Genomic DNA, 57,671 nt, shown 5'->3' on the forward strand with positions numbered 1-57,671 from the left:
CAACCACCGCCGACGCCACTCAGCACTGGGCTACCGCAGCCCCGCCGACTACGAACGAACCCTGGAAACCGTTACGCTGCAGCAGAGCGCGGCATAACCCGGTGTCCACATCCCGGGGGGAAGCTCAATGCTGCCCCCGAGCAGCTTCTGGCCGCTCCAGCCGTCCGCCGGGCTCCAGTAGTTCTCGGCCAGCTGCCCGCCCGCGTTGTAATGCACCTGCACGTTCTGGTTGTGCGGGTTGACGAAGACCGTCGGGCTGCCGCTGACCGTCCCGCCCAGGTGATGTTCGCCGGACCACGTCCCGGTGGACGGGGTCCAGTAGTTCTCCGCGAGCTGCCCGTTCGCGTTGTAGTGGACCTGGACGTTCTGGTTGGTCGGGTTGACGACCGCGTACGGGTGGCCGGTGATGCCGCCGCCCAGCGGGTTCAGCCCCGACCAGCCGTCGGTCGGGCTCCAGTAGATCTCGGCCAGCTGCCCGCCGGAGTTCACGTACACCTGGATGTTGCCGTTCGCCGGATTGCGGATCACCGACGGCGCGCCGGTGATCGCGATGCCCAGGTCGTGGCGGACCCAGCCGTCGGTCGCGTTCCAGTACGTCTCGATCAGCCGGCCGTTGGCGTTGTGATAGACCTGCACGTTGCCGTTGGCCGGGTTGATCACCGCCGACGACTGGCTCACCGCGGTGTCGCCGGCCACCGGGGGCTGCCCTCCGGGATACCAGTGACCGGGGCGGTCCGGGGTGGTGAACCAGGTGGTCTGCTGGCGCGCGCCGGCCCAGGAGAACGCGAAGTGCACATGGTTGGTGTGGCAGCCGCCCGGCGATCCGTCACACGGATAGTCGTTCCACCGCTTCGCCGAGCTGGTCCACAGGCTGATCGACTTCCGGTTCCAGATGATGTTCCCGATGCCGAGGCGCCGGGCCATCGCGTGCGGGTTGCCGGCCGCGTCCGTGGCGAGCAGCCAGTCGAGCACCGTCTGGACCGTGGCCGCCTGGTTCGGATCGCCGGCCTGGCGCATCCAGTCCCAGGCCCGGCCCTCGCCGTGCTCGTATCCGGAGCAGGCGAAGATGCCGCCGTTCGTGCCGCCGATCCGACTCATGATCATGTCGCGGAACTCCCGTACCCCGGGCTGTTCCACCCGGGACAGACAGCCCGGATCCACGTACTGCTGGTACGGATCGACCGCCGGTTCCGCGTACGCCGGTGTGCCGACCGCCAGGGCCGCGAGCAGTGCCGTGAGGAACACGGCCATTCGTCTTTTCATGATGAACCCCCGTCGATGCGTCGGAGGTTCTGTCTACCGGCCGATGGGTTGTCTTGCTTCCGCTCGACCGGTTCAGACAACTGTTCAGACAGCGCCGGACAACGCGCTCCCGGTGAGGTGCGCGCGCAGGAAGTCCAGCGCCCGGGCCTCGTCCAGCACGGCGCCGCCCTCGTGGCCGTTGTACTCCCAGACCACGATCTCGCGCGGTCCGGCGTACGCCTGGAAGGCGGCGTACACGGTGGACGGCGGGCAGGTGGGGTCCATCAGCGCCACCGAGAACAGCGCCGGCGCGCCGGCCCGCCGCGCCAGGTTGACGCCGTCGAAGTACGCGAGCGTGCGGTGCACCTGCGCCACGCTGCCGCGGTGGATCTTCAGGTAGTCGGCGATCTCGCGGTACGGGTACGAGTCGGTGATCCGGGTGGCACGCGGGAAGTCGCACAGGAACGGTACGAACGCCACGGCCGCCGCCAGGTCCGTCCGCAGTCCCGCGACCGCCAGCGCCAGACCGCCGCCCTGGCTGCCGCCGAGCACCGCGATCCGGGCCGGATCGACCTGGGGCAGCGACCGGGCCGCGTCCACCGCGCGCACCGCGTCGGTGTAGAGCCGGCGGTAGTAGTAACTCGCCGGATCGAGAATGCCCCGGGTCATCACGCCGGGCACCTGCGGCCCGGCCGGCGCCGGGTCCGCGGTGTCCCCGGTGCTCCAGCTGGCGCCCTGGCCGCGGGTGTCCATGTGCAGGTGGGCGAAGCCGGCCGAGGCCCAGAGCAGGTTCTCCAGGGTGTGTCCGCGGCCGCCGCCGTAGCCCACGTACTGCACCACGGTGGGCAGCGGGCCGGTCCGCCCGGCCGGTACCCGCAGCCAGGCGCGCACGTCCTGGCCGGCGTAGCCGCGGAACGTCACGTCGTACGTCGTGATGGTGGTCAGCCCGGTGGCCACCTCGCTCAGCCGTACGTCGATGTCATGCCCGGCGGCCTCGGCCAGCGTGCCGGCCCAGAAGTCGTCGAAGTCCGCCGGTACGGTCTGGGCGCTGCGGTAGGCGAGCAGCTCGGGGCCGGAGAGGTCGGTCAGCACAGGGGGTCCTTTCCCGGGGCACGGTGCACCCCATCATGATCCCTGGTCAGAATCCGATCGGCAGCCCGGCGTAGTTCTCCGCCAGACCGGTCGCTCCGGCCTCGCTGGACGTCACCCACCGCAGCTGGGACAGCTGGAGCTGGGCGTCGAAGTCGTCGCCGCTCGCGTGCAGCATCGTGGTCATCCACCAGGAGAAGTGGGTGCACCGCCAGACCCGGCGCAGCGCGTCCGCGGAGTACCGGTCGGCCAGGGTGGCGTCCTTCTCGCGCAGCAGCGCGATCAGCGCCGGGGCGAGCAGCCCCACGTCGGCGACCGCCAGGTTCAGCCCCTTGGCGCCGGTCGGCGGCACGATGTGCGCGGCGTCGCCGGCCAGGAACAGACGGCCGTGCCGCATCGGGGTCTGCACGAAGCTGCGCATCGGCAGCACGCTCTTGTCGGTCACCGGGCCCGGGGTCAGGGTCCAGCCGTCCTGCCCGTGGCCGAGCCGCACGGCCAGCTCGTCCCAGACCCGGTCGTCGGGCCAGTCGGCCAGGTCGGTGCCGTTCGGGACCTGCAGGTAGAGGCGGCTGACGGTGGGCGACCGGAGCGAGTGCAGGGCGAAACCCCGCGGATGCCATGCGTAGATCAACTCGTCGGTCGAGGGCGCCACGTCGGCGAGGATGCCGAGCCACGAGTACGGGTAGGTCTTCTCCCAGGTGCGCCGGACGCCGTCCGGGATCGCGTGGCGGCTCGGCCCGAACGACCCGTCGCAGCCGACCACCACGTCCGCGTTCAGCCGGCGGGCCACCCCGTCGGCGTCCCGGAAGGTGACGTACGGCCGCTCGGTGTCCACGTCGTGCAGCGTGGTGTCGGTGATCTCGTAGATCGCCTCGTGACCGGCCGCCACCAGGTCCTTCTGCACCTCGGTCTGGCCGTACACCCAGACGCTGCGGCCGGTCAGGTCGACGAAGTCGAGGTGGTGCCGCTCCCCCGGCCACTGCAGGTAGATGCCGCGGTGCTCGAAGCCCTCCGCACGCAGCCGGTCGCCGAGACCCACCGAGTCCAGCAGCTCGACGGTGGAGTGTTCCAGGATGCCGGCCCGGATCCGGGACGCGACGTACTCCTGCGACCGGGTCTCCAGCACCACCGCCTCCACCCCGCCGCGCCACAGCAGATGGGCGAGCAGCAGGCCGGCCGGGCCCGCGCCGATGATGGCGACCTGGGTTCGCATCCGGTCAGCCAACGGCCCGGCCGCCGCCGGAGCAAGGCGGCCGTTCCGCTGGGCGGAAGATCAGGCCGCCAGGGTACGCCCGATGCCGCGCGCCGCCACCTGCAGCGCGGACACCAGGCGGGTCCGGTCCCGGCGCAGCCCGGCCACCACGAAACCGAGCGCGGCGACCACCGCACCGCCGCGGTCCCGCACCGGCACCGCCACCGAGCAGGCGCCCAGGCTCATCTCCTCGCTGGTGGTCGCGTACCCGTCGCTGTGCACCCGGCGCAACTGGTCGAGCAGGCGGCCGGGCTGCGTCACGGTGTACGGCGTGATCCGCTCCAGCCGGCCCAGCACCGCGGACCGCACCTGCTCCGGCGCGTACGCCAGCAGCACCTTGCCGACGCCGGTGGCGTGCATCGGCAACCGGGAGCCCACCTGGCTGACCACCGGCACCGACGCGTGCCCGGACACCCGTTCCACGTACAGCGCCGTGGTGCCGTCCCGGACCGCCAGGTGCACCGTCTCCAGCGTGGCGCCGTACAGGTCGTGCAGGAACGGCGACGCGGCATGGCGCAGCCCGGTCTCCACCGGCGCCAGCAGACCGAGGTCCCACATCCGCCGGCCCACCACGTAGCCGCCGGACGGTTGCCGGGCCAGGGCGCCGTGCCGGACCAGCTCGCCGACCAGCCGGTGCGCGGTGGCCAGCGGCAGCCCGGCCCGCCCGGCCAGCGCGGTCAGCGTCAGGCACCGATGGTCCTCGTCGAACGCCGCGAACAGGTCCAGGACCCGGGAGGTGACACTGACCTGCGGCCGTGAACTGTTCCCTGCCACCGGAGTCCTTTCGCTGAACGGAAGTCGAGTGTCGCTCGCATCCGGCCCGCTGCCTAGCCTGGCGGGGTGATGGAGAAGCAGGCGGCGATCAGCGCGGAGATCGCGACCATCGAGGCGGCGGACGCCGGCACCGGCACCGCGCAGCCGCGACTGGACTACCCCCCGTACCGCAGCACCCTGCTCCGGCACCCCACCAAGGACCCGCACCACGCCGACCCGGAGACCATCGAACGCTGGGCGCCGTGCTTCGGTCACCAGGACGTCGGCGAGCTCGAGGCGGACCTCACCGTCCAGCACGCCGGGGTGCCGATCGGCGAGCGGATGGTGGTGACCGGCCGGGTGACCGACGGCGACGGCCGGCCGGTGGCGCACCAGCTGGTGGAGATCTGGCAGGCGAACGCGAGCGGCCGGTACCTGCACAAGCGCGACCAGCATCCGGCGCCGCTGGACCCGAACTTCACCGGGGTGGGCCGGTGCCTGACCGACGCGGACGGCACCTACCGCTTCGTCACGGTCAAGCCGGGCCCGTACCCCTGGCGCAACCACCTCAACGCCTGGCGGCCGGCGCACATCCACTTCTCGGTGTTCGGCACCGCGTTCACCCAGCGGCTGATCACCCAGATGTACTTTCCCGGCGACCCGCTGTTCGCCCTGGACCCGATCTACCAGTCGATCACCGATCCGCGGGCCCGGGAACGGCTGGTGGCGGCGTACGACCACGACGTGACCTCGCCGGAGTGGAGCACCGGCTACCGTTGGGACATCGTGCTGACCGGCAGCCACCAGACCCCGCTGGAGCAACCGTGACCACGCCGGGACAGACCGTCGGGCCGTTCTTCCACTACGCGCTGCCGTACCCGCGCGGTGCGGAACTGGTGCCGCCCGGCTCGCCGGGCGCGATCCGGCTGCACGGGCACGTCGTCGACGGCAACGGCGACCCGGTCCCGGACGCGCTGCTGGAGCTGTGGCAGGCGGACCCGGACGGACGGGTGGTCCGGGCCGGCGGGTCGTTGCGGCGCGACGGCTGGACGTTCACCGGCTGGGGCCGGGCCGCCACCGACGCCGCCGGGCACTACTCGTTCGCCACGCTGCCGCCCGGGCCGACCGAGCCGGGACGCGCGCCGTTCTTCGCGCTGACCGTGTTCGCCCGCGGGCTGACCGACCGGCTCTGCACCCGGGCCTACCTGCCCGGCGACCCGGCCGCGCTGGCCGCCGATCCGCTGCTGTCCGGCCTGCCGGCGGAGCGCCGGGCCACCCTGATCGCCACCCCGGACGACCGGGGGCTGGTGTTCGACGTCCGGTTGCAGGGCGCACGGGAGACGGTGTTCCTGAGCTTCCCCGGCCGTCGATGAGCGATCTGCTCTGGCCGGGTGACGACCGCTGCGGCGACCTGTTCTCCGACCCGGCGGTGCTGGCCGCCATGGTGCGGGTCGAGGCGGCCTGGCTGCGGGCGCTGGACGGGCCCGGTGACGACCTGGAGAAGCTGCTGCACGCGGGCGACGCCGCCCGGATCGCGGCCGCCGCCGAGTCCGGCGGCAACCCGGTGATCCCGCTGGTGGGCCTGCTGCGGGACCGGCTTGCCGAGCGCCATCCGGCCGCCGCCGACCGGCTGCACCGGGGCCTGACCAGCCAGGACGTGCTGGACACCGCGCTCGCGCTGTGCCTGGCGGACACCGTGGCGCACCTGCGCCCGCTGTTCGCGCGGCAGATCTCCGCACTCGCCGGGCTCGCCGCCACGCACCGCGGCACGGCGCTGGCCGGCCGCACCCTGACCCAGCACGCGGTGCCGATCCCGTTCGGGCTCAAGGTGGCCGGCTGGCTGGGCGGCGTGCTGGACGCCCGGGACCAGGTGCGGGCCGCGGCGGCGCTGCCGGTACAGCTCGGCGGCGCGGCCGGCAGCCTGGCCGCGCCGGTCGCGGTGACCGGCTCGCCGCGGGCCACGCTCGACCTGGTCGCGGCGGTCGCGGCCGACCTCGGGCTGGCCGCCGGCCCGCCGTGGCACACCCGCCGGGCGCCGTTCACCCGGATCGCGGACGCGTTCGTCGCCTGCACCGACGCCTGGGGGCGCCTCGCCAACGACGTGCTGGTCGGCGCGCGGCCGGAGATCGGCGAGCTGGCCGAGGCGGCCGGCGGCGGTTCCTCGACCATGCCGCAGAAACGCAACCCGGTGCTGTCCGTGCTGATCCGCCGGGCCGCACTGGCCGGGCCGCCGCTCGCCGCGACGCTGCACGCGGCGGCCGCCGCCGCGGTCGACGAGCGGCCGGACGGCGCCTGGCACGTCGAGTGGGCCACGCTGCGCACGCTGGCCCGGCGCACGGTGACCGCGGCCGCCCAGACCGCCGACCTGCTGACCGGCCTGCGGGTGGACCCGGACCGGATGGCCGCCACGCTGGCGTCGGCCAGGCCCGGCATCGACGCCGAACAGCGGCGGATCACCGGCGGCACGGGTACGCCGTACCGGGGCGCGGCCGACGAGATCATCGACGCCGTGCTGCAGCGCGCCGGGGAGCCGTGGTGACCGCTCCCGCCCTCACCGCCGTCACGCTGGCGGACGCACCCGGCCGCCCGCTGCTGGTCGTCGGCCCGTCCCTGGGCACGTCGGCGGAGACGCTCTGGGGCCGCTGCGCCGCCGAACTCTCCGGCCGCTTCCACGTGGTCGGCTGGGACCTGCCCGGCCACGGGCGCACCCCGGCGGCGGCCGAACCGTTCACCGTCGCGGACCTGGCCGCCGCGGTGGCGCGGCTGGTGGACCGGCCCCGCTTCGCCTACGCCGGGGTGTCCGTCGGCGGCGCGGTCGGCCTGCGGTTGCTGCTGGACGCGCCGGAGCGGGTGGAGTCCGCGGTGCTGCTCTGCGCCGGCGCCCGGATCGGCGAGCCGGCGTTCTGGCGGGTCCGCGCCGCGGAGGTCCGCCGGCACGGCACGTCGATGCTGCGCGAGGGCTCGGTGCAGCGCTGGTTCGCCGCGGGCTTCGCCGACCGCGAGCCGGCCACCGCGGACGCGCTGCTGGGTGTGCTGGCCGCCGCCGACCCCGAGGGGTACGCCGCGGTGTGCGAGGCGCTCGCCGGTTTCGACGTCCGCGACCGGCTCGGCGACATCACCGCACCGGTGCTTGCCGTGGCCGGTGCCGAGGACGTCGTCACGCCGCCGGAGTCGGCGGCCGGCCTCGCCCGCGGCGTCCGCAACGGCCGGCAGGTCACGCTGGACGGGGTGGCACACCAGGCCCCGGCGGAGTCCCCGGCCCGGGTCGCCGCGCTGATCCGCGAGCACCTGGAGTCGCCCGGCATGTCCACCCGGCGGGCGGTGCTCGGCGACGCGCACGTGGACCGCGCGGTCGCCGGCACCACCGCGTTCACCGCCGACTTCCAGGACCTGATCACCCGGTACGCCTGGGGCGAGATCTGGACCCGCCCCGGGCTGGACCGGCGCAGCCGCTCACTGATCACGCTGACCGCGCTGGTGGCCCTCGGGCACACCGAGGAGTTCGCCATGCACGTCCGGGCCGCCCGCACCAACGGGCTCACCGCGGACGAGATCTCCGAGCTGCTGCTGCAGACCGCGATCTACTGTGGCGTACCCGCCGCGAACACCGCCTTCCGGATCGCCCAGCGCGTCCTGGCCGACCTCGACGAGGAGACTCCGTGAGCCGATCGTTCCTGTACGCCGCCGCCCGGACCCCGTTCGGCCGGTTCGGCGGCGCGCTCGCCGAGGTGCGCCCGGACGACCTGTCCGCGATCGCCGTCACCGGGCTGCTCGCCCGTACCCCGGCACTGGACCCGGCCCGGATCTCCGACCTGGTGTGGGGCAACGCGAACGGCGCCGGCGAGGAGAACCGCAACGTGGGCCGGATGGCGGTGCTGCTCGCCGGCCTGCCCACGTCCGTGCCGGCCACCACCGTGAACCGGCTCTGCGGATCCAGCCTGGACGCCGCGATCATCGCGTCCCGGGCGGTGGACACCGGCGACGCCGACATCGTGGTGGCCGGCGGCGCGGAGTCGATGACCCGGGCACCGTGGGTGCTGCCCAAGCCGTCCCGCGGTTACCCGGCGGGACACCTCGCCGCGGTCTCCACCACGCTGGGTTGGCGGCTGGTCAACGACCGGATGCCGGCCGAGTGGACGGTGTCGCTGGGCGAGTGCAACGAGCAACTGCGGGAGAAGTACGGCATCTCCCGGGACCGCCAGGACGAGTTCGCGCTCCGCTCGCACCGCCTGGCCGCGGCGGCCTGGGCGGACGGCTTCTACGACCCGCTGACCGTCGCGGTGCCCGGCACCGACCTGACCCGGGACGAGAGCATCCGTGCGGACACCACGCCGGAGAAGCTGGCCGGGCTGAAGCCGTCGTTCCGGGCCGACGGGACCATCACGGCGGGCAACGCGTCGCCGCTGAACGACGGCGCCGCGGCCGTCCTGATCGGTTCCGAGGCGGCGGCTGCGGCGATCGGCACCGCGCCGCTGGCCCGGATCGCCGGACGTGCCGCGTACGCCGTGGATCCGGTGTTGTTCGGTTTCGCGCCGGTGGAGGCCGCCGAGGCCGCGCTGCGCCGGGCCGGCATCGGCTGGTCCGACGTCGGCGCGGTCGAGCTGAACGAGGCGTTCGCGGTGCAGTCGCTGGCCTGCGTCGACGCCTGGGGCGTGGACCCGGACCTGGTGAACACCAGCGGCGGCGCCATCGCCATCGGCCACCCGCTCGGCGCGTCCGGTGCGCGCATCCTCGGCACCCTGGCGCACGTGTTGCGGGAACGCCGGGAGCGCTGGGGCGTCGCGGCCATCTGCATCGGCGTGGGGCAGGCGCTGGCCGTGGTCCTCGAGAACGTGGCGGGCTGATGGGCAAGGTGATGCCCGGCCCGGCCGAGGCGGTCACCGGCGTCGGCGACGGGGCCACCGTGCTGATCGGCGGCTTCGGCCTGGCCGGCATGCCGGTGCACCTGGTCGACGCGCTGATCGGCCTCGGCGTGGGCGACCTGACCGTGGTGAGCAACAACGCCGGCAACGGCGACACCGGCCTGGCCGCCCTGCTGGCCGCGGGCCGGGTCCGCAAGGTGATCTGCTCGTTCCCGCGGCAGGCCGACTCGTACGTCTTCGACCGCCTGTACCGGGCCGGCAAGATCGAACTGGAGGTCGTCCCGCAGGGCAATCTGGCCGAGCGGATGCGCGCGGCCGGCGCCGGGATCGGCGCCTTCTACTGCCCGACCGGCGTCGGGACCCCGCTTGCCGACGGCAAGGAGACCCGGACCATCGACGGCCGGGAGTACGTGCTGGAGTACCCGATCCACGGCGACGTGGCGCTGATCGGGGCGCACGCCGGCGACCCCCTCGGCAACCTGGTCTACCGCAAGACGGCCCGCAACTTCGGGCCGGTGATGGCGACCGCGGCCACGGTCACCGTCGCGCAGGTGACGCACCTGGTGGCGGTCGGGCAGCTCGACCCGGAGGCCGTGGTGACCCCCGGGATCTACGTCGACCGTCTGGTGGAGGTGGGCCGGTGACCGGCACGGTGGAGCACCCGGACCGGCCGCCGCTGGACCGCGACGAGATGGCCCGGGTGGTGGCCCGCGACATCCCGGACGGCGCGTACGTGAACCTCGGCATCGGCCAGCCCACCGCGGTCGCCGACCATCTCGACCCGGCCCGCGGCATCATCCTGCACACCGAGAACGGGATGCTCGGGATGGGCCCGCCGGCGGTCGGCGACGACGTCGACCCGGACCTGACGAACGCCGGCAAGCAGCCGGTCACCGAGCTGCCCGGGGCGGCGTACTTCCACCACGCCGACTCGTTCGCGATGATGCGCGGCGGTCACCTCGACGTCTGCATCATGGGCGCGTTCCAGGTGTCCGAGCGCGGCGACCTGGCGAACTGGCACACCGGCGCGCCGGACGCGATCCCGGCGGTGGGCGGCGCCATGGACCTGGCCATCGGCGCCAAGGAGGTCTTCGTGATGATGGCGCTGTTCGCCCGGGACGGCACGCCGAAGCTGGTGCCGCGGTGCACGTACCCGCTCACCGGCCTGGCGTGCGTGAGCCGCGTCTACACCGAGCTGGCCACGTTCCGGGTGGGCCCGGACGGGGTCCGGGTGGTGGAGACGTTCGGGACCACGGTGGCCGAACTGGCGCGGCGGGTGCCGGTCATCCATCGATTAGCATGATTGGATGACGCTGGTCCCCCGTACCGCACGCCTGGGCGCCGCACTGCTCGCCGCCGCCCTGGCCACCACCGCCGCACCGCCGCCGGCCCAGGCCGCACCGGGCGTACCCGTCATCGCGCACACCGCCGGACGGGTCCAGTTCGACGGCACGTCCACCGCCCGGTACAGCTGGCCCGGCGTCTACTTCGAGGGCGTGTTCCACGGCACCGGCGTCGGGATCGTGCTGAACGACGCCGCCGCCGACTACGACGTGCAGATCGACGGCGTCACCGTGGCCACTCTGGTGGCTCCCGGCCGGATCACCCACCGGGTCGGCGGCCTGGCCGACGGCGTACACCGGGTGCGGCTGGTGAAGCGCTCGGAAAGCCCCTGGGCGACCAGCGAGTTCGGCGGCTTCGTCGCGGAGCCCGGCGGCGCGGTCCCGCCCCGGCCGGCCCGGCGCACCCGGCAGATCGAGTTCATCGGCGACTCCTACACCGCCGGGTACGGCAACCTCTCCGCCACCCGGGACTGCACCGGCGACGAGGTGCACCGCACCACCAACGCCGACCTGAGCTTCGGCGCCCTCACCGCGCGCCGGCTGAGCGCCGACTACCAGATCAACGCGTTCTCCGGCCGCGGCATGGTGCGCAACTACAACGGCGGCGAGCCCGGCACCGACTACCGCACGTACTACGACCGCGCGCTCCTCGCCGTCGACGGCGACGTCTGGCGCCGGCCGGCCCACTGGCGCCCCCAACTGGTCGTGATCGGGCTCGGCATCAACGACTTCTCCACCCCGGTGCGCGAGGGCGAACCCTGGACACCGGAGTCGCTGCGGGCGGCGTACCGGACCGCGTACCACGGCTTCCTCGACAAGCTCCGCACCCGGTACGGCCCGCTGACCACGATCGTGGTCAGCGCGACGGCCGTGTCCGGCAGCACCGCGCTCGCCGAGACGACCGAGCAGATCGTCCGGGAGCGCAACGCCGCCGGCGACGACCGGGTCCGTTACTGGTACTACGACAGCGCCGGACTCGACTACGCCGGCTGCCACTGGCACCCGTCCCGGCAGGACCACGAGATCATCGCCGGCCGGCTCGGCGACCTCGTCGCCACCCTGCCGCTGGACTGGTGACGGCGCCCTCCGGGGCTAGACCACGACGACCCGGGGCAGCGGAAACCCGTTGAACTGGGAAGCATAGGCGGCGGTATAGGCGCCAGTCGATCCGACGCTCAGCACGTCGCCCTCCCGCAGTCCTTCGGACAATGGCACGTCCCGGGCGAAAGTATCCTGGCTGTCGCACGTCGGCCCGGTCACCTGGAAGGCGCGGCGGCGTTCGTCGGCACGCGAGTCGCGGACCGGGTAGCGCAGATTCCCGCCGGTTTCCAGCACCTCCATCATCCCGTTGAACACGCCAAGATCGGTGTGCGCGAACCAGCCGTTCGGCCGCCGCGCCACACCGATGACCGTGCATCGGAACGTGCCCGCCTCGGCTACCAGACAACGGCCCGGTTCGGCGTACACCTCGACCGGATACGGAAGCTCGGCGACCCTTTTCGAGACGACGTCACCGAATAGCGCGAGGGACGGCACCGGTTCGTCGTACACGGCCGGGAAGCCGCCGCCGATGTCCACCATTTCCAGCCGGATACCGTCCCGCTGCAATCCGGCGAGCAGCGTCGCGACATCCGCCAGCGGCCCTTCCAGTGCGGCCGGCTCGAGCGTCTGCGACCCCATGTGGAACGTCACGCCGTACGGCACCAGCGACAGATCCCGGGCCAGCCGCAGCAACTCCCGGGCGGTGCCCGCGTCCACGCCGAACTTGCCCTCGCTGGGCACCACGCTGTCCCCACCGCCGGTCGCCAGGCGCACGTACACACAGCTGCCCGGCGCCTCGTCGGCCACCCGGAACAGCTCCTCCACCGAATCCACGGCAAACCGGTAGACCCCGGCGAGGGCGGCCTCCCGGGTCTGCCGCCGGGCCCGGACCGGGTTGCTGAAGAGCAGATCCGCCGGGCGTACGCCGATGGACGCGAGCGTGCGCACCTCGGCGACCGAGGCCACCTCGAACCCGCTGCCCGCGTCCCGCAACACCCTTAGCACATCCTTGTCCGGATTGCATTTCGTGGCATAGCAGGCCCGTACTTGCGGGAAGGCATTGCAAAACTCGTCGAAAGCGGCAACGATTCGAGCCGCGTTCATTTCCAGCACCGGCGTTCCGTCGGCGTCCTGATCATCGGGCGACGCCGGAACGGGCGAGGCAACGGCGCAGCGCAAATCTGCAACTTGCAATGGAAGCCCCTTACTGGCAGTGGCGACTTCAAAGCCGAGAGTACACGGGGATTGAGCTAGGTCAAATAGTCCGCGCTCGATTCCATGACACCGGCACTGACGTCGAAAAACGCGAAGCATGCGCGTTTCGGATAGGACTTCGAGTACTGGACTTCTTGTTTACTACACCGCGCGCTAAACCCGAATAGAAATGGCATCAAGTCTTTCCCAAGCGGAAACCAGCCCGACAACAAGCGGTTCCCATCCCTCGCCAACGAGCCCACTCGGCAACGGTGACGGCCCCGCCGAGGCCGTTGTTCCGGCACCACCCCCGAGGCGGCCGCTCGACGCCGGCACGGGCCCGCGCCGACCGGCGCGTGCGCAACCTACGGCGCGAAGCCACTCCCGGCCCCCGCCTCGCCACCCTCCGACGCCCCGGCCATGCCACGGGTGGCAGCCTCATCCCCCTACCTCCGCCGAACCGACACGCACTGCGCCCCGGCCGGGGTGCGCTGCCGTACCACTGGAGCGCTCCAGTGACGTGACTTCACCAAGGCTGGCTGTTAACCGCATATGCGCGTGTGCGGATTCGCGGCAGCCACCGCACCTGAACTCCACACGCCCAACCGGTGGCTGCAGGCTGTGCGGATCTGCGGCACCCACCGCACCCAAACTCCACACGCCCAACCGGCGGCTGCAGGCCGTGCCGATCTGCGGCACCCACCGCACCCAAACTCCACACCTCCTGCCGGCGGCTGCAGGCCGTGCCGATCTGCGGCACCCACCGCACCCAAACTCCACACGCCCAACCGGCGGCTGCAAGCCGTGCCGACCTGCGGCACCCACCGCACCCAAACTCCACACCTCCTGCCGGCGGCTGCAGGCTGTGCCGATCTGCGGCAGTATGCGAGCGGCGCGGAACTGCGACAGCGGACCGGCGACTGCCCGCGCTCAAGGGTGCGAAAGTCGCTGGCGTCGGCCGCGCCGACCGGTTCTGGCCGGCCGGCCGGCCTGGCACCGCACGCATGCATCGCCGCCCAGTCTGCGGAACCAGGCACCAGGATGGGCACCCCGCCTACGACCGACTCCCATCGGCCACCAGCGCCCCGGCTGAGCACCTAAGTGGATCAAACGCTCGCCCACTCCAACGCCAGGGAAGGCACCCAACTTAAGATCTTGGGGCCGAAGTCGAACCGTGAAGGCGGAAGGCCCCGGATGCATTACGCCAGGGTCCGACCAACCACCAAGATCTGGCCTACCAGACGAGCCCAATCGAGTCATTCCCCCTCCGCCCGCGTGGTTACGCTCCGGTACTGGTCGGTGCGCACACACCGCCCACGGGCAGCACACACGCACCGTCACATGAACGTCTCAAACCCGCCGCACCGGCAAAGGCCATCGGCATGCGTGGAGGGGTCGGGAGGTAGCGGACGGGCCTCGGCAGGTGCTCGCCTCAGCCATTGCATCGGGAAGGCACCCGTAGGGCTCACAACCTGAGATGTCGCACCGTGCCCGCAGCCCCGCGCCACTGCAGGCCCCACACCGCAGCGCCGCACCGTAGGCCCCGCACCGCTCCACCGCAGCGCCGCAGCCCCCCGTACCGCTCCACTACAGCGCCGCACCGCAGCGCCTCGCCTCGCCTCGCCTCGAGGACACCGCACCGCCGCGTCGCGGCCGGGGACCAACGACCCGGACGCCCCGAGGTGCGTCACCCGTACGAGTGATTTGCCCAGCAAGGGCCGCCGGGCGGGGTGCCCCGGACAGCAGAGCGGGGCGCCCGACGGGCGCCCCGAACTGCTGGTTCACAGCGATCTACATGGACCTTTGCATCATCTTTAAAGAGACTTCATGATCCAGAGAAGTTGACTTTGAGTTGCCACTTCCCATCGCTGCGTGCTGGTGGCTAGTCTCTCATTTGCTGATATCGAACTCGCCAGCTTTGGCCGAGTTCACAAACTCGGCCCAATTAGCCGAGTTGAAGATGAGAGCTGGACCCGACGGGTTCTTGCTGTCGCGGACGGCAACAACTGTGTCTAGGACTGCGACCTCGACACAGTTGTTGCCGCCGTTTCCATTGCTGCGACTGCTCTTTTTCCAAACAGCGGCAGTGAGATCATGCGCGGACATTTACCGAGCACCTCCCTTCGATATGCGATTGTCGTTTCGGGCTACGTGTCAAGTAGGCCCTGGATGATCTTGATCGAGGAGGTCGGATCGAGTGCCCTGGCGCTCAATCGCGAGAACTCCTCTCGGTAACGAGCGACCTCTGATGGTTGCTCTTCGTAGTAGTCTCCCGCAAGACCCTCCAGGTAGACAACATCCAAATGGGTGGTCTCCCGGAACTCCAAAATCGCTGCTGAGCCGCCCAGGAACTGGTGTTCGCCGGCGTCGTAGGGCAGGATCTGCAGCACCACGTTGGGTAATTGTGCGACCTCGCTCAGATGTTGCCACTGCTCACGCATGACGTCCTGGCCGCCGATCACGCGCCGGACCACGGATTCGTCCACCACCGCCGACAGCTCCAAGGGGTTCGCGCCGCGCAGCCGGTCCTGCCGCTTGCGCCGGAGCGCGACCCGCCGATCCAGATGTTGCGGGGGGTCCGACGGACGCCCGGTGCGCATCAACGCGCGCATGTACGACTCGGTCTGCAGCAGGCCGGGCAACACGATCGGCTCCCAGGCGCACAATGTGGACGCCTCCTGCTCCAGGCCGACGAAGTTGCCCGGCCGCATGATGTCGCGGTAGTCGGTCCACCAGGTCCGCTCGCGGGACAGGCGGGCCAGCGCGATCAGCGCCTCGCGGTACTCCTCGTCGACCACCCGGTACAGGGTGAGCAGGTCACGTACGTCGCGAGGGGTCACCGCGACCCGCGCCGTCTCGATGCGGGTGACCTTGGCGGCGTGCCACTCGAAATGTCGGGAGACATTTTCCTGCGTCAATCCTGCGGCCTCGCGGCAACGTTTGAGCTCGGTACCCAGTCGGCGACGCCGCAGCGTAGGTCCTTCGTCTAGCGACATCGGGACTCCTCGATCTTGAAACCCGTCATTATCCGTTTTGCGCGAGCCCGTTATCCATCGACAGCGCCCACGGGATGATCCCGAGTCTAGTACTTCTTGCGTCCTCCTCAGGGTTGGGTACATGATGCACCGGACAGCGAGTTAGGACGTCATATACGGCAGGTTGAAGCCGCTTGACGATCTCTAGTCATGTGTCTAAGGAGCGTGGCGGCGTGTTGGCTGACCAGTTCTTCCTGATCGCGCACGAGGACCGGACGGGTCGTTCCCGGTTGCATCCCCGCGCCACCGGATTAGGTCTCGCCGGGGCCCTGCTCGGGGAATTGGTGCTGGCCGGCCGCCTTCGCATTTTCGAGGGCGACCTGCACATCGCCAGCCCGAACCCACCGCACGACGCACTCTCGCACGACATTCTTGATCTTCTTATCGCGCAGCCGCAGCACCGTGACGTGCGCATTTGGCTGGCCTATCTGTCGCAGGATGCGGCGCACAAAGTGGGCGAGCGGCTGGAGCGGTCCGGCGCCGTCGAATCGGTGACCCGGCGCAAGATGCTGAGCACCCAGACGCTGTACATGCCGAACAACGAGGCGCAGCGCAACGCGGCCGCCTGGGCGCCGATGCGGCTGGCCAACATGCTGGTCCGCGGGATGGACATGTCGTCCAGCGACCGCACGCTGGTCGGCCTGGTGGCCGCCACCGGGCTGACCCGGCACGTGCTGTGGGACTTCGAGATTCACCGTCAGGCCTTCCTCAACCTGCCCAGTGTGGTGGGTGGCCTCCCCGACGACCTGCGCCAGCTCGTCGAGCTGACCGAGGCGTCCGTGGGTTCGGTGCTGGCCGTCGGTCGCCGGTGAGCCGGTGTGGGGAGGCATCACCTCAAGCGTGACAACCAGCAGCAATGGGCCGCCGGGAGGCAGTTGATGGCACGTGAGGACGTTTCCGAGCTGGACATCATCTCGCGGGCGCTGGCCCGCAACCGGCTCGGCGTACCGTCCGTCGTGTTCTTCGGGGTGGCCGGCGCCGCACCGCTGACCGTGATCATCGGCAGTATCACCACGATCTACGCGGTGGTGGGCAATACCGCAGTGCCGCTGGTCTACCTGGTGGTCGCGGGCATCCTGTCGATCTTCACGGTCGGGTTCGTGGCGATGAGCCGGCACATCGTGAACTCCGGAGCGTTCTACTCGTACATCAGTCACGGGTTGGGCCGGGTGCCCGGCGTGGGCGCGGCGTTCGTGGCGCTGCCGGCGTACGCGCTGATGCAGATCGGCCTGTTCGGGTTGTTCGGCGTGGTCTCCGCCGGCGTGCTGGAGGCGCTCGGTCTGCAGACCGACTGGTTCACCTGCGCGCTGGTGGCCTGGGTGCTGGTCGCGGTGCTGGGCCTGCTCTGGATCGACCTCAGCGGCAAGGTCCTCGCGGTCCTTTTGATCGCGGAGATCGCGGTGGTGCTGGTCTACGACGCGGTGATGGTGGCGAACCCGGCCGAGGGCTCGGTCAGCTTCGCCACGCTGAACCCGTCGCAGGTGTTCACGCCGGAGGTGGCCGCCATGATGGTGCTGGCCATCGGGGGCTTTGTCGGGTTCGAGGCGACCGTGGTGCTGTCCGAGGAGGCCAAGGATCCGAAGCGGACGATCGCCCGGGCCACGCACTGGGCCGTGATGCTGGCCGGCCTGCTCTGCGCCCTCTCCGCCTGGGCCATGTCGGTCGGCGCCGGGCCGAGCCGGGTGGTCGCGGTGGCCGAGGCGGACGAGACCGACATGGTCTTCAACCTGGTGGCACCGCACGTGCCGGAGGCGCTGATCAGCATCGGCTACGTGCTGTTCATGACCAGCATCTTCGCCGCGCTGCTGGCGTTCCACGCCGCGGTCTCGCGTTACCAGTTCGCGCTCGGCCGGGAGGGCGTGCTGCCCCGGGCCTGGGGATACACCCACCCACGGACCGGCGCGCCGGTGGTCGGCTCGATCACCCAGAGCGTGCTGGCGCTGATCGTGCTGGTGATCTACAAGCTGACCGATCTCGACCCGCTGTTGTACCTGTTCGCCTGGCTCACCGTGGCGGGCGGTCTCGGCGTGCTGATCCTGATGTGGAGCGCCTCGGCCGCGGTCATCGCGTTCTTCGTCCGGCACCGGCGGCGGGAGAACATCTGGCGCGCGCAGATCGCCCCGATCATCGCGTTCCTGCTGCTCAGCATCATCCTGGCGGCGACCGTGATCGGCCTCGGCGACCTGCTCCAGGTGCCCGCCGACTCACCGTTCCACTGGCTGTTCACGGTCGGCTACGCCGCCTTCGCGGTGTTCGGATTCGTCTGGGCGCTGGCCATGCGCGCGGCCCGGCCCGAGGTCTATGCCGCCATCGGACGGGGCGCGGACGGGCGGGTGATCACCGACGCCCCTCGATTAAAGGGCTCGCACTCCGAGCCGATCAGCGCTCAGATCTCGGCCCGCTGAGCCGAGCTCATCGAAAACCGGAGAAAGGACCTCCATGACGTACGCCATTCAGGAGCTGGTCATCCGCGACGTGGCGCCGGTGGACACGGGGGAGATCACCGAGCTGGTGGCCGCGGCGATGAGCGACGGGCGGGTGGCCCGGTGGCTCAACCCCGACGACGCGGTACGCCACCGCGACAGCCGGGGCTACTTCGCGGTGTTCGTCGAGCACGCCGTCCGGTACGGCGAGGTGTACGCCACCGCGGACGCGGACACCGGCCGGCTCTCCGGGGTCGCGCTCTGGTTCCCGCTGACCGCGATGATCCCGCCGCCGGCCGACTACGACCGGCGGATGAAGGAGGCGACCGGGTCCGCGTACGACCGCGCCTGTGAACTCGACGCGGCGCTGGACGCGCGTCACCCGCTCGAGCCGCACCACTACCTGGCGTTCCTCGCCGTGCACCCGCACCTGCAGAACCGGGGCATCGGCAGCGCCCTGCTGGACCGGCACCACGCCCGGCTGGACCGGGCCGGCATCCCCGCCTACCTGGAGGCGAACGACCCGCGCAACCGCGACCTCTACCTCCGGCACGGGTACGTGTCGGGGCGGGAGATCCGGCTGCCGGACGGCCCGCCGCTGTGGCCCATGTGGCGGGTGCCGCAACCCTGATCAGGCCGCGTCGGGGAACTCGTACATCCAGTACGACTGCTGGTCGACGCACTGCGCCCGGACCCCGCCGGAGAGCCGCTGCAGCATCGCGCGGATGACCCGGGACATCCGCCGCTCGTCGTCGTTGAACTGGCAGAAGTCCAGACCGATGATGCCGTTCTGGGCGGCGGCGGTCAGGTACATCGCCTCGACGAGTTCGGCGAACGAGCGGTTCGCCCGGCCGGACGGAAACACCGCCACGAAGCCGCAGTACCAGATCTTGCGCTGGGCGTAGAGGTCCGGCCACCGGCGTTCGAAGTACGCCGGCGAGATCAGCGGTATCGCGGTCAGCTCGTTGGTGTACGTCGACAGTCCGCACAGCGACCCGTGGTCGTCCAGAGAGAAGTACTTCTGGACCCGCGGGTCGCGCATGACCTCGGCGAACTCGGAGCGGTACATCAGGTGCCGCTGCACCGCCATCGAGTTGAGGTCCTCGAACACCTCGGCGTACATCCGCCAGAGTCGATCCACCTCGTTGCTGTCGTTGATCTGATCGACGATCTTGACAACCATCGGGTACCACCCCGTCGCAGTCATGCTGATCAATGAGTAATCAACACGGTACTGAGCGTAAGTGGACTATGAACAGCCCCAATATCGTGCAAGATGCACGTTTGGCAAACTTGGCACAACGATTACGCACCGGGCGTCCGGTCGCTTCGCGCCGGGATCTTCGTCGGATAATCTGGCCTTGTTCACGGGGAGCCACGATCGCGACACGATGAGGGACTGCTGTCTCGATGACTGACTTCTACGAGGAAGTGCTGCGGGAGCTGCTGAAAAGCGGTGAGCTGCGCACCGACATGCGGGTCCTGGTGGTGTGCGCGGGCACGACCGACAGCGCCGTGCTCCGCCGGTGCGGCTTCACCGACGTGGTGCTGTCCAACGTCGGCCCTCCGCCGAAGAAGCTTCCGTACGAGTGGTCGCGGCAGGACGCGGAACACCTCACGTTCGACGACCGCTCCTTCGACTTCTGCCTGGTGCACTCCGGCCTGCACCACTGCCACTCGCCGCACCGCGCGCTGCTGGAGATGTACCGGGTGGCGCGGCACGGCGTGCTGATGTTCGAGCCGTACGACAACCTGCTCACCCGGGTCGGCGTGAAACTCAACATCGGCCAGGAGTACGAGCACGCCAGCGTCTACTGCAACCACTCGCACCACGGCGGCGTGGGGAACACGGACGTACCGAACTTCATCTACCGGTTCACCGAGCAGGAGATCGTCAAGGCGGTGCACTGCTACGCGCCGTACGCCGAACACGACATCCGCTTCTTCCACCGGATGCGCATCCCGTGGACCCAACTCAAGCGGCGCCGGAACCGGTACTTCTACCACGCCGTCCGGGCCGGCCGGCCGGTGCTGAAGCTGATCGAGACGGTCCTGCCGCGGCAGAGCAACAACTTCGCCGCGCTGATCCGCAAGCCGGACCTGACCCGGAAGCTGCATCCGTGGCTGCGGCACGACGGCGACGGCGTGCGGCTGGACCAGAGCTGGGTGCACGACCGGTACGGCCGGTGAGCCGGCGGGTCGGGTAGCCACGCTGGTGTTCCAGTGGAGCGCTCCACTGGAACACCACGGTCGGAAAACTGGTACACCACGGTCGGAATCCCGAACCCGTCACTCCGTCCCGGACGGCACCTCCGGCGTCTCGGGGGCCTCCGGGGCCTCGGCGTTGACCCGGGTCGCGATCCGGACCGTGCCGGTCACCGTGCCGCCGACCGCGACGTGCGCACCGACCGGCAGGGCCGCGAGAGCGGCCCGCGCATCGTTCAGATTGATCTTCGCGGTGGGCGCGACGGTCACGGTGACGGTGGTGCCGCGCGACGTCTTGCCGCCCTTGACGAGCACCGTGACCGTGGAGCCGGCGACGTCGGTGCCGGCCAGCGTGCCGGTGAGGGAGAACGGCGCGGTGGTCTTCTTCGGCTTGGGCGCCGGCTTGACCTTCTTCACCGGCTTCGCGGTCTTGACCGGCTTCGCGGCCTTGGCGGTCGCCTGCACTCCGGCACGCCCGGCGGCGGAGGCGGGACCGGCGGCAGAGGCGAGACCGGCGGCAGAGGCGGGACCGGCGAGCGCGAGGCCACCGACGCCGGCGGCGAGCATGCCGGCCAGGGACACGGCGACGACGGAACGGGAAAACGTCATGTGCTGCTCCCGGATAGGGGTCGGGAGCTTCACTGTCCGCAACGCCGAGGTGACGTGACGGTGCGCCGCGGTTGCGGTCCGGTTGCCGGCTTGGCGGCGTCCCGGATCTGGGATATCTTCCCGATCGTGGGAACGACGCTGGACGAGCGACTGGCCGCGCGCCTGGCCGAGCTGCGGACCCGGCGCGGCTGGTCGCTGGACGACCTGGCCGGCCACTCCGGGGTCAGCCGCTCCACGCTGTCCCGGCTGGAACGCGGCGAGGTGAGCCCCACCGCGTCGCTGCTCGGCAGGCTGTGCACCGCGTACGGCTGGACCGCGTCCCGGCTGCTCGCCGAGGTGGAGTCGGCACCGGCCGTGGTGCGCGCCGCGGAACAGACGGTGTGGCGGGACGAGTCGTCCGGCTACACCCGGCGCATGGTCTCGCCGCCGCATGCCGGCCTGCGCGGCGAGATCGTCGAGGGGGTGCTGGACCCGGGCGCCGACATCCGGTACGACGCGCCCTCGGTGCCCGGCCTCGAACAGCACGTCTGGATCCTGGACGGCACGCTGGAACTGACCACCGACGATCACCCGCACGAGCTGACCGCCGGCGACTGCCTGCGCTTCCGGCTGTGGGGCGCCACCCGGTTCCGCAACCGCGGTACGCACCCGGTCCGGTACGCGCTGGTGCTGGTGACGCCGTGACCACCGTCGACCGGCTCGACCCGGCCCGGTTCCGGGAGTGCCTTCCGGAGCTGGCCACCGTGCTGGTGGACGCGGTGGCCGACGGCGCCTCGGTCGGCTTCCTCGGCGGGTTCGACCACGCCGCCGCCACCGCGTGGTGGACCGGCCAGGCCGCCGCGGTGGCCGACGGCAGCCTCACCGTCTGGGTGGCCCGGGACGGCGGCGGGATCCACGGGACGATCAGTCTGGCGTACCCGTGGAAACCCAACGCCCGGCACCGCGCCGAGGTGGTGAAGCTGGCCGTGCTCCGCACCCACCGCGGTCGCGGCCTGGGCCGCCGGTTGCTGGCCACCGCGGAGCGGGCCGCCGCCGAGGCCGGCATCACCCTGCTGCTGCTGGACACCGAGACCGGCAGCGCCGCGGAGACGCTGTACCGGGCCGCGGGCTGGCAGCGGTACGGAGTGGTGCCGGACTACGCCGCCGACCCGGCCGGGGTGCTGCGCGACTGCAGCTTCTACTACAAGAACGGTCAGCCGGTAGCGCCGAGGATCTCCAGCAGCGGTTCCCGCCGGACGCACCGGTCCACCCGGAACGAGTCGGCCAGTTCCTCGGCCTGTTCCGGCGTCACCCCGCGGAAGCAGGCGGCGAAGTCGTCCACCAGCGGCTCCGCCAGCATGACGTGGCGCAGCAGCCCCTGGATCCAGCGCTGCTTGTTCCACGGGTACGGCTCGAAGTCCGGGAACTCCTCGGCGAACAGCTTCTCCACCGGTTCCATCAGGTGCCGGATGCCGGTGTCCACCGAACCCCACGAGTCGGCGCCCAGACGCGCCTTCTTCGCCAGGAAGGCTTCGATCCTTCGCAGATAGGGCGAGTCCGGCGCGGCGGACACCAGACCCTGCAGACCGATGTCCTTGTACGTCCACAGGCTCCAGCTCGCGCCGTGCTCGCGGTAGATGTCCAGTTGGTCCCGCAACACCTGGTACCGCTGCGCGTCGCGGTCCGGGTCGCCGGTGTACACCGGGCCGAACTCGCCGATCCAGATCGGCGTCCCGGTCCGTCGCATGTACTCGGTGCGCTGCAGGAACGTCTGCTCCAGCCGGTCGGAGTCCACGTACTGCCCGCGCGACTCACCGGGGTACGGACCGCCGTCGACGAACCCGGGCAGCGCGTAGTCGTGCGTGGTGTAGACGCAGTTCGGCAGCGGCTCGTCGAACGCGCTGAAGTCGGTGCCGTACCGGTTGCCGTCGAAGTACAGCACGTGGTGCGGGTCGACCGCGCGGATCGCCCGTTCCACCCGCTCGTAGAACGGCGCGATTCCCGTCCCGCTCACGTCGCCCGGTTCGTTCAGCGGGTTGTAGCCGGCCACCCACGGGTTGTCCTTGTAGCGGTCGGCCAGCGCCTCCCACAGGTGCACGGCCCGGTCCTGGAAGTGCGGATGGGTCCAGAAGTGCGCCCAGTGGGTGGGGTTGTCGCTGTGCCAGTGCTGGTTCTGCGCGCCCGGCACGGCATGCAGGTCGAGGATCGAGTAGAGGCCGTGATCGCTGCAGGCCCGCACGGCCGCGTCGAGCCGGGCGAAGCCCTCCTCCTTCAGCTCGAACGGGCGCTCGTCGTCCTCGAAATGGTGGTAGTTGAACGGGATGCGGACGCTGTTCAGGCCGAGCGATGCGAGCAGCGCGGCGTCGTCGGGTCCGAAGAAGGCGGTGTAGAACCGGTCGAAGAAGCGCTGGTAGCCCTCCTCACCGAGGACCCGGCGCAACGCCCGGCGCATCTGCGACTCGGTGGCCGGATAGCCGGTGATGAAGTTCTCCATGTTCATCCAGCCGCCCAGGCCGACGCCGCGGAGCACCACCTCCGTCCCGTCCGGCCGGACCAGCCGGGTCCCGTCCACCTTCAGTAGCGCGTTCGCATCGTCGCTCGTCATGCTCGCCTTTCGCCGTCCGGTCACGTTCCCCGCCATCCTGCCCCAGCGGCGCGCCGCCGTCAGTGGAACACCAGGGGAGTTATCCGTCACCCATTCCGACGGTGGTGTACCAGTGGAGCGCTCCACTGGTACACCACCGTCGTCAGGCCGGGTCGGCGCGACCGAGCCGCCAGTAGCCCATGAACGCCACCGCGCCCCGGTCCATGCCGCGCTCGGCCACCAGGTGGCGCCGCAGCGTCCGGATCACCCCGGCCTCCCCGGCCAGCCAGGCATAGAGCGGACCACCGGCCCCCTCCTCCGGCACCTCCCACAGGATGTCCGCGTCGACGTCCACGTCCGGCAACGCCGCCGACGACACGGATCCGGCCGCCGGCAGCAACCGCCCGGCCGCCGCCGCCACCGCCGGGATCAGCCGGCACCCCGGCACTCCCCCGTCGCGTCCCAGCCAGGTCACCCTCACCCCGGCCGGACCGGCCAGCGGCAGCACGTCGTCGGAGTGCGGCACCTCCAGCAGCGCCTCGCCCCGGGCGTCCGCCGGCAGTCGTTCCAGGATGGCGGCGATCGCCGGCGCCGCGGTCTCGTCCCCGGCCAGCAGCAGGCAGCCGGCCTCGGCGGGCGGCCGGAACTCCACCCCGCCGTGGTCGCCGGGGTAACCGGCGTCCGGGCCGATCACGGCCAGCGCGTCGCCGGGCGCGGCGGCCACCGCCCACCGGGATGCCGGACCCTCGTCGCCGTGCACCGCGAAGTCGACGTCCACCTCGTGCCGGTCCGGCCGGACCGCGCGGACCGTGTAGGTGCGGATCGGGTTGCGCAGGTGGTCCGGCAGGTCGCGCCAGCGCACGTACCAGTCCGGGCCGGTGGGCAGCGCCGTCATCCCGTGCCCGGGCAGCGGGAACGCCACCTTGATCCGCTGGTCGTAGCCGTTGTCGGCGAATCGGTCCAGGTCCGGGCCGGTGAGGGTGATCCGGACGAACGACGGGCTGAGCCGGCGTACGGCCCGGACGTCCACGGCGAACGACCGCCACGGTGCCACTGCGAGGGTTTCCAACGTTCCGGTCCTTCCGGTCAGCGGGCGGTGGCCGCCCCGGCGCGCGAGCGCCAGAGCAACCAGATGAAGTAGGGGGTACCGATCAGCGCGGTCACCAGGCCGGCCGGCACCTGGGCCGGGGCGATCACGGTGCGGCCCAGCGTGTCGGCGAGGCTGACCAGCAGCGCGCCGAGCAGCAGGGACACCGGGATCACCCGGGTGTGCCGGGCGCCGACCAGGGCCCGGGCGGCGTGCGGCGCGACCAGCCCGACGAAGCCGATCACGCCGACCGCGGAGACCGCGGTGGAGGCGAGCAGCGCCGCGCCGCCGAGCGCGACCAGGCGGACCCGCTCCAGCCGGACGCCGAGGACCCGCGGGGTGTCCTCGTCCAGCGCCAGCAGGTCGAGTTCCCGGCGGGCGGCGACCACCACCGGGAGGAACAGCAGCAGGGCCAGCGCCACCGGCAGCACCTGGGTGGCGGTCCGGCCGTAGGTGGAGCCGGACAGCCAGGTCAGGGCCTTGCCGGTGTTCCACGGATCGGACGCGACGATGATGAAGGTGATCAGCGCGGTACAGCCCTGCCACACCCCGATGCCGATCAGCACCAGCCGGTCGGAGTCCAGCCCGCGGCGCCACGCCAGGCCGTAGACCAGGGCGAACGCCAGCATCGCGCCGATCCCGGCGACACCGGTGATGGCCCACACCGAGGCCAGCGGCACCAGCGTGATCAGCGTGACCGCGCCGACGCCGGCACCCGCGGTGATGCCCAGGATGCCGGGCTCGGCGAGCGCGTTGCGGCAGACCGCCTGCACGGTGGTGCCGGCCAGCGCGAGCGCCGCACCGGCCAGCGCGGCCGCGGCGACGCGCGGATAGCGCTGGTCCAGCACGAAGGTGTACGCCGGCCCGGTGCGGCCCTGGATCCAGTTCAGGATGTCACCGGCCAGCACCCAGGTGTCCCCGGCGAGCATGCCCAGCACCACGGCCCCGGCGCCGGCGACCGCGCACACCGTCACCACCACCGCGTACGCCCGCGCGGACCGGACCGGCGAGCGGGCACCGGGCGGGCGGCGGGTCGGCCCGGCGTCACGGTGCCGGCGGGCCAGCCAGATCAGGATGGTGGCGCCGAACAGCGTGGTGACCACGCCGGTCGGTACGTCCACGCCGGCCTGGCCGCCCATCACCAGGCGCAGCAGCACGTCCGAGCCGAGCACCACGAGCACGCCGGCGATCCCGGACAGCGGGAGCAGGGCCCGGTGCCGGTGCAGTCCGGGCACCAGCGGACCGAGCAGCCGGACGATCACCGGCGCGCACAGGCCGACGAAGCCGACCGGGCCGGCCAGGGTGACGGCGGCGGCGGAGAGCACCACGGCGAGAAGGACCGCGAGCATCCGGGTACGGCGTACGTTGACGCCCAGCACCGACGCGGTGTCGTCGCCCAGGCCGAGGATGTCGAGCCGGCCGCCCAGTGCCATCAGCCCGGCCGCGGCCAGCACGATGACCGGGGCGAGCTGGGTGGCGGCGTGCAGGTCGCTCTGCACCAGCGAGCCGTTTCCCCAGGCGAACAGCCCGGTGGTGGCCGGTTCGAAGAGCAGCAGCAGGAGCGTGGTGAGCGAGCCGAGCGCCAGGGCGGTGGCGGAACCGGCCAGGATCAGCCGGGTGGTGCCGCTCCGGCCGCCGCCGGAGAGCGCCAGCACCAGGGCCGCGGCGATCAGCCCGCCGACGAACGCCAGGCCGCCGGCCGGCAGCACGGGGAGGGTGAGGCCGAACGCCGCCACGGCGACGATGGCCAGGTGGGCACCGGCGTTGACGGCGATCGTGTCCGGGGACGCCAGCGGGTTGCGGGCCAGCGACTGCAGTGCCGCACCGGCGAAGCCCAGCGCCACGCCGATCGCCAGCGCCGCCGCCAGCCGGGGCAGCCGGGACGCCACCAGGACGCGTACCGCCTCCTGGTCCTCTCCCCCGCCGATCAGCCGCAGCAGATCGATCGCGCCGACCGACGACGTGCCCTGGGTGAGGTGCACCGCGGCCAGCGCGACCAGCAGCGCCAGCCCGCCGGCGAACGCGGCGGCCAGCCGCGGCGGGGACGACCGCGGGGCCCGGGCCGGCGCACGCGCCGGCCCGGACTCCGCGGGTGCGGTCACCTGGCTCAAGCCGTGTACGCCTTGACCATCGCGTCGACGTACTGCTTGCCGGAGAGCGGGCCGCCGAAGGTCCAGATGCCGTCCGGCATCTTGTGCAGCTTCTGCTGCTGGACGAAGGGCAGCGACTTCCAGATCGCGTTGGACGCCAGCCCGTCGGCGAAGACGTCGACGCCGTCCGAGGCGTTGTAGAAGAAGCGGACGTCCTGTGCCTTGAGGACGGTCATCCCCTCGACGTCGGTCTGGCCCAGGCCCCAGGCCGGGTCCGCCTCGCCGGTCCAGGCGTTCTTCAGCCCCAGCTGGGTGCCGATCTCGGAGACCTGCGAGCCCTTGCCGAACATCCGGATGGCGATCTTGCTGCCGTCCTTCCAGCCGTCGGCGAAGGCGAACTGCTGGCCCGCGGCACCGGCGTCGGCGATCGCCTTCTTGCCCGCCGCGAGCGCCGCGTCGAAGTCGGCGAGCAGGGCCTGCGCCTCGGTGGTCTTACCGACCGCGGTGGCGATCATGGTGAGGTCGTTGCGCATCCGGCCCAGCTGGTCCTTCGCGTCGGCGCCCTTGGTGACCAGCACCGGCACGTACTTCTCGATCTGGGTGACCAGGGTCGAGCCGCGTTCCGCCTCCATCACCACGAGGTCCGGCTGCAGCGCCACGATGGAGTCCACGCTGGGCTCGCCCCGGGTGCCGACGTCCTTCACGCTGGCGTCCAGCTTCGCGGCGGTCACCCAGGTGCCGTACCCCTTGGGGTCGGCCGCGCCCACCGGCATGACACCGAGGCCGACCAGCATCTCGATCTCGGCCCACTCGAGGCCGACGACCCGGGTGGCCGGCGCCTTGAGGGACACCGTCTTGCCGCGGCTGTCCGTGACGCTGACCGGTCCGGCCGGTGCGGACGAGCCGCCGGCCGCGGCCGGCGTGGGGGTTTCTTCGGTGGTGCCACAGGCGCCGAGCAGCAGCGCGGCGGCCACGGCGACGACAGCGGTCAGAGGGGTACGGATCATCGGTTTCTCTTCTGTTCGGGATGGTGAGGGGATCAGGCGGGTACGCGCAGCGAGTGCCGTCCCACCGGACGCGTGGAGAGCTGCCCGGAGTCCGGGTCGAGGTGCACGTCGATGCGGATGCCGTAGACGTCGCTCAGCGCCTCCGGCGTGAACACCCCGGCGGGTGCGCCGTGCGCGCGGACCCGCCCGCGTTGCAGCAGCACCACGTCGTCGGCGACCGCGGCGGCCTGGTTGAGGTCGTGCAGCACCACACCGACCGCGACGGCGTGCTGGTCGGCCAGGTCGCGCATGAGGTCGAGGATCTCCACCTGGTAGCGGAGGTCGAGGAACGTGGTGGGCTCGTCGAGCAGCAGCACCCGGGTGTCCTGCGCCAGGCAGGTGGCCAGCCACACCCGCTGCAGCTCGCCGCCGGAGAGTTCGTCCACCGGCCGGGCGGCCATCGCGGTCACGCCGGTGACCTCCATGGCATGGGCGACGGCGCGCGGCCCGTCCGGGTCGTCGGCCCGCCACCGGCCGCGGTACGGGTGCCGGCCGTAGCCGACCACGTCGCCGACGCTGATCCCGGTCGGCGTCGGCCGGCTCTGCGCGAGCAGCGTGACGTGCCGGGCGAACTCCTTGGCGGACAGGGCCAGCGCGTCGGCGTCGCCGTGCAGCAGGACCCGGCCGCCGTCCACCGGGTGCAACCGGGCCAGCCCGCGCAGCAGCGTGGACTTGCCGCTGCCGTTGGGACCGACCAGGGCGGTCACCCGGCCGGGCCGCAACGTGATGCCGGCCGCGTGCACCACGGTCGATCCGTGGTAGCCCAGGGACAGCTCGACGCCGCGCAACCCCTGGTCACGCGCTTGATCATGAGCTTCACTCGCCACGGGGGTTAGGTTAGCCTAAGCAATGTCCTTGTCAACTTCGCGCCCACCGGCACCACCGGCCACACGCTCGCTGCATTGACGATCGTCGACGTGTTGGGAATACTCGGCCCCGAGTGTTAACGCTCACATCTCGGTCCGGGAGGCGTTCCTTGTCCCGACGCTGCGCCGCGTTCGCGGTCGCTCTGCTCCTGCCCGCCCTCGGCGCGGCACCGGCGCGGGCGGACGACCCCGGCTACGCCATCACGGTCGCCCCGGCCGCCACCGGCCCGGCGCTCGACCGGTCCCTGTACGGGGTGTTCTACGAGGACATCAACGACGCCGCGGACGGCGGGCTCTACGCCGAACTGGTCCGCAACCGGTCCTTCGAGTTCCTGCCGGTGGACAACCCCGCGTACACCGGGCTGACCGGATGGACGCCGCGCGGCGAGGACGGCGGCGCGGGGGCCGCGTCCACCGTGGACGACGCCGCCCGGCTGAACGACCGGAACCGCACCTACCTGCGGCTGGACCTGACCGGCGCGGCCGGCGGCCGGTACGGCGTGACGAACGCCGGCTTCCACACCGGCGTCGCGCTGCGCAAGGGCGCCCGGTACGACTTCTCGGTCTGGGCCCGCACCGACGCCGCCGCCGGTACGCCGCTGTCGGTGACGCTGCACGACGACGCGGGCACCGCGCTCGCCGTCCCGCTGGGCGTCACCGTCCGGGGCGACACCTGGCACCGGTACACCGGCACGCTCACCGCCACCGCCACCGCCCGCACCGACGCCGGCCGGCTCTCCGTGCTGGCCGGTGGCACCGGCACGGTACGGCTCGACATGGTCTCGCTGTTCCCCCGGGCCACGTTCAAGGGCCGGGACAACGGGCTGCGCCGGGACCTGGCCGAGAAGATCGCCGCGCTGCGTCCCGGGTTCGTCCGCTTCCCCGGCGGCTGCCTGGTGAACACCGGCAGCCACCATGCCTACGACGCCGCGTCGAACTTCCCGCGGGCCCGCTCGTACCAGTGGAAGGACACCGTCGGCCCGGTCGAGGAACGCGCCACCAACGCCAACTTCTGGGGCTACAACCAGTCCTACGGCCTCGGCTACTACGAGTACTTCCAGTTCGCCGAGGACATCGGCGCGATGCCGCTGCCGGTGGTGCCGGCCCTGGTCACCGGCTGCGGGCAGAACCGCGCCACCGACGACCCCGCCCTGCTCCAACGGCACATCCAGGACACCCTGGACCTGGTCGAGTTCGCCACCGGACCGGCCACCTCGACCTGGGGCGGTCTGCGCGCCCGGATGGGCCACCCGAAGCCGTTCCGCCTGACCCACCTCGCCGTGGGCAACGAGGAGAACCTGCCGGACGAGTACTTCGCCAACTTCCTCCGGTTCCGCGACGCGATCACGGCCAGATATCCGGGCCTCACGGTGATCGGCAACTCCGGGCCGGACGACCAGGGCGCCACGTTCGACCGGCTGTGGGCACACAACCGCGCCGCCGGGGTGGCGATGGTCGACGAGCACTACTACAACAGCCCGGCGTGGTTCCTCAGCCACAACGACCGGTACGACTCGTACGACCGCACCGGTCCGAAGGTGTTCCTCGGCGAGTACGCGTCGCTGGACAACAAGCTGTTCAACTCGCTGGCCGAGGCCGCGTACCTGACCGGGCTGGAACGCAACGCCGACGTGGTCAAGATGGCGTCGTACGCGCCGCTGCTGGCGAACGTCGACAACGTCCAGTGGCGCCCCGACCTGATCTGGTTCGACAACGACGAGTCCTGGGGCTCCACCAGCTACCAGGTGCAGAAGCTGTTCATGAACAACGTCGGCGACCGGGTGGTGCCGAGCACCGCCACCGCGCCGGTGATCCCGCCGAAGCCGATCACCGGCGCGATCGGACTGTCCACCTGGGCCACCGCGGCCACGTACGACGACGTGCGGGTCACCGCGCCGGACGGCACCGTGCTGTTCCGCGACGACTTCACCGGCGGCGCCGGGCAGTGGACGCCGGTGGAGAACCGCGGCTCCTGGTCGGTGGTCGACGGCGGGTACGTCCAGTCCGACACCGCCGCGCAGGACACCCTGGTGAAGGCCGGGAACATCACCGCCACCGACTACGACCTCACGCTCAAGGCCACCAAGAACGCCGGCGCCGAGGGCTTCCTGGTCGCGTTCGGCGTCCAGGAGTCCGGCGAGCTGTACTGGTGGAACCTGGGCGGCTGGAACAACACCCAGGGTGCCATCCAGAAGGGCGCCGGCGGCGGCAAGGAGATCGTGCTGGCCAAACCCAACACCATCAACACCGGTCAGACGTACGACATCAAGATCGAGGTACGCGGCCGCACGGTCAACCTGTACCTGGACGGCGAACTGTGGGGCACCTACACCGACGACCAGGTGACGACCCCGTTCGCCCAGGTGGTCACGCAGGACGACGCCACCGGTGACCTCATCGTCAAGGTGGTCAACGCCCAGGAGACCCCGGCCGTGACCACGGTGGACCTGGGCGGCCGGACGGTCGCCGGGCGCGCCACGATGACCGTGATCAGCGGCGACCCGCAGGAGCAGAACACCCGCTCGGCCGAACCGATCCAACCGGTCACCAGCACCGTCACCGGCGTCTCGTCGCGGTTCACCCGCACGTTCCCGCCGTACTCCGTCACGTTCCTGCGCATCCGGACCCGCTGAGAGGACCCTGCCATGAGCCTTCCCATCGGCCGGCGCACGCTGCTGGCCGGCGGCCTCGCCGCCGCGGCCGCACCGCTCGCCGCCGTCCCGTCGCCCGCCCGCGCCGCCGCCGTCCCTCCGCTGATCACCCAGCGCGCCGACCCGTTCATCACCCCGCCGGTCGGCGGCATGTACTACTTCACCGGCTCGGTCCCCGAGTACGACCGGCTGGTGGTCCGCGGCGCACCCACCATCACCGGCCTCGGCACCGCCGCCGAATCGGTGATCTGGCGCCGCCCCACCTCCGGCCGGATGGGCGGCCACATCTGGGCGCCCGAACTGCACCGCATCGACGGCCGCTGGTACATCTACTTCGCCGCCGGCGACGCGGGCGAGGTGTTCCGGATCCGGATGTACGTCCTGGAGTCCCCGCACGCCGACCCGCGCGACCCGGCCGGCTGGACCCTGCGCGGCCAGATCGTCACCGAGTGGGACAGCTTCTCGCTCGACTCCACCACGTTCACCCACCGCGGCCGCCGGTACCTGGTGTGGGCGCAGAGCGAGCCGGAGATCGCGGTCAACTCCAGCCTGTACATCGCCGAGATGCGCAACGCCTGGACGCTGCGCACCAAGCCGGCCCGCATCGCCACCCCCACCCGCGACTGGGAGACCCGCGGCTACCGGGTGAACGAGGGCCCGGCCGTGCTGATCCGCAACGGCCGGGTCTTCCTGGCCTTCTCGGCCAGCGCCACCGACGCCCGCTACTGCCTGGGCCTGCTGACCGCGGACGCCGCCGCCGACCTGCTGAACCCGGCCTCCTGGGTGAAGACGCCCACCCCGGTGTTCACCACGAACGACCAGACCGGCCAGTACGGCCCCGGCCACAACTCGTTCACCGTCGCCGAGGACGGCGTCACGGACGTGCTCGTCTACCACGCCCGCGACTACCGTGACATCGTCGGCGACCCGCTCTACGATCCGAACCGCCACACCCGGGTCCAGCGGCTCGACTGGAACCCGGACGGCACACCGAACTTCGGCGTACCGCACGGCGGAGCCGGCCCGGTGACAGCCACCTCCCGCTGACGCTGGTGGTTCAGTAGGGGGCGTGAGGAGGATCGGGATCGTCCGGATCGCGCTGGTCGCCGTCCTGGTCGCCGCGCTCGTGCTGGCCGCCGCCTGGCTCGGGCAGCGCCGCCTGATCTACTTCCCGGACCGCACCGCACCGGCCGCCGGCAGCCCGTTCCGGGACGTCACGCTGCGCACCGAGGACGATCTCGAACTCACCGCGTGGCTGCTCCGGCCCGCCCGCGACGACCGCGGAACCGCCGTCCTGGTCACCCCCGGCAATGCGGGCCACCGGGCGTACCGCGCGCCGCTCGCCACCGCGCTGGGCGACGCCGGGTTTACCGTGCTGCTGCTGGACTACCGCGGTTACGGCGGGAACCCCGGCTTCCCCACCGAGGACGGGCTGGCCCGGGATGCGCGCGCCGCCCGGGCGTACCTCGGTGGCCTGGGCTTCGGCGCCGACCGGCTCGTCTACTTCGGCGAGAGTCTGGGTGCCGCCGTCGCGGTCGGGCTGGCCGCCGAACACCCGCCGGCGGCGCTGGTGCTGCGGTCGCCGTTCACCGATCTGGCGGCGACCGGCCGGGCGCACTACCCCTGGCTGCCGGTGGGACTGCTGCTGCGGGACCGGTACCCGGTCGCGGACCGCCTGGCCCGGACCCCGGTGCCCACCACGGTCATCTACGGGACCGCGGACACCGTCGTCCCGCCGGCACAGAGCCGGTCCGTCGCGGAGCGCGCCGCCGGGCCGGTGCGCACGGTGGTCCTGCCCGGCGCGGACCACAACGACCCGTCCCTGACCCACGGCCCCGAGGTGATCGCCGCCGTCACCACCCGGTAGTCCCCGATCGGCGCGGGGCAGGGCCCGGCCGGGCGAGGCGGGGCGGGACACTGGTGGGGACAGCACCTCACGGAACGGCGGTGGCTCGTGTCCAGGATTCTCTCGCGGCGTGATCTCGACTTTCTGCTGTACGAGTGGCTCGGCATCGAGTCGCTCGCCGCGCGGCCCCGGTTCGCCGAGCACTCGCGGGAGACGTTCGACGCGTTTCTCGACGTGTCGGCGCAGATCGCGGAGCGCGAGTTCGCCACGCACAACCGTCTCGCCGACACCGAGGAGCCGCGGTTCGACGGCGACCGGGTGCAGATGATTCCGGAGGTCGCCAAGGCCCTGGCCGCCTTCCACGGCACCGGGCTGCTGGCCGGCGCGATGGACGAGGCCGTCGGCGGGCTGCAACTGCCGCACACCGTGCACCGGGCCTGCTTCGCGTGGTTGCAGGCGGCGAACATCGCGACCTCGTCGTACCCGCTGCTCACCATGGCGAACGCCAACCTGTTGCTGGCGCACGCCAGGCCGGAGCAGGTGGCGGCGTTCGTGCCGCCGATGCTGGACGGGCGGTTCACCGGCACGATGTGCCTGTCCGAGCCGCAGGCCGGTTCGTCGCTGGCCGACGTGACCACCCGCGCGGTGCCGGACGGCGACGGCACGTACCGCGTACACGGCAACAAGATGTGGATCTCCGGCGGCGATCACGAGCTGAGCGAGACGATTGTGCATCTGGTGCTGGCCCGGGTGCCGGGTGCGCCGGCCGGGGTCAAGGGCCTGTCGCTGTTCGTCGTGCCGAAGCACCTGCTCGGGCCGGACGGGCGGCCCGCCGAGCGCAACGACGTCACGCTGGTCGGGCTCAATCACAAGATGGGCTACCGGGGTACGACCAACGCGGTGCTGTCGTTCGGCGACGGCACCCGCATGCCGCTCGGGAAGCCGGGCGCGGTGGGGTACCTGGTCGGCGCGGAGGGCGACGGGCTGGCGTACATGTTCCACATGATGAACGAGGCGCGGATCGGGGTGGGCGCCGGCGCGGTGGCGCTCGGGTACACCGGATATCTGCACGCGCTCGGGTACGCGCGGGAGCGGCTGCAGGGCCGGCCGGTCGCGGACAAGAACCCGGTCGCGCCGCCGGTGCCGATCGTGCGGCATCCGGACGTGCGGCGGATGCTGCTGGCGTCGAAGTCGTACGTCGAGGGTGGCCTGGCCCTGGTGTTGTACGCGGCGCGGCTGCTGGACGAGAAGGAGACCGGGGACGCCGCCGACGCCGCGCTGCTGCTGGACGTGCTCACGCCGGTGGTCAAGGCGTGGCCGTCGCAGTGGTGCCTGAAGGCCAACGACTTCGCGATCCAGGTGCACGGCGGCTACGGGTACACCCGGGAGTACCCGGTGGAGCAGTTCTACCGGGACAACCGGCTCAACCCGATCCACGAGGGCACCGACGGCATCCAGGCGCTGGACCTGCTCGGGCGCAAGGTGACCATGCGCGACGGCGCGGGGCTGGACCTGCTGGTGCGTACCATCCGGAACACCGTCGCCCGTACCCCGGCGGATCTGGCCTGGATGGCCGAGCGGCTGGAGGCCGCGTGCGCGCGTCTGCACGCGGTCACCGCGGCGCTGTGGTCCGGCCGGGACCCGGCGGCGGCCCTGGCGAACGCCTCCTCCTATCTGGACGCCACCGGGCATGTGGTGATCGCCTGGATGTGGCTGGAACAGGCGATCGTGGCGGCCGGGCGGACCGGCGAGTTCTACGACGGCAAGCGGCTGGCGGCGCGGTACTTCTTCACCCACGAGCTGCCCCGCACGCAGGTCTGGTTCGATCTGCTGGAGAGCGGGGACACGCTGCTGGTCGACCTGGACGACCGCTGTCTGTAGCGCACCCGCAACCGAGCGGGACCCGAACACGCCGGGGACCGGCAACCGACGCGACCGATCCTTCCGGGCATGACGAGTTGGCGTGAGGAGCTGATCGGCGAGCTGACACCGCTGGGCCTGCAGGCATCGTTCGTGGACGCGTTCGGGGTCGAGCGCGTGGTGACCGACGAGCTGCTGCGGCGGCTGCGGGACCAGTTCGGCGGCGCGCCGCGGCCGACGCCGCGGACCGTGCCGCTGGTGGGTGCGCCCGACTGGGGACATCCGGAGCTGGTCGGCCGGCTGGTGTGCGAGACCGGCGAGGTGTGGGAGCTGGACGGCTGGCTGCCGCCGGAGGTTCCGTACGGCTATCACCGCCTGACCGGGGCGCTCGCCACCGACCGGCTGGTGGTCGTCGCCCCGCGCGAGTTCCCGCAGCCGCGCCGCGGCTTCGGCCTGGCCGTGCAGCTGTACGCGGCCCGTTCGCAGACCTCCTGGGGCATCGGTGACCTGGCCGACCTGACCTGGCTGGCCCGGCGCACCGCGGCGGCCGGTGGCTCCGCCGTGCTGGTGTCGCCGCTGCACGCCGCCCGCCCGTCGCGGCACCAGAACCCGTCGCCGTACTCCCCGGCGTCCCGGCTGTTCCTGAACGTGCTGCACATCGCGCTGCCGGAGGTGCCGGACGCCGGCCTGGTCGACCTGTCCGACCTGGCCGACGCCGGCGAGGACCTCAACGACACCGACCTGATCGACCGGGACGCCGCGTTCGCGCTGAAGCTCGCGGGCCTGGAACGGATCTGGGCCGCGATCGCCGGCCGGCCCGGGGCGGAGTTCGAGGCGTACCTGACCGAGCAGGGCCGCACGCTCGCCGACTTCGCGACCTGGTCGGCGCTGTCCGAGGAGTACGCCGGCGCCTGGTGGGACTGGCCGGCCGGGTACCGCCGCCCGGACACCGCGGAGGTGGCGGACTACGCGGCCGACCACGCCGACCGGGTCCGGTTCTGGAGCTGGTGCCAGTGGGTGGCGGACCGGCAGCTGGCCCGGGCCTGCGCGCAGGGCGCCGACGTGGTGCTGGACCTGGCGGTCGGCTTCGACGCGGGCGGCGCGGACGGCTGGATGTTCCAGGACCTGGTGGCGTTCGGCTTCGAGATCGGCTGCCCGTCCGACCACGGCAATCCGGGCGGCCAGCGCTGGGGGGTGACGCCGTTCGACCCGGCCCGGCTGGCGGCCGCCGAGTACGCCCCGATGATCGCGCTGGTCCGCGCGGGTCTGCGGCACGCCAAGGCGCTGCGGGTCGACCACGTGATGGGCCTGTGGCGGCTGTTCTGGATCCCGGTCGGCGGCAGCGCGTCGGACGGCGGATACGTGCGCTACCACGGCGACGCGCTGCTCGGCATCATGCGGCTGGAGGCGCACCGGGCCGGCGCCTGGGTGGTCGGCGAGGACATGGGCACGCTGGAGGACCGGGCGCTGGAGGTGATGGCGGCGACCGGCACGTTGTCCTACCGGGTGTCCACCCGTACCCATCCGGACGAGTTCCCGGAGCGCGCCATGGTCGCGTGCGAGACCCACGACCAGCCCACCATCGCCGGCCTGCTGGACGGCTCGGACCTGGCGACCTGCCTGCGGATCGGCAAGCGGGTCGATCCGGAGGCGGTCGCCGCGCTGCGCGCCCGGATCGCGGCCCTGGCCGGTATCGACGGCGGCCGGCCGGTCACCCGGCTGCAGATCGAGCAGGCGGTCACCGCGATGTACGCCGAACTGGCCGGCTCCCGGGCGCGGCTGGCACTGGCCACCCTGGACGATCTGGCCGGTGTCTCGGCACGGCCCAACATCCCGGGTACGGTCGACGAGAACCCGAACTGGCGCCGCCCGCTGCCCATGCCGATCCACGATCTGTTCGAGCGGGTGCTCGCCCGGCGCGTACTGTGCGTGCTGGCCGCGGCACGCACCGAGCGTCCCGAGCCGGGCCCGGCGGATCCCGAACGCTGCCTCGCGGCCTGATCCGCCGCCGGAAACCGGGGTGATCCCTGAGCCTTCTCAGGGTCCGTCCGGCCCGTGGGTCCCCCGCCCGGGGGACCGGACGTGGGCACCACATCCGGATACGCCCGATTGATCACATCCGGGTGACCGGTATCCGACGCTCACCGCCCAGCGCCATGATCCGGGTCGAGCGCGGGTCCAACCCGGATGTTCCCAGCCGCCACCCTGCCTACCTTCAGGTGCGACACAGAAATCGTTTGGTGGGGGGCCCGGGGCATGCGGAAGCGACCGGTAACAGTGAGGGTGGCGCGCTGGAGCGCCGAACATCCGTGGCGCGCACTGGCGCTCTGGGTGGTGTTCGTGGCGGTGTGCTTCGTCGGGGGCAGCGCCGCGGGGCTGCAGGAGGCCAAGTCCGACGACATGGCGGTCGGTGAGTCCGGCCGGGCCACGGTCATGATCGAAGAGGGCAAGTTCGGCGACGAGGCGGCCGTCGACAACGTACTGATCACCGCGCGGTCCGGCGCGCTGGACCGGCCGGCGGCGGACCGGGCGGCGTCCGACACCGCGGCGAAGCTGCGCACCGTCGCGGGGGTGGCGGAGGTCGGCAAGCCGGTCCCGGCCACCGACGGTTCCGCGCTGCTGGTGCCGATCACCATGAGCGGGGACCCGGAGACCGCGTCGGACCGGGTGGAGCCGCTGCGCGCGGCCACCGCCGAGGTGCAGAAGGCGCATCCGGAGCTCCGGGTCGAGCAGGTCGGCGGGCCGTCCATCGGCAAGGCGCTGGACGACACGCTGGGCGCCGACTTCAAGCGGGCCGAGCTGCTCAGCCTGCCGGTGACGCTGGCCATCCTGATCATCGCGTTCGGTGCGCTGATCGCGGCCGCCGTACCGGTGCTGCTGGCCCTGTCCTCGGTCGCCGCGGCCATCGGCCTCTCCACCCTCGCCTCGCACCTGGTGCCGGCGAACGAGTCCACGTCGAGCATCATCCTGCTCATCGGCATGGCCGTGGGCATCGACTACTCGCTGTTCTACGTCCGCCGGGAACGGGAGGAACGGGCCAAGGGCCGCGGCCACGTCGATGCGGTGGAGATCGCCGCGGAGACGTCCGGGCATGCCGTGGTGGTCTCCGGCTTCGCGGTGATCATCGCGATGGCCGGCCTGTTCCTGGCGAACGACGCGATCTTCTCGTCGCTCGCGGTCGGCTCGATCCTGGTGGTCGCGGTCGCCGTGATCGGTTCGCTCACCGTGCTGCCGGCGCTGCTGTCGAAGCTGGGCCGCTGGGTGGACCGGCCCCGGGTGCCGCTGCTGTGGCGCCTCACCGCCCGCCGCACCGGGCCGGACGGGCAGCAACTGCCGGGCCGGTTCTGGCCGATGGTGCTGCGCCCCGCCCTGCGCAGCCCGCTCGTCACGCTGGTGATCAGCGCCGGGCTGCTGCTCGCCCTGGCCGCACCGGCGCTGAGCATGCAGCTGAAGTTCCCCGGGACCGAGGACCTGCCGCGGACCACCCCGGCGATGCAGGCGTACGACCGGCTGACCGCCGCGTACCCCAGCAACGGCACCAACCACACCGTGGTCGTACGGGCCGCCGCCGACCAGGCACCGGCCGTCAAGGCGGCGCTGACCCGGCTGGCCGAGCGCACCGCCGACGACCGGCTGTTCGCACCGCTGGAGGCGTCCGGGCCGGACATCGAGGTCTCGCCGGACAACCGGGTGACCGTGCTCGACGTGGCCACCCCGTTCTCCACCCGCAGCGACGAGGCCGTGCAGTCGCTGGACCTGCTGCGCGACAAGCTGGTCCCGGCCGAGCTGGGCGCCATCGGCGGCGTGGAGTACGCGGTCGGCGGCGGCGTCGCGGACAGCGAGGACTACGCGGCGCACGTCTGGCGGAAGCTGCCGGTGGTGGTCGGCTTCGTGCTGGTGCTGACGTTCCTGGTGATGGCCTGGACGTTCCGCTCGGTGGTGGTCGCGCTGACCTCGATCCTGCTGAACCTGCTCTCCGCCGCCGCGTCGTACGGCCTCCTGGTGGTGGTCTTCCAGAACACCTGGGCGGAGGGCCTGCTCGGGTTCACCTCGATGGGCGCGATCGTCACCTGGCTGCCGCTGTTCCTGTTCGTGGTGCTGTTCGGCCTGTCGATGGACTACCACGTGTTCGTGGTGAGCCGGATCCGCGAGGCGGTGCTGCGCGGGGTACCGACCCGCGAGGCGGTCGCCGAGGGCATCACCGGCTCGGCCGGCGTGGTGAGCAGCGCCGCGCTGGTCATGGTCGCGGTGTTCTCCATCTTCGCCACGCTCAGCACGATCGACATGAAGCAGCTCGGGGTGGGGCTGGCGGCGGCGATCCTGCTCGACGCCACGATCATCCGGGCGGTCGTGCTGCCGTCGCTGATGACGCTGCTGGGCTCGGCGAACTGGTGGGCGCCGCGCTTCATGCGCGGTCCCGGCCGGCACGCGGCGGCCGGACCGGCGGACCCGGACCCGGACGACCGTCCGGCACCGGAGCTGGTCGGCATCCGCTGATCCACCGATGACGCGGCCTCGCCCGGAACACTCCGGGCGGGGCCGCGGTCCGTTCCGCACCGAGGCACCGACTACCCAGAAGTCCTATGGATTAGGTAGGGTTGGCGTCTCATCCCCCGGGAGGACCGCCGTGACACCGCTGACCGAACCGGCCGCCGAGGAGCACCTCGCCCGGCACGCCCTCACCCCCGGCCCGCCCGGCTTCGTGGGCGCCGAGGTGGAACTGCTGCTGGCCCGCCCCGGCCTCCCGTCCTCGCTGATCGGGTCGCTCGCCGCCCGCCCGCCGTTGCGGCACGGTTTCCTGGCCGCACGCTCCGCGCGGGTGCTGGTGGTCAGCGGCCCGCCGTCGCCCGGACTCGACGCCTGCCTCAGCCGGATGGCGGACGACCTACCGGTTCCCGGTCCGTTGATCGCCGGCCACGGCATCGCCGTGCTGGACGTGGCGGCGGACACGGCCTCCGGCAGCCGCCCGGGACAACCGGAGAGCGCCGGCATCACCGTCGCGCTCGAGGCCGGCACGGACGACGACGGGCCCACCGGATGGCGCCGGCGCTGGGCCCTGGCGCACGCCGTCGCCCCGGTGCTCGCCGCCGCGTTCGCCAACGCGCCGTTGCACGACGGCCGGCCGAGCGGATGGCGCAGTACCCGCCAGGCCCGCCGCCGCGGGCTCGGCACCGTGCGGACCGCTCCGGACCCGCGGATCGAATGGGCCCGTACCGTGCTGGACGCACCGGTCCTGCGCCGCGGGCGGCCGGTGACCTCGTTCCGGGAGTGGACCCGTACGGCCACCCGGCCTACGGTCGCCGACCTGCACCGGCACCTACGCACGGTCCGTCCGCCGGTGGCCGCCCGCGGGCACCTCGAGATCGACGTGGCGGACCGGCAACCCGGCGACGGCTGGCGGGTCCCGGTCGCGGTGGTGGCGGCCCTGTTCGACGACCCGGTCGCGGCCGCGGCGGCGGAGGCGGCCACCGCCGCGCTGTCCGGAAATCTGTGGGAGCGCGCCGCCCGGGACGGCCTGAGCGACCCCGAGCTGGGCGCGGCGGCCCGCGAGTGCTTCATCGCCGGGTACGCCGCACTGGCCCGGCAGGGCGTGGCGCGCGGCGTCCGCGATGCGGTCGCCGACTTCACCGAGCGGTACGTGCTACGCGGCCGCTCGCCCGCGGACGACGTGCTGGACCGGGTCTCCGGCCACGCTTCCACGCCGTAGAACCGCCACTGGCGCCCACCGTCGTTTCCCTCGTTCACGACGGCGGACGCCAGGGCGACTCACCCGATATGAGCTAGCGTGCGATCACTTGCCGAAGCCCGCGGTCAGACCGCTGAGCAGCTGCCGGCGACCGATCGCATACAGGATGACGATCGGCAGTGTCGTGAGCACCACGGAGGCCAGCACCGCCGGCACGTTGATGCTGTACTGACCCTGGAAGGTCCACAGGGCCAGGGGCAGGGGGCGCTGCTCCGGGCTCTGAATCAGGATCAGCGGCAACAGGAAGCCGTTCCAGACGCCGAGACCGTTGTAGATGGTCACGGTCACCAGGGCGGGCCGGGTGAGCGGGAACGCCAGTTTCCAGAGCGTGCCCCACTCGGTGGCACCGTCCATCCGCATCGACTCGAACAGCTCGTTCGGCACGTCACGGATGAAGTTCGACAGCACCAGCACCGACAACGGGATGGCGAAGGCGATCGACGGCAGGATGATGCCCAGGAGGGTGTCGTACAGCTGCAGCCGGATGATGATCAGGTAGACCGGGATGATCGTCGCCTGCAGCGGGATCGCCAGCCCCATCAGGAACAACCCGTTCACGCCGCGCAGGAAGCGGCTGTTCCGGCCGCCCCGCACGATCGCGTACGCGGCCGTGAACGAGATCAGCACCGCGGGCACGATGGTGCCCAGGGTGAGGATCACGCTGTTCATGAAGTAGCGGGCGAAGTCCGACTCGATGACGAGCCGGTAGTTCTCCAGCGTCGGCTCGGTCGGCACCGCGAGCGGGTTCTGCGCGAAGTAGTTGCTCTGCGTCTTGAAGCTGGTGATCACGATCCAGTAGATCGGGATCATCACAATCAGCAGCCACACCCACCCCAGCGCCCCACCGAACCAGTTCAGGCGCAGCAGGCTGCGCCGGCGCGCGGACGACCGCGACGGCGCCCGGCGGTGTTCCGTACGCTCCGGACCCTGAGTCAGCGTCGTGGCCATGTCACGCTCCTTCCAACTGGCTGTCACTGTTGCTACCGCCGCCGAGACGGCGCAGCAACAGGGCGAGCGCCAGGCCGACGAGAACCAGGATGACCGCGATGGCACTCGCCGGTCCCATCAGGTTCGCCCGGAAACCGGTCTGGTACATGTCCAGCGCCAGCACCCGGGTGGCGTCACCCGGACCGCCCGCGGTCAACACGAAGATCAGGTCGAAGAAGGTCAGCGACCCGACCACCATCAGCGTCGACGACGTGATGATCGTGTACTTCAGCTGCGGGAGCGTGATGCTGAAGAACTTGCGCACCCGTCCGGCACCGTCGATCTCCGCCGCCTCGTACATCGACAACGGGATCTGCCGGACACCACCCTGGTAGATCAGCGAGTGGAACGGGATGAACTGCCACGACACCACGAAGATGACCACGCCCAGCGCGAGCGTCCCGTTGCCGAGCCAGTCCTGCGTGAGCAGGTCCGACTGCAGGCCGGGCCCGAGACCGAAGTTCGGGTCCAGCAGGAACTTGTAGGTGATCGCGATGGCCGCGGAACTCAGTAGCAGGGGGATGAAGTACAGCACCGCGAGCAGGCCGCGGTACCGCTTGTGTGCCGCCAGGAACACCCCGATGAGGATGCTCAGCGGCGTCTGCACCAACCAGGACAGCGCCATGACCAGGAAGGTCACCCAGAGCGCGTGGGGCAGACCCGGATCGCTGAGTACCGCCCGCCAGCTGTCGAAGCCGGCGGGGCGGATCTCACCGAAACCGTTCCACTGCGTGAAGCTCAGGAACAACACGCCGAGCAGCGGGATGATGCCGAACGCGATGAACATGAACAGCGCCGGCAGAACCATCCAGCTGACGGCGCCGCTCCGCCCGCCGCTAGAGGTGGTGGAGCCTTTCTTCACCCGTACGGTGGGCGGAGCAACCGTCGTCATTTCCCGATGACCTGGTTCATGTTCTGAGCGAACTGCTGCGGCGTGATGTCGGTCTGGAACAGCTTGCCGATGTTGTCCAGGAGCGCCTCGGCCGCGGTCGGGCTGAGCGCCTGGTCCCACGACTGCTGGAAGGTCTTGGCCTTCGACGAGGTCTCGTAGACGAACTTCAGGAACTCGGCGTCCTTGCTGGCGCTGATGGCGGCCTCGGTCCCCTTCACGATCGGCACGCTACCGCTCTCGATCCACTCCTTGTTCTCCGCGTCGGAGAGCACGGCCTCCTTGAAGAACGCCTTGGCGGCGTCCTTCTCGGCGGCGGTGGCCTTGGAGGAGATCGCCAGGTACTGGCCGGGGTTGCCCACCGTGTTGGAGGGGTCGCCCTTGCCGCCCTCGACCGGCGGGAAGTTCATCCAGCCCAGCTTGCCGCTGGAGACGAAGTCGCCGCCGTCGGCCTTCATGCCGCCGTAGGTCCAGGTGCCGTGCAGCATCATCGCGGCGCGGCCGGTGTACAGCAGCGCCTGGTCCGCGTTCGAGTCCGCGGTGACCGAGGCGAAGCCCTTGTTGAAGCCGTTCGCGTTGATCAGCTTCTGCATCTCGGTCAGCGCCTGGATCGACGCCGGGTGGTTCCACGCGTCCTTCTGACCGTCGAAGACAGCCTGGAAGACCTCGCTGCCGCCGATGCGGTCGTAGAGGAACTCGAGCCACATCATGTTCGTCCACAGCGACTGGCCACCGAGCGAGAACGGCGCGATCTTCTCCGCGTTGAAGCGCGGCACCAGCGACATGATCTCGCCCCACGACTGCGGCGGCTGAGCGCCGATCTTCGCGAAGGCGTCCTTGTTGTAGAAGAGCACGATCGGCGCCACGGTCTCGGCCGGCATCGCGTAGATCTTGCCGTTCACGGTGGCGGCACCGAACGACGACGGGAACAGGCGGTCCTTGACCGCGGCGTTCTCGCTGAACCACGAGGTGAGGTCCTCGACCTGGCCGGCCTCGACCCAGCTCTTCAGGCCGCCGCCACCCCAGCCCCAGATGATGGTGGGCGCCTGGCCGGCACCGAGGGCGGTCTTGATCTTGGTCTTGTACGCGTCGTTCTGGAACGTGGTCGCGGTGATCTTCTGGTCCGCGTGCGCGTCGTTCCAGCGCTTCACCGTGTTCGAGCGGATGCCCTCGCCGGGCTGGCCGGTGAGGAACCAGTAGCTGGCGCCACCACCGCTGCCACCACCGGTGTTCGAGTCGCCGCCACCGCTCGGGCCGTCGCTGCCACATGCGGCGAGGGCCGCGGCAGCACCGGCACCGATGCCGAGGCTGAGAAGGTTACGACGAGATATCGTCCTGCGTTCCACGCTGGGTCTCCGTACTCGAGAGCCGCGGGCTCCCGCGGCGGGTCGATGTCTGAGGCAGTGATTGCCGGTCAGATCCTCCGTCGCGATTCTGCCTGTAAATGCTTGGCGAAACGGCTGAAACTTTCGACCGGCGTCCGTAAGTTAACGTGAGATTTCGTTAACGTAGGATTTCCGATTGGGTGTGTCAAGGGTCTTGATGCTCAAGTGCCGTTGGAGCGAGAGTGAACGTCACTGCAGGCACTTCAGGCTCGTGGCACCCCCTGACCCCGGGTCACGGTCCGGTCGCGACCGCATCTCGGAAGGCTACCGAAAGTTTCGGGAAGTCTTCCCCATCTTGCTCGAAGGAGAGCTATCGTGACGACTTCGCAACCGACCCCCACGGCTGAACGGGTGGACGCGCCGTGGAACAACACGACGCTGCCCGTGGCTGAGCGGGTCGATCTCCTCCTCGAGCAGATGACACTTGAGGAGAAGGTAGCTCAGTTGGGCAGCCGCTGGGTCGGCAACGACGTGGACCCACTCGGATCTGAGACCGAATCGGTGTCCGAGGACCCGGAATCCGCCCACAATGTGGCACCGATGCAGGACGTGTTCGTCGCCTCGGGCACGATTCCGCTCGAGGAAGCGAGCCGAAACGGTCTCGGCCACCTCACCCGGATCTATGGCAGCGTGCCGGTCACCCCCGCGGAGGGCGCCGCCGAACTGATCCGGCAGCAGCACATCGTGCTCGCCAACTCCCGCCTGGGCGTGCCGGCGCTGGTGCACGAGGAGTGCCTGACCGGCTTCACCACCTACGGCGCGACGATCTACCCGGCCGCGATCGCCTGGGGCGCCACCTTCGACGCCGACCTGATCGAGCGGATGGCCGCCGCGATCGGCCGCGACATGGCCGCGGTCGGAGTGCACCAGGGCCTCTCCCCCGTGCTGGACGTGGTCCGCGACTACCGCTGGGGCCGGGTCGAGGAGACCATCGGCGAGGACCCCTACCTGGTGGCCATGCTGGGCTCCGCGTACGTCCGGGGCCTGCAGAGCGCCGGTGTGCTCGCCTGCCTCAAGCACTTCGCCGGCTACTCCGCCTCCCGGGCCGCCCGGAACCACGGCCCGGTCCCGATGGGCCGGCGCGAGCTGATGGACGCCATCCTGCCGACCTTCGAGACCGCGGTGACGCTGGCCGGTGCCGCCTCCGTGATGAACTCCTACTCGGACGTGGACGGCGTCCCGGCCGCCGCGGACCCGTGGCTGATGACCGAGCTGCTGCGCGACCAGTGGGGCTTCACCGGCACCGTGGTCTCCGACTACTGGGCCGTGCCGTTCCTGGCCACGATGCACCGCGTCGCGGGAGACTTCGACGAGGCCGGCGCGCAGGCCCTCACCGCCGGCATCGACGTGGAACTGCCCGACACGCTGGGCTTCGGCGCCGGCCTGGTGGAGCGGGTCCGGCGCGGCGAGCTGTCCGAGGAACTGGTGGACCGGGCCGCCCGGCGCCTGCTGACCCAGAAGGTGGAACTGGGGCTGCTCGATCCCGACTGGACGCCCGAGGGCTCGGTGGCCCGCGCCGCCGCCACGAACCTCGACTCCGCCGAGAACCGGGCGCTGGCCCGCGAGATGGCCGAGCGCTCGATCATCCTGCTGGACGCCGGCACCGCCCTGCCGCTGACCGGCGCCGACCGGCCCACGCTCGGCAAGGTGGCCGTGGTCGGCCCCACCGCGGCCGACCCACGCACGTTCATGGGCTGCTACGCGTTCCCCAACCACGTCCTGCCCCGCTACCCCGACCTGGGTCTCGGCCTCGAGGTGCAGAACGCGGTGGAGGCGCTGCGCGCCGAGCTGCCCGGCACCGAGGTGGTCCACCGGAAGGGCTGCGACGTGCAGAGCGACGACCGGTCCGGCTTCGCCGACGCGGTCGCCGCGGCCCGGGACGCGGACCTGTGCGTGGCCATGGTCGGCGACCTGGCCGGCCTGTTCGGCAAGGGTACGTCCGGCGAGGGCTGCGACGCCGCGGACCTGCGACTGCCCGGCGTCCAGGCGGAACTGGTCGCCGAGCTGCTGGCCACCGGTACGCCGGTGGTCGTGGTGGTGGTCTCCGGCCGCCCGTACGCGCTGGGCGACGTGCACGCCCGGGCCGCCGGCCTGGTCCAGGCGTTCATGCCCGGCGAGGAGGGCGGCGCGGCGATCGCCGGCGTGCTGTCCGGCCGGCTCCAGCCCACCGGCAAGCTGCCCGTGCAGATCCCCCGGCACATCGGCGGCCAGCCCGGCACCTACCTGCAGCCGCCGCTCGGCGTCGGGAACGACGGGATCAGCAACCTGGACCCGGCGCCGCTGTTCCCGTTCGGCTACGGCACCAGCTACACCACGTTCCAGGTGGACGAGCTGCGGATCAGCGACACCGAGGTGGCCACGGACGGCGAGTTCACGGTGTCCGCCCGGGTCCGCAACACCGGACCGCGGGCCGGCAGCGAGGTGGTCCAGCTCTACCTGCACGACGTGCTCGCGCAGGTGACCCGGCCGGTCAAGCAGCTGGTCGGCTTCGCCCGGGTCACCCTGGAGCCGGGCGAGGAGGCCGGGGTACGGTTCGCCGTACACGCCGACCGGACCGCGTTCACCGGCCGCGACCTGCAGCGCATCGTCGAGCCCGGCGAGATCGAGGTCTTCGTCGGCACGTCGGCGGAACACCTGCCGCTGCGCGACACGGTCCGGCTGACCGGCCCACTGCGGGTGGTCGGCAGCGACCGGCGGCTGGTCACCCCGGTCGAGGTCAGTACGACCGCCGACCTCGGGCTTCCCGACGGACCGGGCGCCGGGAACACCGCGCCGAGCCCCGTCAACGCCTAGGAGCAGGGGCTGTGCCCTCCCGGGACGGACGCGCAACGCTCGCCACGGTCGCCGCATCGGCCGGAGTGTCCGTGGCGACCGTGTCCAAGGTGCTCAACGGCCGGTCCGACGTGGGTCCCGCGACCCGGGCGCTGGTGGAGACGCTGCTGCGGCAACACCAGTACCCGGTGCGGCGGCCCGCGTCGGTGCGGCGCGGTGCCGCCACGGCCCGCATCGAGCTGCTGTTCAGCTATCCGATGAACGCGTACTCCACCGAAGTCATGCAGGGCGTCCTGGACGCCGCCACCGAGACCGGCGTGTCCGTCGCGGTCAGCGTCGGCGGCCGCCGGCACGCCGAGGCGGAGAACCCGCGGGTGTGGGCACGCGACCTGGCCGCGGCCGGCCGGCAGGCGGTCATCACGGTGGTCGACGACCTCACCGCCGACGACCTGCAGTCGCTGTCCCGGGCCCGCCTCCCGCTCGTCGTGGTGGACCCGCGCAGCGTCCCGCGGGCCCGGGTGACCAGCGTAGGATCGACCAACTTCGCCGGCGGGCTGGCCGCCGCGCAGCACCTGTTGTCGCTGGGCCACCGCCGCATCGCCTACCTCGGCGGCCCGGCCGCGGCCGCCCACAACCAGGCGCGGCTGCACGGCTACCGGGCCGCCCTGGAGGCCGAGGGCGCCCCGGCACCGGAGACCTACGTGCGCACCGGCCAGTTCCACTACGAGGACGGCGTGACCGGCGCGGCCGCCCTGCTCGACCTGGCGGAGCCGCCGACCGCGGTGTTCGCGGGCAGCGACGAGACCGCGGCCGGGGTGATCGAGGCGGCCCGGGCGCGGCAGCTGCGCATCCCGGAGGATCTGAGCGTGGTCGGCTTCGACGACACCCAGGTGGCCCGGTTCTCCTCCCCGCCACTCACCACGGTCCGCCAGCCGTTGCGCGAGATGGGCGCGGTCGCGGTCCGCACCGCCCTACGCCTGGCCGCCGGCCAGAAACTGGATTCCCACCACGTGGAGCTGGCAACCGAGCTGGTGGTCCGCGAGTCCACGGCCCCGCCCGCGCGCACCGCGCCCGCGCCCCGGGCCCCTACGCCGTAACCCCGCCTCATCCCCCTCATCCCCCCCATCCCCTCATCCCCCCTCACTCCCTCCGCCGCCTCACCTCCTCCGCCGCCTCACCCCCTCCGCCCCTCCGCCGCCTCCGCCCCTCCGCCGCCTCCGCCCCTCCGCCGCCTACCCCCTCCCCTCCTCAGCCCCTCCGCCCTTCACCCGCTCCGCCGTTTCGCCGCCTCACCCCTCGCCGCCTCGCCGCCTCGCCGCCTCGCCGCCTCGCCGATCTTGGAATTGTGGTGGGGACAAAAGCCGTATCGCACCGACGAATCGGGCACCACAACCCCAAGATCGCCGGCGTTCGGCGAGAGGCGGCACTTCTCGGACCTGAGTGCGCGGCGCATGCCGGGCCCGCGAACACCGGCACGCCGCGCGTCGACCTGCGTAGCGCGCCTCAGTGGAACGCCACGGTCCTTATCGGGCGCTCATAACGACGTTGGTGTACCACTGGAGCGCTCCAGTGGTACACCAACGTCGTCACAGGCGCCCGATAACGACGTTGGTGTACCAGTGAGGCGGCCGGGTTGGGTGGCGGCACGTCGAGCCGGGCGGCGGCGCAGCGCGGTGAGGTGTGCTGCCGGATACGGGGCAGGACGTGATGTCGTCGCACCGGAAGCCGAGGATGCGCTGGTCCTCGCCCGGCGCCGGAGCACCCACAACAAGAAAGGGCCGAGGCCGGCGCGCCGGCCGGGGCGCGCCGACCGGCCCGGAGGCGACCTCAGCCGCCTGGCCGGCCAAGGACCTCCGAAGAGGCCCTCAGCGGCGATTCAGTGCTGGCCATCAGGCCGTGGTGCTTGGCCATCAAGCCGTAGAACTGGCCATCAAGCCGTAGAACTGGCCGTCAAGCCGTGGAACTGGCCGTCGGAACGGGGAGCTGACCGTCAGGCCGTGGTGCAGGTCGAGCCGTTCAGCGTGAACGACGTCGGTGACGCGGTGCTGCCGGTGTGCGTGGCCTGGAAGCCGATACCCACCGAGGCGCCGGCTGCCAGGTTGGCGTTGTAGGACGCGTTGCGGGCGGTGACCGCGCCGCTGGTCGGTGAGTACGTGGCGTTCCACCCGGAGGTGATGGCCTGGCCGGCGGGGAGCGTGAAGCCGAGCGTCCAGCCGTTGATCGCCGCGGTGCCGGTGTTGGTGATGCTGATCGACGCGGTCAGGCCGGTGCTCCACGGGTTCACGGTGTACGTCACCCGGCAGGCACCGGGCTCCGCGGGCGGGTTCGACGGCGGATTGGACGGCGGGTTCGAGGGCGGGTTCGACGGCGGGTTCGAGGGTGGATTGGACGGCGGGTTCGACGGCGGGGTGGACGGGGTGGTGCCGTTCAGCCCGAGGAACGCGACCGCCATCTCGGCCATCCCGTTCAGCGGCAGCGAGTGGCCGACGCCCGCCACGCTGATGCCCTCGACCGGCGCCTGCACCGAGGTGGAGCCGTAGCGGGTACGGGTCCAGTTCGGCTGCGGCGTGTCGGTGAGCACCGGCGTCTGGCTGATGCCGTGCACGTTCGTCCACTGCTCGATCGCCTCGTTGAAGTTCGGGTACCGCAGCGTGTCGTCGGTGACGCCGTGGAAGAGCTGCATGCGCGGCCGCGGGCCGGTGTAGCCGGGGTACGCGTTGCGGACCAGGTCGCCCCACGCCTGCGGGGTCCGGTTGATCTGGCCCTGGGCGCAGGCGCTGTTCCATCCGGAGCCGTCGGTGGTGGCGAAGCACGCGAACGGCACGCCCATGAACGAGGAGCCGGCCCGGAACACATCGGGGTACGCGCCGAGCAGCACGTTCGTCATCATGCCGCCGGACGAGGCGCCGGTGGCGAACGTGCGGTTCGGGTCGGTGCCGTACCGCTGCTGGACGTACCGGACCATGGACACGATGCCGACCGGGTCGCTGCCGCCGTTGTGGGTCAGCGCGGCCGACGACGACACGTCGAAGCACTGTCCGGAGCGGGTGGCGGACGGGTAGACGACGATGAAGCCGTACTGGTCGGCCAGCGCGGCGAACCGGGTGCCGGAGTAGAACGCCGGGCCGGTGCCGGTGCAGTAGTGGTTCGCGACCAGCAGCGCCGGGTTGGTGGCCAGCCGGTCCGGCACGTACAGGTGCATGCGCAGGTTGCTGGGGTTGGTGCCGAAGTTGGTGACCTCCTGCAGGGAGGCTGCCGACGCCGGGCTCGCCATGGTCAGTACCCCGGCGCCGAGGGCGACCGCGGCGGCGGCGCTCGCGAGCAGGGTGCGGAGTGGTCGTCGCATCCGATGTCCTCACGTCCGAGGTGGACCGGCGCGACGAACCGGGAAGGCCCGTCGCGCCGGCATGGCGGTGGATCAGCTGGCGGTGCAGACCGGCGCACCGCTGGGCGCGGTGCCGGTGCCCTGGAAGCCGAACTCGGTGCCGGCACCGGCGTTGAGCCGGCCGTTGTAGCTGACGTTGCCGAACCGGACCGCGCCGCTGGTGCCGCTGGCCTGTGCACTCCAGGAGTTCGTCACGGCGCTGCCGGCGGGCAGGTTCATCGCGACCGACCAGCCGTTGATCGCGCTGGTCCCGGCCGTGACCTTGACGGTGGCGACGAAGCCGCCGGTCCACGCGTTGACCGAGAACGTGGCGGAGCAGCCGGCGCCGCTCGGCGGCGGGTCGGACGGCGGGTTCGAGGGCGGGTTCGACGGGGGATTGGACGGCGGGTTGGACGGCGGGTTCGACGGCGGGTTCGACGGCGGGTTCAGGTTCAGCGCGGACAGCGTGGCGTCGTACGCCTGCTTCTTGTTGCCGTTGTTGTCGAAGAGCAGCGGCGTGCCGCTGGCCCGCCAGGAATCGCTGTCCCGGACGCCCCACACCGTGATGCCGTTGCACCGGGGCACCGCGAGGCAGTCGTTGACCACGTTGCGGTACGTGTTGGCCTGGGTCGCGCCGGAGCCCTCGATGTCCAGCTCGGTGATCTGCACGTCGACGCCGAGCGCGGCGAAGTTCTGCAGCGTGGTGCGGTAGTTACTGGGGTACGGCGAGCCCTGGTTGAAGTGCGACTGGAGCCCGACGCAGTCGATCGGCACTCCACGGGTCTTGAAGTCCTGGACCATCCGGTAGACGGCCTGCGTCTTGTCCCAGTTCCAGTTGTCGGTGTTGTAGTCGTTGTAGCAGAGCTTGGCGCCCGGGTCGGCGGCCCGTGCGGCCCGGAACGCCGCCTCGATCCAGTCGTTGCCGGTGCGCTGCAGGTTGGAGTCGCGCCGCGCGCCGCCGTTGCCGTCGGCGAACGCCTCGTTGACCACGTCCCAGGAGTCGATCTTGCCGCGGTAGTACGTCGCGACCTGCGTGACGTGGTTGAGCATGGCCTGCCGCAGCGGGCTCCCGGACATGCCCTCCATCCAGGCCGGCTGCTGCGAGTGCCAGGCCAGCGTGTGCCCGCGCACCTTCATGCCCTGGGCCCGGGCGTGGTTGACGATCCGGTCCGCGGCCGCGTAGTCGAAGCGGCCCTGCGACGGCTCGGTCGCGTTGATCTTCATTTCGTTCTCGGGCGTGATGCTGTTGAACTCGCGGTTCACGATGCCGACGTAGGTGGAGTCCGACAGCTTGTGCGCCGCGATCGCCGCACCGAAGTAGCGCCCGTGGGCGGCGGCGGACGCGCCCAGCGTGGTCGCCGCGTTGGCGGTGGGTGCGACCGTGAGAATCGTGCCGACGGCGAGCGCCCCGGCGGCTATCGACACGACCGTGGTGCGTAACCGCAGTCGGGTCGAGCGACGCCCGGTGTCCCAGGCGGAGGTTTTCGTCATGGCCGGTGGCTCTCCCTGGCTCGGTGGGGATGGCGGAGATGAGCCGGCACCTCGATCGCAGCACGCCAAGGCCGTGCGCCAGGTCACTTAACCGATATAGCGACGATCGAACCGGCTCGATCCGGAACGTTATCGAAACAGGACTGAAACTTCAATCACCATCTATGACAGAATTTGCGTAGCGGCATCGACACTCGACCCCGGACAGTCCCGCTTGACCAGCGTTTGCGAGACGGTTACGGTCCGATCCAGATCGCCGGGTATCACCGAAACTTTCGGGTCGAGTGATCGCCGGGCGGCCCGGCATGGCGCCATCTGAGCCATCGCCAGGACTTAACCGGTTAAGCCGGTCGCCACCAGCCAAAACTTGGGAGCGCTCCCAAGCCAGTCTTACCATGAGATAACCTTCGATGCGAGGGAGCAGCACCATGCCGACCGGTCCGACCCGACGCGAATTACTGGCCTTCGTCTCCGGCACCGCGGTCGCCGTGGCCGCGCCGGCCGCAGCGGCAGATGCGAAATCCGGCACCGGGGCGCTTCCGCACTGGGTGCACACCTGGGTGTCCATGCCCCAGCTCACCGAGCCGCACAACATGCCGCCCGCGCCGTTCACCCAGGACGGTCTGGTGCTCGCGGACGCCACCCTGCGCCAGACGGTCCGGATCACGGTCGGCGGCCGGCACGTACGGCTGCGGTTCTCCAACGCCTTCGGCGGTGCCGACCTGCCGATCACCGCGGTACGCCTGGCCCTGCCCACCGACGGCCGGGCCGGCGTGGCCGGCATCCAGCCGGGGACCTCGCGGCCGGTCACCTTCTCCGGCCGGTCCTCCATCGTGGTGCCGGTCGGCGCCCAGGTGGTGTCCGACCCGATCGCCGTCGACCTGCCGCCCCGGACCAACGTCACCGTCACGACCTACCTGGCGCAGGGACAGGCCTCCAACTCGATCACCTCGCACCCCGGCTCCCGCACCACGTCGCACCTGCTGGCCGGCAACCACGTCGACGACACCGACCTGCCCGGCGCGACCCCCACCGACCACTGGTACTTCCTGAGCGGCATCGAGGTGTGGTCCCCGGCCGCCACCCGCGCCGCCGCCGTGCTCGGCGACTCGCTGACCGACGGCCGCGGCTCCACCACCAACGGCAACGACCGCTGGCCGGACCAGCTGCTCGACCGGCTGCACCAGGACCCGCGTACCGCGGACGTGGCGATCCTCAACCAGGCGGCCGGCGGCAACCGGGTGCTGCGCGACGGCCTCGGGCCGAACGCCCTGTCCCGGGTGGACCGGGACGTGCTGGCGCAGAGCGGGGTCAGCTGGCTGATCGTCTTCGAGGGCGTCAACGACATCGGCACGGCGGAGGCCACCGCGGCCGCCCAGCTGGCCGTCGCGGACGACCTGATCACCGCGTTCGACCAGATCATTCTGCGTGCGCACGCACACGGCATCCGGGTGTACGGTGCCACGCTGATCCCGTTCGGCGGCAACACCGGGTACGACGACCCGGCCGGCCTGCGCGCCGCAGCCCGGGAACGGGTGAACCGGTGGATCCGCAACAGCGCCCGGTTCGACGCGGTGCTGGACTTCGACAAGGCGGTCCGCGACCCGCAGGACCCGTCGAAGCTGCGCGCCGAGTACGACGTCGGCGACCACCTGCACCTCAACCCGACGGGCTACCGGGCGCTGGCTGACGCGGTGCCCGCCGCCCTGTTGCGCTGGCGTCCACTCCCGGCCGGTTTCGGCTTCGAGTGACGACGGGGGCGGGCGGATTCCGGGCGGTCAGCACGTCCGGAATCCGCCCGTTCAAGCTCCCCGCGCGGCCAGCCGGTCCAGCGCCGTCCGGCTCTCGTCGTCCGTGGGGCGGCAGATCACCAGGCGCTGGTCTGGGTCGCCGAGCGGGGCGAGCGTCTCGAAGTGCACCGAGAACGTGCCGACCTCGGGGTGCCGCACGGTCTTGTCGCCGCGACCGTTCGATCTGACCTCACGCTCCGCCCACACCCGCGCGAAGTGGTCGTCCGTGCTGAACTCGGCGATCAGGTCGGCCAGGGCCCGGTCGTCCGGGTGCGCGGCCCAGGCGGCGCGCACGTGGGCGACACCCTCCCGGACGACCCGCTCGCGGTCGACGTAGTAGTCGCGCATCTCCGGGCGCATCAGGCACAGCCACGCCGAGTTGTGCCGCGCGGGCGGCAGCCGGGTGTCGAAGTCCAGCTGGAGCCGCGCCATCCCGTGGTTCCAGGCGAGGATGTCGAAGCGGTGGTTGATCAGCATGGCCGGCAGCGGCGACAGCTCGGCCACCAGCCGGGCCAGCGGTGCCGCCGCGACGGCGACCGGCTCGCCGGCGGGGTGGGGGCGGTGGCGGGCCAGGTCGAAGAGGTAGGCACGCTCGTCGGGGGCCAGCCTGAGCGCCCGGGCCAGGGCCTCCACCACGTCCGCGGAGGGGCGCAACCCGCGGGCCTGCTCGAGACGTACGACGTAGTCGATGCTGATCCCGGCCAGTTCGGCGACCTCCTCGCGGCGAAGGCCCGGGGTCCGGCGGGACTGCCGGCGGTCCGGGAGCCCGAAGTCGTACGGGTCGAGGCGTTCGCGCCGGGCCCGCAGGAACGCGCCCAGCTCGCGGGATGTATCGAGAGTGTCGCTCATCGAGGTGAATGGTAGCGCCGGGATAGGACCGGCCTTCCCAGGAAGTTCTCTCCCTTATCCCCGGCCCGCGGCGGTCGCAGACTTCTGCCGACACGTCATCCGGGACAAGGAGAAACACGATGTCGCTCACCCTCGACACCTACCGGCTGCTGGGCCGGTCCGGGCTGCGGGTCTCCCCCCTGGCGCTGGGCACGGCGACCTTCGGCCCCGAGACGGGCTGGGGCGCCGGGGAGGACGATGCCCGCCGGTTGTTCGACCGCTACGTAGAACTCGGTGGCAACTTCCTCGACACCGCGGTCGGCTACGGCAGCTCGGAGAGCCTGCTGGGCAAGTTCGCCCACGATCGCCGGGAGAGCCTGGTGCTGGCCACGAAGTACACGACGCTGCGCCGGCCCGGCGACCCGAACTCCACTTCGAGCTCGCGCAAGAACCTGTTCGCCTCGGTGCACACCAGCCTGCAGCGACTGGACACGGACTACCTCGACCTGCTCTACCTGCACGTGTGGGACTTCACCACGCCGGTCGACGAGATCCTGCGCGGCCTGGACGACCTGGTCCGGCAGGGCAAGGTCCTGCACGTGGCGATCTCCAACGCCCCGGCCTGGCAGATCTCGCGCATGCAGGCGATCGCCGACCTGCGCGGCTGGTCACCGCTGATCGCGCTGCAGCTCGAATACAACCTCATCGAGCGTACGGGCGAACGCGACCTGATCCCGATGGCCCGGGAGATGGGGCTGGGCGTGGTCCCCTACTCCCCGCTGGCGGGCGGCCTGCTGGCCGGCGCGTACCGCCGTGCCGACGTAGCCGGGGTGACGCCGGGCGACGGCACACGCAAGGGGTTCAACTTCGCCGCGCTCGGCACCGTCACCGAACGCAACCTCGACATCGCGGACATCCTGAAGGAGGTCGCCGCCGAGCTGGGCTGCACCCCCGCGCAGGCCGGGCTGGCCTGGCTCCTGCGAAACCCGGACGTGACCGCGCCGATCATCGGGGCCCGCACTCCCGCGCAGCTGGAGGACAACCTGGCCGCGCTGACGGTGGATCTCACCGCCGCGCAGCTGGCCCGCCTCGAGGAGGTCAGCGCGATCGATCCCGGTCACCCGCACGCTTTGCTCGCCGGCGACCACATCCGGAACGTGATGCGCGGCGACCTGACGATGGCGGCCGGCCGCTGATCGACCCGGCCGCCTATTCCGCGGTCCAGTACAGCGCCCGGGCGAACTGGGCGTACAGGCCCTTGGGGTGGGCCCGGAACAGCGGCTCGGTGCCGAACAGCACCGCCTTGCCGCCGCGGGCCGTGCGGCCGGAGACCACCGACGCCTGGCCGGCGGCCTGTTCCGGACCACCGGCGCCGGGTGCGGACGGCAACCAGTGCCCGGCGATCAGCGGGTCGGCCGCGTAGCGCTGCTCCACCGTGAACCCGGTGCCGGTGAACCAGATCGGCGAGTACACGAACGTCGCCGGCAGCGAGCCGGTGCCCACCACCGGGCCGGTGTTGCGCACCGCCACCACGCCGTTCGCGTCGCCGCGGCCGGTCACCGCGGTCGCCGGGAGCAGGCCCGCCGCCGCGTTGAACGCCGCGCCGGTCGCGCCCCGGGTGACCACGCCGCCGCGGGCGAGCAGGTCGTCCACCTCGGCCTTACCGGTCGCGTTGAGCTGAGCGTAGGACAGGCCGGAGGAGACCACCAGGGTGTCCACGCCGGACAGGTCGGCGCCGGCGTTGAGCAGGGCCGTCGACACGGTACGCACGTCGAAGCCCATCTCCCGCAGCGCGAACAGCTCGTCCGCGGACACCGCCGCCGCGATCACCGGTGCGGTGAACGGGACGCCGGTGGTGGTCCGCGGCGCGGCGACGAACCGTACCCCGAAGCGGTCCGCGACGGTCTCGGCCGCGGCCCGGGCGGACGCCGGCACGATCACCGTGTCCGCGGACGTGCGGGACGGTTTGACGCCCAGGTCGAGCAGCGCGTTGAGGGCCCGTACGTCGGCGCCGTCGCGCAGCGTCAGCGCCAGGTCCCGCCCGGCCGGGGTGGTCACCGCGCCGGTCCGGGACGCGACCGTGACCGGGCTGGTGGTGACCCGGGGTGCCGCGGCGGCGCTGACGTCCACGGTGGCGCCCCAGAGCAGGCGGTGGCTCCAGCCGGAGATGTCGTACATCTGCGGCACCAGGTCGGAGATGTCCCGGCCGGCCTCCAGCATGACGTTGGCCAGGCCGCGCTTGGGCTGGTGCATGTCGACGACGTACGAGCCCTTGCGGTAGCCGCGGCCGGCCACGGTGAAGTCGTGCTTCGCCCGGGTGACCCGCACGTCGTGGGCGACCAGGTGGTCCACCAGCCGGGCGGCGGCGGCCGGGGACCGCTGGGCGTCGCCGGCCGGGATGACGTAGGCGCGCGGGAACTCGGTGGCGTACCGGTCCTCGGGGCCGAAGCCGGCCACGAAACCGTCCGGGATCTCCGGTGAGGGCGCGCCGGCCCAGCCGCGGCGGAACTGCTCGATCTGCCCGGCGAGCAGCGACGTCCGGTGGGTGTCCGCGTACCGGAGGGTGGCCTCGATGGTCGCCTCGGCCACCTCGGTGTTGATCTCGGACCGGCGGCGCAGTTCCGCCACCGGCAGGGTGGTGTAGTCGTTGTTGTTCACCCGCAGCGGGATCTCCACGGTGTGCCCGACCGCGCCCTGGTAGATCGCGTACATCGGGGTGAAGATCGGCGGCCAGTCGTCCCAGTCACCGGGCGCGTAGTCCCGGAACGGGATGTCCACGGTGGCGGTCTCCGGGCGGCCCAGCGCCTGCACCGCCTGTTCCATGCCGAGCGCGTTGGGCAGCGCGTGCCTGATGTACAGGTCGTACTCGTAGTTCTGCCCGTGCGGCGGGGTGCCCGGCTCGATCAGCGTGTTGCCGGTGTAGCCGTGCTCGTCGAGCATCACGAACGGCTGGGTGGCGATCACCACGTCGCGGACCGCGCGGGACTCCGGCTGCGAGCTGGTGGCGTGGTCACGGTTGATGTCGAAGCCGGCGCCGTTGGCCCGGGTACCGGCGATCCGGCCGTCCGGGTTGTTGGTCACGGTCACGTAGAACCGGGTGCGGGCGAGCAGCGCGGTGGTCTCCGCGTCGGTGGCGGTGGCGAGCCGCTCGATGACGCGCAGCGCGCCGTCGGTGCCCTCCCACTCGTTGCCGTGGATGTTCGCGTTGATCCACACCGGGGTCTTGTAGTCGCGCCGCAGGGCCCGGTCCCGCTTGGCGGCGCGCGGGTCGTCCTCGATCAACGCCCGCCACCGGTCCTGCCGGGCCGCCTCGGCCGCGGTCTCCGGGGCGGTCACGGTCACCAGGTACAGGTCGCGACCGA

Annotated in this window: 45 protein-coding genes and 1 pseudogene (1 of these 46 running past the window's edge); 25 read left to right on the forward strand and 21 right to left on the reverse strand. The window is 71.6% G+C overall.

Annotated features, from left to right (window positions below):
- Positions 1-48: 48 nt before the first annotated feature.
- The 4 genes from LDL48_RS36470 to LDL48_RS36485 form a co-directional block, all read right to left on the reverse strand.
- Entirely contained in the window at positions 49-1,263 is a 1,215-nt protein-coding gene (locus LDL48_RS36470) for a VldE C-terminal domain-containing protein (protein ID WP_225259719.1), read from the reverse strand.
- 84 nt (positions 1,264-1,347) lie between these two features.
- Entirely contained in the window at positions 1,348-2,334 is a 987-nt protein-coding gene (locus tag LDL48_RS36475) for an acetylxylan esterase (protein WP_225259720.1), read from the reverse strand.
- Positions 2,335-2,380: 46 nt separating this feature from the next.
- A complete protein-coding gene (locus LDL48_RS36480) occupies positions 2,381-3,544 on the reverse strand; it encodes a 4-hydroxybenzoate 3-monooxygenase (protein WP_225259721.1) in 1,164 nt (387 codons plus the stop codon).
- 60 nt (positions 3,545-3,604) lie between these two features.
- Positions 3,605-4,357 carry an IclR family transcriptional regulator gene (locus tag LDL48_RS36485; protein ID WP_225259722.1) on the reverse strand — a complete coding sequence of 251 codons (753 nt, stop codon included), beginning with the start codon at positions 4,355-4,357 and terminating at the stop codon, positions 3,605-3,607.
- Between the two features lie 69 nt (positions 4,358-4,426).
- Here LDL48_RS36485 and pcaH point away from each other — a divergent pair, with 69 nt between their 5' ends.
- From pcaH to LDL48_RS36525, 8 genes are read left to right on the forward strand one after another with little or no spacing between them, the layout of a single operon-like run.
- Positions 4,427-5,164 (forward strand): protocatechuate 3,4-dioxygenase subunit beta, encoded by a 738-nt coding sequence (gene pcaH, locus LDL48_RS36490; RefSeq protein WP_225259781.1) that lies wholly within the window; start codon positions 4,427-4,429, stop codon positions 5,162-5,164.
- Positions 5,161-5,709: a protocatechuate 3,4-dioxygenase subunit alpha gene (gene pcaG, locus LDL48_RS36495; RefSeq protein ID WP_225259723.1), complete on the forward strand. Its 549-nt coding sequence runs from the start codon at positions 5,161-5,163 to the stop codon at positions 5,707-5,709. Before pcaH ends, pcaG begins: the two co-directional genes overlap by 4 nt.
- Positions 5,706-6,875 carry a lyase family protein gene (locus LDL48_RS36500; protein WP_225259724.1) on the forward strand — a complete coding sequence of 390 codons (1,170 nt, stop codon included), beginning with the start codon at positions 5,706-5,708 and terminating at the stop codon, positions 6,873-6,875. Before pcaG ends, LDL48_RS36500 begins: the two co-directional genes overlap by 4 nt.
- Complete coding sequence (gene pcaDC, locus LDL48_RS36505; protein WP_225259725.1) at positions 6,872-7,999, forward strand: bifunctional 3-oxoadipate enol-lactonase/4-carboxymuconolactone decarboxylase PcaDC; 1,128 nt, start codon at positions 6,872-6,874, stop codon at positions 7,997-7,999. The genes LDL48_RS36500 and pcaDC overlap by 4 nt, the downstream gene beginning before the upstream one ends.
- Complete coding sequence (locus tag LDL48_RS36510) at positions 7,996-9,180, forward strand: thiolase family protein (RefSeq protein ID WP_225259726.1); 1,185 nt, start codon at positions 7,996-7,998, stop codon at positions 9,178-9,180. The genes pcaDC and LDL48_RS36510 overlap by 4 nt, the downstream gene beginning before the upstream one ends.
- The gene (locus tag LDL48_RS36515; protein WP_225259727.1) at positions 9,180-9,842 is read left to right on the forward strand and encodes a 3-oxoacid CoA-transferase subunit A; all 663 of its coding nucleotides are present in this window, start codon (positions 9,180-9,182) and stop codon (positions 9,840-9,842) included. Before LDL48_RS36510 ends, LDL48_RS36515 begins: the two co-directional genes overlap by 1 nt.
- Complete coding sequence (locus LDL48_RS36520; RefSeq protein ID WP_225259728.1) at positions 9,839-10,501, forward strand: 3-oxoacid CoA-transferase subunit B; 663 nt, start codon at positions 9,839-9,841, stop codon at positions 10,499-10,501. The genes LDL48_RS36515 and LDL48_RS36520 overlap by 4 nt, the downstream gene beginning before the upstream one ends.
- A gap of 4 nt (positions 10,502-10,505) precedes the next feature.
- Entirely contained in the window at positions 10,506-11,618 is a 1,113-nt protein-coding gene (locus LDL48_RS36525; RefSeq protein WP_225259729.1) for an SGNH/GDSL hydrolase family protein, read from the forward strand.
- Positions 11,619-11,633: 15 nt separating this feature from the next.
- Here the strand turns inward: LDL48_RS36525 and LDL48_RS36530 are convergent, their stop codons facing one another.
- From LDL48_RS36530 to LDL48_RS36540, 3 genes are all read right to left on the reverse strand, one after another.
- Complete coding sequence (locus tag LDL48_RS36530; RefSeq protein WP_225259782.1) at positions 11,634-12,686, reverse strand: type III PLP-dependent enzyme; 1,053 nt, start codon at positions 12,684-12,686, stop codon at positions 11,634-11,636.
- A gap of 1,980 nt (positions 12,687-14,666) precedes the next feature.
- Complete coding sequence (locus tag LDL48_RS36535) at positions 14,667-14,882, reverse strand: DUF397 domain-containing protein (RefSeq protein ID WP_225259730.1); 216 nt, start codon at positions 14,880-14,882, stop codon at positions 14,667-14,669.
- 41 nt (positions 14,883-14,923) lie between these two features.
- Complete coding sequence (locus LDL48_RS36540) at positions 14,924-15,772, reverse strand: helix-turn-helix domain-containing protein (RefSeq protein ID WP_225259731.1); 849 nt, start codon at positions 15,770-15,772, stop codon at positions 14,924-14,926.
- Between the two features lie 212 nt (positions 15,773-15,984).
- Here LDL48_RS36540 and LDL48_RS36545 point away from each other — a divergent pair, with 212 nt between their 5' ends.
- From LDL48_RS36545 to LDL48_RS36555, 3 genes are all read left to right on the forward strand, one after another.
- A complete protein-coding gene (locus LDL48_RS36545; RefSeq protein ID WP_225259732.1) occupies positions 15,985-16,623 on the forward strand; it encodes a GOLPH3/VPS74 family protein in 639 nt (212 codons plus the stop codon).
- Positions 16,624-16,689: 66 nt separating this feature from the next.
- Positions 16,690-18,216, forward strand: a complete 1,527-nt coding sequence (locus LDL48_RS36550; RefSeq protein ID WP_225259733.1) for an APC family permease — start codon at positions 16,690-16,692, stop codon at positions 18,214-18,216.
- 34 nt (positions 18,217-18,250) lie between these two features.
- Complete coding sequence (locus LDL48_RS36555; protein WP_225259734.1) at positions 18,251-18,865, forward strand: GNAT family N-acetyltransferase; 615 nt, start codon at positions 18,251-18,253, stop codon at positions 18,863-18,865.
- On the opposite strand, the gene LDL48_RS36560 is transcribed toward LDL48_RS36555, so the two are convergent.
- Positions 18,866-19,417, reverse strand: a complete 552-nt coding sequence (locus LDL48_RS36560; RefSeq protein ID WP_225259735.1) for a hypothetical protein — start codon at positions 19,415-19,417, stop codon at positions 18,866-18,868. It lies immediately after the preceding gene.
- 227 nt (positions 19,418-19,644) lie between these two features.
- On the opposite strand from LDL48_RS36560, the gene LDL48_RS36565 reads away from it, so the two are divergent.
- Complete coding sequence (locus tag LDL48_RS36565) at positions 19,645-20,424, forward strand: class I SAM-dependent methyltransferase (RefSeq protein ID WP_225259736.1); 780 nt, start codon at positions 19,645-19,647, stop codon at positions 20,422-20,424.
- A 99-nt stretch (positions 20,425-20,523) separates the two neighbouring features.
- Here the strand turns inward: LDL48_RS36565 and LDL48_RS36570 are convergent, their stop codons facing one another.
- Positions 20,524-21,048: a hypothetical protein gene (locus LDL48_RS36570; RefSeq protein ID WP_225259737.1), complete on the reverse strand. Its 525-nt coding sequence runs from the start codon at positions 21,046-21,048 to the stop codon at positions 20,524-20,526.
- A 126-nt stretch (positions 21,049-21,174) separates the two neighbouring features.
- Here LDL48_RS36570 and LDL48_RS36575 point away from each other — a divergent pair, with 126 nt between their 5' ends.
- The gene (locus tag LDL48_RS36575) at positions 21,175-21,732 is read left to right on the forward strand and encodes a helix-turn-helix domain-containing protein (protein WP_225259738.1); all 558 of its coding nucleotides are present in this window, start codon (positions 21,175-21,177) and stop codon (positions 21,730-21,732) included.
- 158 nt (positions 21,733-21,890) lie between these two features.
- A pseudogene (locus LDL48_RS45265) lies at positions 21,891-22,157 on the forward strand (GNAT family N-acetyltransferase); the annotation flags it as partial.
- A gap of 83 nt (positions 22,158-22,240) precedes the next feature.
- Here LDL48_RS45265 and LDL48_RS36585 read toward each other — a convergent pair.
- The 5 genes from LDL48_RS36585 to LDL48_RS36605 form a co-directional block, all read right to left on the reverse strand.
- Positions 22,241-23,632 carry a glycoside hydrolase family 5 protein gene (locus tag LDL48_RS36585; protein WP_225259739.1) on the reverse strand — a complete coding sequence of 464 codons (1,392 nt, stop codon included), beginning with the start codon at positions 23,630-23,632 and terminating at the stop codon, positions 22,241-22,243.
- A 142-nt stretch (positions 23,633-23,774) separates the two neighbouring features.
- Entirely contained in the window at positions 23,775-24,680 is a 906-nt protein-coding gene (locus LDL48_RS36590) for a siderophore-interacting protein (RefSeq protein ID WP_225259740.1), read from the reverse strand.
- A gap of 17 nt (positions 24,681-24,697) precedes the next feature.
- A complete protein-coding gene (locus LDL48_RS36595) occupies positions 24,698-26,800 on the reverse strand; it encodes an iron ABC transporter permease (protein WP_225259783.1) in 2,103 nt (700 codons plus the stop codon).
- A 5-nt stretch (positions 26,801-26,805) separates the two neighbouring features.
- Positions 26,806-27,795, reverse strand: coding sequence for an ABC transporter substrate-binding protein (locus LDL48_RS36600; RefSeq protein ID WP_225259741.1), 990 nt, complete (start codon positions 27,793-27,795; stop codon positions 26,806-26,808).
- Positions 27,796-27,827: 32 nt separating this feature from the next.
- Positions 27,828-28,661 (reverse strand): ABC transporter ATP-binding protein, encoded by an 834-nt coding sequence (locus tag LDL48_RS36605; protein ID WP_308016539.1) that lies wholly within the window; start codon positions 28,659-28,661, stop codon positions 27,828-27,830.
- Positions 28,662-28,810: 149 nt separating this feature from the next.
- Between LDL48_RS36605 and LDL48_RS36610 the strand changes: the two genes are divergently transcribed.
- The 7 genes from LDL48_RS36610 (at position 28,811) to LDL48_RS36640 (ending at position 40,764) form a co-directional block, all read left to right on the forward strand.
- Positions 28,811-31,333 (forward strand): alpha-L-arabinofuranosidase family protein, encoded by a 2,523-nt coding sequence (locus LDL48_RS36610; RefSeq protein ID WP_225259742.1) that lies wholly within the window; start codon positions 28,811-28,813, stop codon positions 31,331-31,333.
- 12 nt (positions 31,334-31,345) lie between these two features.
- On the forward strand, positions 31,346-32,398 hold the full coding sequence (locus LDL48_RS36615; RefSeq protein ID WP_225259743.1) for a glycoside hydrolase family 43 protein: 1,053 nt from the start codon (positions 31,346-31,348) through the stop codon (positions 32,396-32,398).
- A 22-nt stretch (positions 32,399-32,420) separates the two neighbouring features.
- Positions 32,421-33,218 (forward strand): alpha/beta hydrolase, encoded by a 798-nt coding sequence (locus LDL48_RS36620; RefSeq protein ID WP_225259744.1) that lies wholly within the window; start codon positions 32,421-32,423, stop codon positions 33,216-33,218.
- Positions 33,219-33,305: 87 nt separating this feature from the next.
- The gene (locus tag LDL48_RS36625; RefSeq protein WP_225259745.1) at positions 33,306-35,078 is read left to right on the forward strand and encodes an acyl-CoA dehydrogenase; all 1,773 of its coding nucleotides are present in this window, start codon (positions 33,306-33,308) and stop codon (positions 35,076-35,078) included.
- Between the two features lie 69 nt (positions 35,079-35,147).
- Positions 35,148-37,058, forward strand: a complete 1,911-nt coding sequence (malQ, locus tag LDL48_RS36630) for a 4-alpha-glucanotransferase (protein WP_225259746.1) — start codon at positions 35,148-35,150, stop codon at positions 37,056-37,058.
- Positions 37,059-37,313: 255 nt separating this feature from the next.
- A complete protein-coding gene (locus tag LDL48_RS36635; RefSeq protein WP_225259747.1) occupies positions 37,314-39,554 on the forward strand; it encodes an MMPL family transporter in 2,241 nt (746 codons plus the stop codon).
- 130 nt (positions 39,555-39,684) lie between these two features.
- Positions 39,685-40,764 (forward strand): glutamate-cysteine ligase family protein, encoded by a 1,080-nt coding sequence (locus LDL48_RS36640; RefSeq protein WP_225259748.1) that lies wholly within the window; start codon positions 39,685-39,687, stop codon positions 40,762-40,764.
- A gap of 84 nt (positions 40,765-40,848) precedes the next feature.
- Here LDL48_RS36640 and LDL48_RS36645 read toward each other — a convergent pair whose 3' ends face one another.
- The 3 genes from LDL48_RS36645 to LDL48_RS36655 form a co-directional block, all read right to left on the reverse strand.
- Positions 40,849-41,751, reverse strand: a complete 903-nt coding sequence (locus tag LDL48_RS36645) for a carbohydrate ABC transporter permease (protein ID WP_225259749.1) — start codon at positions 41,749-41,751, stop codon at positions 40,849-40,851.
- A gap of 1 nt (position 41,752) precedes the next feature.
- Positions 41,753-42,598, reverse strand: a complete 846-nt coding sequence (locus LDL48_RS36650) for a carbohydrate ABC transporter permease (RefSeq protein ID WP_225259750.1) — start codon at positions 42,596-42,598, stop codon at positions 41,753-41,755.
- A gap of 80 nt (positions 42,599-42,678) precedes the next feature.
- A complete protein-coding gene (locus LDL48_RS36655) occupies positions 42,679-44,025 on the reverse strand; it encodes an extracellular solute-binding protein (RefSeq protein WP_225259751.1) in 1,347 nt (448 codons plus the stop codon).
- Between the two features lie 354 nt (positions 44,026-44,379).
- Between LDL48_RS36655 and LDL48_RS36660 the strand changes: the two genes are divergently transcribed.
- Both LDL48_RS36660 and LDL48_RS36665 read left to right on the forward strand, forming a co-directional pair.
- Positions 44,380-46,857 (forward strand): glycoside hydrolase family 3 N-terminal domain-containing protein, encoded by a 2,478-nt coding sequence (locus LDL48_RS36660; RefSeq protein ID WP_225259752.1) that lies wholly within the window; start codon positions 44,380-44,382, stop codon positions 46,855-46,857.
- An 11-nt stretch (positions 46,858-46,868) separates the two neighbouring features.
- A complete protein-coding gene (locus tag LDL48_RS36665) occupies positions 46,869-47,933 on the forward strand; it encodes a LacI family DNA-binding transcriptional regulator (protein ID WP_225259753.1) in 1,065 nt (354 codons plus the stop codon).
- Positions 47,934-48,826: 893 nt separating this feature from the next.
- Here the strand turns inward: LDL48_RS36665 and LDL48_RS36670 are convergent.
- The gene (locus LDL48_RS36670) at positions 48,827-50,182 is read right to left on the reverse strand and encodes an extracellular catalytic domain type 1 short-chain-length polyhydroxyalkanoate depolymerase (RefSeq protein WP_225259754.1); all 1,356 of its coding nucleotides are present in this window, start codon (positions 50,180-50,182) and stop codon (positions 48,827-48,829) included.
- 72 nt (positions 50,183-50,254) lie between these two features.
- Positions 50,255-51,691 (reverse strand): endo-1,4-beta-xylanase, encoded by a 1,437-nt coding sequence (locus LDL48_RS36675; protein WP_225259755.1) that lies wholly within the window; start codon positions 51,689-51,691, stop codon positions 50,255-50,257.
- Positions 51,692-52,119: 428 nt separating this feature from the next.
- Here LDL48_RS36675 and LDL48_RS36680 point away from each other — a divergent pair, with 428 nt between their 5' ends.
- Positions 52,120-53,442 carry an SGNH/GDSL hydrolase family protein gene (locus tag LDL48_RS36680; RefSeq protein ID WP_225259756.1) on the forward strand — a complete coding sequence of 441 codons (1,323 nt, stop codon included), beginning with the start codon at positions 52,120-52,122 and terminating at the stop codon, positions 53,440-53,442.
- 51 nt (positions 53,443-53,493) lie between these two features.
- Here LDL48_RS36680 and LDL48_RS36685 read toward each other — a convergent pair whose 3' ends face one another.
- The gene (locus LDL48_RS36685) at positions 53,494-54,330 is read right to left on the reverse strand and encodes a helix-turn-helix transcriptional regulator (protein ID WP_225259757.1); all 837 of its coding nucleotides are present in this window, start codon (positions 54,328-54,330) and stop codon (positions 53,494-53,496) included.
- Positions 54,331-54,449: 119 nt separating this feature from the next.
- Between LDL48_RS36685 and LDL48_RS36690 the strand changes: the two genes are divergently transcribed.
- Positions 54,450-55,505, forward strand: coding sequence for an aldo/keto reductase (locus tag LDL48_RS36690; RefSeq protein WP_225259758.1), 1,056 nt, complete (start codon positions 54,450-54,452; stop codon positions 55,503-55,505).
- A 13-nt stretch (positions 55,506-55,518) separates the two neighbouring features.
- Here LDL48_RS36690 and LDL48_RS36695 read toward each other — a convergent pair whose 3' ends face one another.
- Positions 55,519-57,671, reverse strand: the 3' portion of a protein-coding gene (locus LDL48_RS36695) for a M14 family zinc carboxypeptidase (RefSeq protein ID WP_225259759.1). The gene runs 379 nt beyond the window's last position; 2,153 of the gene's 2,532 nt are visible here — the last part of the coding sequence; the start codon falls outside the window, past its right edge — the gene reads right to left on this strand; it ends in the stop codon at positions 55,519-55,521.

Source organism: Jidongwangia harbinensis, assembly GCF_020216025.1.
Classification (GTDB): domain Bacteria; phylum Actinomycetota; class Actinomycetes; order Mycobacteriales; family Micromonosporaceae; genus Actinoplanes; species Actinoplanes harbinensis.

Coding starts and splice junctions, on each gene's coding strand:
- LDL48_RS36470 (WP_225259719.1), bottom strand. CDS start 1,263: ATGAAAAGACGAATGGCCGTGTTCCTCACGGCACTGCTCGCGGCCCTG.
- LDL48_RS36480 (WP_225259721.1), bottom strand. CDS start 3,544: ATGCGAACCCAGGTCGCCATCATCGGCGCGGGCCCGGCCGGCCTGCTG.
- pcaH (WP_225259781.1), top strand. CDS start 4,427: ATGGAGAAGCAGGCGGCGATCAGCGCGGAGATCGCGACCATCGAGGCG.
- LDL48_RS36500 (WP_225259724.1), top strand. CDS start 5,706: ATGAGCGATCTGCTCTGGCCGGGTGACGACCGCTGCGGCGACCTGTTC.
- LDL48_RS36515 (WP_225259727.1), top strand. CDS start 9,180: ATGGGCAAGGTGATGCCCGGCCCGGCCGAGGCGGTCACCGGCGTCGGC.
- LDL48_RS36525 (WP_225259729.1), top strand. CDS start 10,506: ATGACGCTGGTCCCCCGTACCGCACGCCTGGGCGCCGCACTGCTCGCC.
- LDL48_RS36530 (WP_225259782.1), bottom strand. CDS start 12,686: ATGAACGCGGCTCGAATCGTTGCCGCTTTCGACGAGTTTTGCAATGCC.
- LDL48_RS36535 (WP_225259730.1), bottom strand. CDS start 14,882: ATGTCCGCGCATGATCTCACTGCCGCTGTTTGGAAAAAGAGCAGTCGC.
- LDL48_RS36540 (WP_225259731.1), bottom strand. CDS start 15,772: ATGTCGCTAGACGAAGGACCTACGCTGCGGCGTCGCCGACTGGGTACC.
- LDL48_RS36550 (WP_225259733.1), top strand. CDS start 16,690: ATGGCACGTGAGGACGTTTCCGAGCTGGACATCATCTCGCGGGCGCTG.
- LDL48_RS36555 (WP_225259734.1), top strand. CDS start 18,251: ATGACGTACGCCATTCAGGAGCTGGTCATCCGCGACGTGGCGCCGGTG.
- LDL48_RS36560 (WP_225259735.1), bottom strand. CDS start 19,417: ATGGTTGTCAAGATCGTCGATCAGATCAACGACAGCAACGAGGTGGAT.
- LDL48_RS36565 (WP_225259736.1), top strand. CDS start 19,645: ATGACTGACTTCTACGAGGAAGTGCTGCGGGAGCTGCTGAAAAGCGGT.
- LDL48_RS36570 (WP_225259737.1), bottom strand. CDS start 21,048: ATGACGTTTTCCCGTTCCGTCGTCGCCGTGTCCCTGGCCGGCATGCTC.
- LDL48_RS36585 (WP_225259739.1), bottom strand. CDS start 23,632: ATGACGAGCGACGATGCGAACGCGCTACTGAAGGTGGACGGGACCCGG.
- LDL48_RS36600 (WP_225259741.1), bottom strand. CDS start 27,795: ATGATCCGTACCCCTCTGACCGCTGTCGTCGCCGTGGCCGCCGCGCTG.
- LDL48_RS36615 (WP_225259743.1), top strand. CDS start 31,346: ATGAGCCTTCCCATCGGCCGGCGCACGCTGCTGGCCGGCGGCCTCGCC.
- malQ (WP_225259746.1), top strand. CDS start 35,148: ATGACGAGTTGGCGTGAGGAGCTGATCGGCGAGCTGACACCGCTGGGC.
- LDL48_RS36635 (WP_225259747.1), top strand. CDS start 37,314: ATGCGGAAGCGACCGGTAACAGTGAGGGTGGCGCGCTGGAGCGCCGAA.
- LDL48_RS36645 (WP_225259749.1), bottom strand. CDS start 41,751: ATGGCCACGACGCTGACTCAGGGTCCGGAGCGTACGGAACACCGCCGG.
- LDL48_RS36650 (WP_225259750.1), bottom strand. CDS start 42,598: ATGGTTCTGCCGGCGCTGTTCATGTTCATCGCGTTCGGCATCATCCCG.
- LDL48_RS36670 (WP_225259754.1), bottom strand. CDS start 50,182: ATGCGACGACCACTCCGCACCCTGCTCGCGAGCGCCGCCGCCGCGGTC.
- LDL48_RS36675 (WP_225259755.1), bottom strand. CDS start 51,691: ATGACGAAAACCTCCGCCTGGGACACCGGGCGTCGCTCGACCCGACTG.
- LDL48_RS36680 (WP_225259756.1), top strand. CDS start 52,120: ATGCCGACCGGTCCGACCCGACGCGAATTACTGGCCTTCGTCTCCGGC.
- LDL48_RS36685 (WP_225259757.1), bottom strand. CDS start 54,330: ATGAGCGACACTCTCGATACATCCCGCGAGCTGGGCGCGTTCCTGCGG.
- LDL48_RS36690 (WP_225259758.1), top strand. CDS start 54,450: ATGTCGCTCACCCTCGACACCTACCGGCTGCTGGGCCGGTCCGGGCTG.